The sequence below is a fragment of the Candidatus Zixiibacteriota bacterium genome, assembly GCA_019038695.1.
GTDB lineage: Bacteria > Zixibacteria > MSB-5A5 > GN15 > FEB-12 > B120-G9.
The window spans coordinates 1-57,671 of record JAHOYZ010000028.1; the positions used below are offsets into that span (position 1 = coordinate 1).

A 57,671-nucleotide genomic window follows, 5' to 3' on the forward strand; every position below is an offset into this window, starting at 1 on the left:
CTTGCCCTATGATGTGGCAACGACAACGGCTAGGACTGTAGATTAGATGAGCACAGGACAGATCACTGCGGAGGAGAGACAAAAGGCCTTCGTATCCACCAGAAAACCAGAGGTGATTGAGAAGCAAAAACTCGACGTGCGCTATCACATTGAGGATTTCGATATCAACGATCGCCCGCGTCAGTTTCTTGAGGCCTTTGCCGCGATACTGAAACATTCCAACTACCGCATGGCCCTTGATCACTTCATCAGAGTGAGTGCCAAGTGTTCCCGATGCGCCACCACTTGTCAAGTCTATCAGGCGACCGGTGACCTCAAGGACATCCCTTGTTATCGGTCAGAATTGTTACTGAGTGTCTACCGCAGGCATTTCACTATGGGGGGAATACTGCGCGGACGTGTCACCGGTTCGGGGTATCTTACAGATGAGAAGATTCAGGAGATGGCCGAGAGCTTCTACAACTGCACCGCCTGTCGTCGATGTGTCAACGATTGCCCATCCGGTATCGATCACGGACTTGTCACCCACCTGGGGAGATACATTCTGAGCGAGATTGGGATTGCTCCCCGTGCTCTGGTGGTCAGCACCCGCGAGCAACTAGAGGGAACATCCGGCAATACATCGGCGATACCGGTTCCGGCACTGGTTGATACGCTGGAGTTCCTTTCGGAAGACATGCTTGAGGAGAAGAGCGTCGATATCAAGTTCCCATTGGATGTCGAGGGAGCCGACTATGTGTTCTTTCCGGCCGTATCAGATTTCCTGATGGAAGCGGAAACGCTTATGGGGATCGCGGCTGTTTTTACGGCCACAGGTGACTCATGGACCACTGGCACTGGCTATTTCGACGGTATCAACTACGGTCTTTTCTATAGTGATCGTATTCTTGAGCGCGTAGTTAAGAAGATCGATGTTGAGACAAAACGCCTCAAAGGAAAAACGGTACTGATCGGTGAATGCGGTCACGCCTCCCGATCCGCCAAGTTATTCCTGCCTACCTATTGCGGTGGTGAAGATGCTTTTCCAGTGATCAATATCATGGAATATACACACAGAGTATGGAAAGAGGGCAAACTCAAGCTTGATCCCAACGGGATCACTGAGAAGGTAACGTATCATGATCCATGCAATATCGCCCGTCAGGGCTGGATTATCGACGAACCGCGTGAACTTCTTAAAGCCTTCTGCCCGAACTTCGTCGAAATGACACCCAAAGGCGAAGACAATATCTGTTGCGGTGGTGGTGGTGGCACAGTGTCACTCGATGAGATACGCGCCTATCGTACTACGATTGGTGGGAAACTCAAGGCCGATCAGATCAGGGCGACCGGTTGCAAATACCTGGTAGCTCCATGTGCCAATTGCAAGAAACAGCTCAAGGAGCTGGTGGAAGACCAGGAGATTGATTGCGAAGTCGTGGGACTTCATGACTTGATCTACAAAGCGATTATTTTCGATGACTCGCTTATAGTAGCGATCCCTGAAGATGACAACAGTGAGGAGGACAAATAGATTATGGATGCCTTCCTGGATTTTGCGCGAGGCCCATTGTTTCGAGTGAGTCTGGCCGTGATGTTGCTCGGCCTTCTTCGAATCCTCGCGCTGGATATTTTCGGTGCGGTTGAAGCTTATCGCAAGGCCGGTGACAAAACCCTGCCCTGGAGGTTTATTGTTCGGCGTACCTTGATGTGGCTTGTTCCTGTTAACCGCGTCTTCACCAGACGACCAGCGTACAGTTTGTTCTCAATACTGTTTCACGTTGGCCTTTTGCTGGTGCCAATATTTCTGTATGCTCACGTGGAACTCTGGCGTGGCGTTATTGGCTTCGGCTGGTGGACCTTACCCAAAGAGTGGGCTGACTGGCTTACAATATCGACCATAGTGTTCGCTCTGGCGCTGTTTGTTGGCCGAGTGGGTAGCGTTGCATCGAGGTTCATCAGTCGCAAGCAGGATTACCTGTGGCCATTGGTACTGGTTATCCCGTTTGTCAGCGGCTACATCTGTGCCAATTTGAATGTTGGTCCGGCAACTTATCAGATATCTATGCTTGTGCATATATTATCAGCAGAGGTGATATTCATACTGCTGCCATTTACGAAGCTGGCCCATTGTATACTGACTCCTCTCTCTCAGGTTATCTCCAATGTGGCCTGGAAATTTCCCGCCGGTACCGATGATGATGTTTGCACGACCCTGAACAAGAAAGGAGCACCGGTATGAGTTCCGCAATTCTGACCGATGTAACCAAGTGCATCGGCTGCCGGGAATGCGTAGCCGCTTGCAAAACGGTTAACGGACTTGCTCAGGATGTACCTCGTGAGTGGCACAAAAACGATGGTCTCTCATCGAGGAATTGGACATCAATTGTTCAGAAACCGGACAAGCAGTTTATTCGCAAACAGTGCCGTCACTGTATCGAGCCAGCTTGCGCCTCGGTCTGTCCGGTTGGGGCATTGCACCAGACGCCGGAAGGGATCGTTGTCTACGAGAAGGACAAGTGCCTTGGCTGTCGTTACTGTATGATGGCCTGTCCGTACGGCATCCCACGCTACGACTGGGACGAACCAGTACCGTATGTTCAGAAGTGCATTATGTGCTATGATCGGGTCAAGAAGGGACAACAACCTGGTTGCACAGAAGTCTGCCCTACGCAGGCAACGATCTTTGGTGATCGCGACAAGTTGATTGCCGAAGCTCATAGACGGATAAAAGAACACCCCGGCCAATATATTGACCGAGTATGGGGTGAACACGAGTTTGGTGGTACATCTGTTTTGTATATCTCGGACATTGATCTGAGCTTCCTTACCTATGGTTCCGAGACCAGTACTACACCACTGCCGAAGACAACTGAATTGGCTATGAAATCAGTTCCGTATGCGTTCGCCGGAATGGGGGGCGTGATGTACGGGCTCAATTGGATAATCAAACGCCGCATGAAACTTGGCGAAAATCAGAATGAGGACAAGGATTGATCTATGAATAGAGTGCAGAATACAAAAACTGTCCTTTGGACTCTGTTAGGTCTGGCGGCGGCTGTTGGTGTGACCAGGTTTGTCTTTGGACTGGGAGTCACGACCAATCTTACCGACGCTACCCCCTGGGGAGTCTGGATTGGCTTTGATGTCATGGCTGGCGTTGCTCTGGCTGGCGGTGGTTTTGTAATGACAGCCATGTTCTATATATTCAAACGTGAGCAGTATCACGACCTCGTCAAGCCAGCAGTGTTGACAGCTTTTCTTGGATATATAGCGGTCGTTGGTGGACTACTTGTTGATCTGGGCCTGCCATGGAATATCTGGCACATGATAATCTATTGGAATCCGCATTCACCGCTCTTTGAAGTTGGCTGGTGTGTGATGCTGTACTCCACTGTGTTGGCTCTGGAGTTCAGTCCTGTACCGCTGGAGGAGTTCAGCCGGTATGCCAGGATTCGTAGTGTTCTGATGAAAGTGCGGTTCCCGTTGGTCCTGGTGGGCATAATGCTCTCGACGTTGCATCAATCATCGCTTGGATCGCTGTTTCTGATCATGCCCCAGAAAATGCACGCTCTGTGGTACTCGGCAATAATGCCGGTACAATTTTTTGTTTCAGCAGTAGCTCTGGGGTTGATGATGGTGTCGCTGGAGAGTCTGGCATCGCACTGGCTGTATCGCCGCAAACCGGACACCAAAAGAGTCGCCGGTCTTGCAAAAGCAGCTATCTGGGTACTGGCGGTCTACCTCATTGTGAAGCTGGGAGATATTGCCCTGGCTGGCGAATGGGGTATGATGTTTGATGGTTCCTGGGAGAGTAATCTGTTCGTGACCGAGTTACTCTTATCGACCATCATTCCGATAGTTTTATTCTCAATTCCCCGCATCCGCTTGAGTGCAGGCGGACAATGGGTAGGATCATTCCTGGTCGTGTTCGGGATGATTTTCAATCGCATGAATGTGGGTGGGTTGTCCATGCTCAGCACCACCGGAGATTCCTACGTTCCCTCGTGGATGGAGATTGCAGTCAGTCTGGGAGTTGTGTCGGCAGCTGCGTTGGCTTTCCTATTTGCTGTCGAGAGGTTCCATATCTGGGACAAACGCCCCAGACATCCTGAAAGCGATCCCCACACCGAACCTGTCTTTGACTATTCATCTCGGGTCTGGTTGGGCACTCCTCTTGTTGCCGCACGCACAAAGTACTCACTTGCGTTTATACTGGCTTTCGCTCTCGGGTTTGCATTTATGCCCGGAGATGAAATTCAGAGTAAGGGCGTGAAGATGATCCCTGCTCAGCGTGCTCTGGGTGGAGATACACTGTTCGTCGATGGTAATCACAACTCCTTTGGAACCATGTTCAATCATGCCCGGCATGTCGATAGTCTTGGCAGCAAGGAGTCATGTGTGAAATGCCATCACATGAACATACCCAAAGATAAGCAGAGCGCGTGCTCCGACTGCCACCGAAACATGTATGCGACGACTGACGTTTTCCGTCATGATTGGCACGGTGACCATGATGGAGCAAACATTAGCTGCTATGTTTGCCATCAGCCCGAAATGGAAAAACAGAAATCTTCAGCTATGAAGTGCCGGGACTGTCATAGTGATCTCTATGCAGATAGTGCCGCCGATACGTTAGACACCTATCTGGCATCGTCGTATGTCGATGCCATGCACAAGCAGTGTATGGCCTGTCATCAGCTGGCTGGCGCGAAGGACTCTACCAAAGCGACCCTGACACTATGCGTGACTTGCCATACCGGAGCCCAGCCGGATTACCTTCAAGTGAAAATGATCGAGGTTCTCAGCCCACACAGTGGCGAGAATGTCATCATGCCGGATATTACTCTTGAGACCGCCATGAAGCAGGAGGAACAGGTTGGGCGCTAACGTACTCATAGTTGATGACGAACCTGATGTGGCCAAGTACCTGGCCATGATTCTGCGTGCCAACGGCTTCTCCCCGACGGTGGCCAATAGTGCCGAGGAAGGTTATGAGATGGTGAGCGACTTGAAGCCTGACCTTATCTGTCTTGATATTATGATGCCTCGAGAGTCTGGAGTCTCGATGTATCAGAAACTCCGAGAGAGTAAGGACACTCAGACCATTCCGGTACTTTTCATAAGTGGTGCCGAGCAGGAAGATAAGTTTGATTTTCGAGCCTATCTGCCGAATGAATCGATTCCCGAACCGGATGGCTATCTTGAGAAACCGGTTGATATTGACAAGTATCTGGCAAAGGTCCGACAACTCACCGGCTCCAATCCATCTGAAGGGGGGCAACCCGACCGATGAAGCGAAAAGAACGAGTCGATCAGCCACGACGCCTGAAGGATATGGTCTATAAGGCACTGTTTAATGAAGTGCCATTTTGTGTGGCCGTGATTGATCGCAAGTACAATGTCGTTGAAGCCAACGAGGCTTTTGAGAGAAACTTTGGCGATTGGCGCGGTAAGAAATGCTATGCCGTCTACAAGAAGCTCCATCGCCCCTGCGACGAATGCCCTTCAGACAGTGTCTTTGATAATGGTAAAGTCGTTGTGGCGGATGCAGTAGGGGTCGACAAAAACGGTAAGTCGACGCACTATGTAGGGCATGTAGCACCGCTTCGCAAAACCGAAGACGGCCCGATTGATTATGTTCTTGAGATGACAAGAACTGTCACCGGTACCAAAAGCTGGCAACAGGAGTACCAGGTCCTCTTTGATCGGGTTCCCTGCTACATTGCGGTTATTGACAAAGACTACCGGATCGCCCGAGCCAACGAAGCTTTCAGGAGAAGCTTCGGTGATGTGGTTAATCGTCACTGTTATGAAGTTTACAAGCGTCGTACTTCGAAGTGTCCAAACTGTCCGGCCGAAAAAACATTCCGGGATGGAAAAGTACACCGCTCCAATCAGGTTGGAATGGGCAAGCGTGGACAGGATATTCATTACGCAGTCACTGCTTCTGCTCTGGCACGATCGGGTGAAGACATCGCTCACGTCATAGAAATATCAACTGATGTAACGGCTCTGAAGAAACTCGAACACGATGTAATCGAAGCCGAGCGGTTGGGAGCCGTGGGTCAGACTGTCGCCGGTCTCGCGCACAGCATCAAGAACATCTTAATGGGACTTGAGGGCGGTAAGTATATCGTGAGTCTGGGGCTGAAGAAGAATGACAGTGAGATGATTACCGAGGGATGGGAGATGTTGGAGCGAAACTTCGACAAGACAACAAGTCTCGTGAAGGACTTCCTGAGTTTCTCAAAGGGCCGTCTGCCCGAACTTAGAATGATCAAACCAGCCGATCTGATCCATGATATTGTCGATCTTTACAAGGATATCGCTGCCCAGTCAGGCATTGAACTAAAGGTTGATTTGCCACGCAGTGTCAGAAAGGCCCCGCTTGACCCGGATGGCATACACACTTGCCTGACGAATCTTGTTTCCAATGCCATCGATGCTTGCCAGATGGGTGAACAAAAGGGAACCGAGGTGATAATCCGGCTTACTGAAGAAAAAGGCACACTCGTGTTCGAAGTGTCTGACAATGGCAGTGGAATTGACTATGATGTCAAGAAGAAGATATTTACAACCTTTTTTACGACCAAAGGTGGAGAAGGAACTGGCTTGGGACTACTGACTACACGAAAAATAGTTCAGGAGCACGGTGGTAAGATTGTTGTAAAATCTGAGCCTGACAAGGGTGCTCGTTTCCGGATGGAATTTCCGCGGAAAAGGCTGGTGACATTGTATGAGGATTCAAGTAAATCAGAGAATTCGGAACGGAGTAGATAGGAGAGCAGTATGACAGACAGGGCCAATAAAATGATCCTGGTCGTTGACGATGAAGCCGACGTTCGCAAATTCCTCAAAGCAGCACTGATCGAAGCCGGGTTCGATGTAGAAACTGCTTCGGATGGCTTTGAGGCTCTGAAGCAGGTCAAGAAAAACATACCGGACCTGATCTCGCTGGACCTGGTGATGCCCAAAAAGTCCGGTGCCAGATTCTACCATGATCTGAGTAGAAACCCGAAATGGGCAAATATCCCAATCATCATTGTCACCGGCCATGCACGAGACGAATCAGGTCGATCGGATCTCAAGGAGCTGACCATGTCGGGCCCGGGAATCTATCTTGAGAAACCGGTCAAGCCGGACAACTACATAGCGGCCGTCAAGAACATACTTGGGATGGATACTTCAGCAGAAGAAAAAATTGCCGCTGAACAAGTGGAGATCCAGAACAAGTTGAAAAACATTATTGACGATGCTGACCCCGAAACCCTACGCAAATTCAAGGAATTACTCGGTGGTAAATGAAGAAAATTGCAGATGACGATATTAACAGCTCTCTAACGGAGGTTTAAGATATGTCAACCAAGAAGATTCTGGTCGTTGACGATGAGCCTGACATTGTCAAATGGCTTACCGTTTTATTCGAGAATAGTGGCTACATCGTGATTCAGGCTATTGACGGCAACGAGGGACTCACGAAGGCCCAGGAGGAGAAACCTGATCTCATCACTCTTGACATCTCTATGCCCAATGAGTCGGGTATCAAGATGTATCGAAGTTTGTGTGATTCGGATTCACTCAAAGCGATTCCGGTCGTCATGTTGACCGGTGTCTCCCGGGAATTCGAGAGATTCATCTCCTCAAGGAAGCAGGTCCCGGCACCAGCCGCATATTTCGAGAAGCCTGTCAAGGATCATGAACTACTTGATAAGATCAAGGAGCTCATCAACTGAATCAGTGCGACGTCTTCGACAGCCTCGTGGTGAAGAACGGACAGGCCAACACGATATTGACAATCAATGATGCTTGTGGGCAGGCTGCCAGCCTGTCCGTCTTGTCACTTGCTGTAGAATAGCTTCTTGATGAATATCTCCGCCGGACAGAACCTGGTGAGCGACGATTGCACCAGATTAAACCCGACAAATGCTGCCAGCAATAACCAATAGGGTGAGACAAAGAAGTATAAGATTAATGAGGCTGTAATCATACTACCGGCCAGGAGTCTGATTGAATTTTCAATTGTCATTTCTCTATCCTCCAGTCCATCGAGCCAAGCCGAGAATATTCGGTTCCAAGTCGAACATCCTCATTTTGGTTCCAGAAAACCACGCACGATCTAGAAGCCATACGTGACCTTCACATAAGCATTATCATTCCTTTGAAACTGGCCGAACTCGGTCGCTTCATGGTTGCCGTCAAAGAAGTTACCACCTGCGGTCAGAGTCAATTCGTCACTATATTTGTATCTGGCTGAAAATCTCGCATATCCGTCTTCGTCAGTCGGCGAGTAGAATACAAAAGCAGACAAGGTCAGCAGTTCGTCCATCAGTAGTTTGGTGATACGGGAGGTCACCATATGACGTACTTCATCACGTACATACATCCCGTTAACCTCATTCTGGCCGCTATAAATGTCGTGATCAATCATATACTCAGCCAGCCACTGGGCGTTGATGGTCAGATTGGAAGCTACTTGTCGCTCAAAACCGATCATACCCGAAGCCTGCGAATTCGGCATCAGCGGATCATCTCCATCCTCGTCATCACGGGAGTCATAATAACCGCCTTCCACCCAGAGTATGCCGCCGGCAAGTGGTCCACGGATTGATGCGCCGTAGATATTCAACCGCGGATAGAGCGGAATCGGGACCGGTATCGCCTCAATCATAACAATCTCCGCGCCCATCGGATTCTTATAAAATCCCTTGTAGAAATAGAGCGCAGTATTGAACGATCCGAACATCCGGCTGAACCTTGCCGCAAACTCGCCATTTTCGAACTTACTCTCCGGTACGGGTACAATAAACTCGTTACCGTCGCCAACGATCTGCTCGCCGTTGAAGTAGCTCAGCTTCCTTCCGGTCGGCAAACGGTTAGGTGTGAAACGAGGTGTCCACGCCAGCGAGAAATCGCCGAGACCAAGATAGGCGTCGATACGCATGGCATCCTGGGGAGCTTTTAGATATTGATCATCGCGCCCCACAAAAAACGATTGATAGTCCTTGGCAAAAACATCGTTGATGAAAATTAGATCACCGGTTCCCCACGTGAGAATCTGGCGACCCAGCTTAACATCGACCTTTTGCCCCAACCGGAACTTAGTGTATCCCTCGCGAAGCTCCCACTCGTAAGTGCTCATATCGGCGCCGTCATAGATAAAGTCAAGCCTTCCGAAAAACTCCGCTCCATCACCAAAGTGTTCGGCCCGCATCTGTAATCTCGTTTCCGAGGCGGTCATCTCGGTTGTGGTCGGATTGGTTTCATCGAGTCGTGCGCCCTGGAGATTCTGGAGAAATCCATCTATGTATACATCCGCCTGAGCGGTGGCTGCTGAAATTACCAGCAGCCCTATTACACCCAATTTGATTAGATTATTCATGGCATCACCTCAGCTACTTGATATACTTGCGGGGTGGGTTTTTCAGGTATCGTTCCGTGAAGATCGACTGATCCATCCCAACATTGTACTCGATGTTGTCAAATGCGATAACTGTTTTACCGCCCTTCTTCAGATTCTCAATGGAACGAACCGTCATAGTGAGAATCCCATCAACTTCTTCGATCTTCTCGGCTCGGAAGAGCCGAATTGGTCTGTCTTTCTTGCTAAAATATCGTTCCATCAGCGGCAGGTAGTTTTTCTGGTCAACGTAGGACATCTTGCGCGCAAAGCCTTTGTAGCTATCCTTTGGAACCGACTCGATAATCCACACCGGTGCATCGTCAATAGTGGAATCTCCAAGAAGCTTGTGCTCATCCTCGCTCCAATGCCGACCGGAGACATCCTCGTAGCTGAAATGGGACCCGACAAAACTTGAGTTCTTATCGTCGGCTGAAAGTGGTTTGATCAGATCGACCGAGGGAACATAGATCCAGCGTAGGTCATTGCCGTCCGGAATCTTGTGGACCATGAAAGTTAGGCGCGAAATATCCGACGGTTTCTTGAAATAGGTATAGTACTTCTGCTTGCCGCCTTCTTCCTCGTCCATACGCAGCATAATGAATTCTTTGACCCGCTCCTTACCGCGCTTGTCGGTGATGGTCATCGTCACCGTAGCTGCGCCGTCATCGGCAGCGTAGTAGTAGGTCAGATGCGATTGCTTCATTATTTCGATAGCATCTTCCTGGGCTAATGCACTTCCGCTAGCAACAACGATGGCCACCAGGATCAGGGTCAGATTGGCTAATAATGTCTTCATTTCTCACTCCTTGTCTTTCATATCTAATGTTTCTTTTTTACTTACTTGTTGGCTGTGATCTTGGGTTCAGCGTGGCCGGACTTGGTAGTCTTCGTCATCACCGGCAGCAGAACGTTGCCGAAAATTCGGGTGATGGCCGGCAGTAGCAACAACGTTACCAATCCCGAGACAACCATGATAGCCAGGAAGAATGATCCCACTGTTATATAGGGCACCAGGGTAGAGAATATCATCGGGATAAAGCCGATCGCAATTACGAGCACGTTGCGGCTGATCGCCTTGCCGGTCCCTTTGAATATCTCGTCAAATGATTCTTTAAAGTTGTTGGTCTTTTTGTGAATCATGCGTAGGCGCTGGATAAAGTGGATGGCAAAATCCACCGACAGTCCCAGTGTTAACGAACTTAGTATCGCCACCGGCATGTCATACGGCTTACCGATGTAGCCAATAAAGGCGTAGATGGCCATGATGGTGATGGTCAATGGCAACATTGAGATGAATCCCCAGCGAAATGAGCGGAACAAGAGGATCATCATTATAAACACTACGATAAACGAACTCAGAAGCGACTTTCTCATACCGGTAACCATCTCGTGTTGCCAGATGATGTTGATATATGGCAACCCGGCCCAGTGGACAGTGATGCCGGCTGGTGGTTTGTGGGTGGCCATGAAGTCATCGGCCCGCTCGACTACCCGCGACACGGCGACGTTGTCGCCCGCCTTCAACTGTACCCAGAGGTTGGCCTTGTCATATGATGGGGTGACAAATTTGAAGAGGTCTTCCGGATCACCACCTGACATCTCAAAGAGAAACAGCATCTGAGCAATTTCAGTCTGGTTGTCAGGTAGAAAAGCCTTGGATGAGTCGGCTCCAAAAAGCTCATAACGAACTTTCTTGACAATATCAGGCAGACCGGAAACACCTCCGACGATTTCATCCTTCTCCAGTTCGCGCTGGAGTGCTTCCATGTACTGCTGAACCTCGGGTGCCTTGACCGCATCGTCCTCGGTGCCTTCGACCACCAGGTAGTTCATATAGGTCCCGGCCAGATGCTGGTTCATCACGGTGTCGGCCACACGGATAGGGTGTGATTTCTTGAACCACTTGACCGGGTTGTCATTCACCACGATCAGTGACAGTCCGACGGCTGATACGACGATCAAAGCCAGGGCAGTGAAGACAATCGATTTACTGTTGTTATAAGACAAATTGTGAAAAACACGCATAATCCATGACAAAATACCACCGCTGTCGTCTTCCCGGCCAAAGTCCCTGAGAGCCTTATCCGGTATAAGAATGGCAATGGCCGGATTGAGCGTTATCGACAGGAACCAGGCCACGATAATACCAAAGGCGACGAATATCCCAAACACCTGCACGGGAGGGATCGGCGTCAAAGCCAGAGAGATGAATCCGGCAATGGTCGTCGCAGAAGTAAATAACATCGGCAGGAACAACTCCTCGATGGAGTGCCGGATAGTAGTAGCCTTGTGTTTGTACTTTTTATAGTGGTCGTGAAATTCCGAGATGATATGTATCGAGTTCAACACTGCAATCGGGATCAGGAATATCGGTATCATGGACGACATGATATGAACCGTATTGCCGGTCATAATAAGCAGACCCATCGCCCAGATCACCGACATCAAAGCCACGATCATCGGCGCCAGAATGATTCGTATCTTACGGAAGAACATCAGCAAGAGCAGGAATATGATCGCCATTGCGGCCGGAGCCGAAAAAGCCATCTGCGAAAACATCTCGGCCCCAAACGAGTCCTCCGCCATCGGCAGCCCGGCAATATGAATCTCTTCGTCGCCGCCATATTTTTCCGTGATAACCTGAATCTCTCCCGCAATACGACGGGACATATCTTTGGATTCGATGGGGATCATGATCGCCACCGCTTTGCCGTCCTCGGAGGCGAGCTTGCCCTTGAAAATCGGGTTGTCATTTATGCGGGCAAGAATGTAGTCAGCTTCCTGTTGCGTCTTGATCTCATCTTCCATCAGGGGAGCGACTATTAATGAACCATCTTCTCCCTGCTTGATATCATCGACCGTTGAGGGAGCCATAATATCATCGGCGACGACCCCCTCGATGTCTTCGATTTCCAGCGTAATGTTGTAAACCCGGTTGAGCGTCTGCGGCGTGAAGGCACCTTCTTCATTAATAATGCCCACCGCGATAAAGTCTGACAGACCGAAGTTATCTTTGGTTTCGTGTTCAAAAATCCGAACCGGCTCATCATCTCTGAGCATATTCTCAGGATCAGTATCGATCGTCATATTCGGAAACTGGGCCGCAAAAAAGGCGGTAACAACTACAGCCAGACCGATAACCCACCAGGGGTGATTGATAGAAAAATCTGTAAGTCCTCTCTTCATGGCACTTCCTCCATCCGCTATTATTTGTCTTTCAGAGTTAGATAAGGAAGCGACAGAAATGATTCAGAAAATGGGACCATCGGAGATAAATTTGATCCCCAAATCCCTCTCCGGTCCAGCTTAGGTCTACTGATGAGACTCGAAAGCAAACTAAAGGTAACACATAGACTGAGAAATACGCTGCAACTCTGATTGCATTTCTACTTGCACGTTTTTTTCAAAATGCCTACATTTTGTTAATACGCAATAAGATAGTATTGCATATACACATGCATAAGGAGTTGCAATGCCGCTAAGCAAAGATAAAATTCTCCAATTTGACTTGCTGGATGATGTCGATCTGGATAGAGCCATCGAACTCTTCCGACCAATAAACAGGATCAGTGGTCTATTGACTTTGGTTACTGAAATGCCCTCTTCACCTCGAGTTCCTGCAGTGATTTTCAGGAATGAACTGAAACGGGCAGTTGGCAGTACTACTGCTATTGAGGGAAATACGCTGACCGAGAATGAAATAGCAGCGGCTTTTGAGAAGTCTGACAAGGGCCAAACTCTCAATAGGCTGGAACAGGAGAACCAGAATATTCGCAATGTCTACGAGTTTTTAGTGGACCAAACCAGTGCAGATGGTCCCACTGAGATGAGTGTTGGGTTTCTGCGACAGATGCACACATTCATCACTCGGGACTTGCCGGATCCGTCTAACAAGCCGGGCCAACTTAGGACAGGGCAAGTCCACTTTGGGGTTCCTCTCCTTCCATCTCTCTTTCCAGATCAAGCTGGAGTTGAAACTGCGGTGGACGGATTCGTAAAGTGGTACAATTCCAGTCAACAGGGATTGGGTGGCGATCCGTTCCTAAAGGCCCTGATGTCGCACTACTATATATCCGAGATACACCCTTTCTTCGATGGAAACGGACGAACCGCGCGAGCACTAGAAGCGTACTGCCTATTGACAGAAGCAAGAATGCCTAGCCAGTTTTTCTTTCTCCTGTCAAATTACTGGTATGGTAACAGAGACCAGTACTTACAAGAGCTACGAAATGTGCGGTCCACCGGATCAGTTGCGGAATTCGTCGGATTCGGCCTTACGGGTGTGCAAAAGGAGATGGATTACATCAGAGACAGAATTGTCATAAAGACAAGCCAATTAATGTTCAAGGACTATGTTCACTACCTATATCGTGAGAAGAAGAAACGCCCTCACCGCTTGATCAGACGGATGGTAAACGTATTGGAGTTGCTCGTGGAAGATGAACCCCAACCGCTAAAGAAGTTCATGAGTTCTCCCCCCGTGAGAGCTCTATACTCCGGCGTCGATTCCAGTACTCGTTCTCGCCATCTGAAGAGGCTGCAGGAAAACAACTTGGTCCTGATATCAGGAAAGCGTGGCGCAGAAACCATCGAGGCGAATATTGGCATTCTCAGGGGTGTCGCCTACAATGTCTAATAAATCGGTCCCTTATTTTCTCCCGAACTTCTTTTCCCAGTGTTTTCTCAGGAGACCCGTGAGCTTCTCTTCAAGCGCCTGTGGCAGCTGTTCTTCCACTCCGTCACGGCACAGTTTTACGGTCTGTTTGAGAGTGTCAACCATGATTCGGCAATTTCGGCATTCGCCCAGATGGGCCTGGATTTCGGCGCACAGTTCGGGGGAAACACCGCCGTCGAGATAGTCGTTGAGATTACTTATGTATTCAGGACACTTTCCGGCCATATTCATCCTCAAACGTTTTTGCCAGCCGATCGCGCAACGCCAGCCGCGCTCTCAGAATACGCGACTTGGCCGAAGCATCAGACTGTTTGGTCAACCGGGCAACTTCCTTCACAGACAACTCTTCAACGTACCGTAAAATAAAGGCTTCCCGATACTTGTATGGTAACTCGTTGATAGCCTCGTCGATTATCTTTTTTAACTGCTCTGTTTCCAGTTGTTTATGCGGATCCCTCCAGTCGAACAGGGCTGATTGCTCATGGTTATGACTGCCACTGTCGGTGAGGCCAGGGAGATATTCTTCAATAGGCTTGAGGTCGGCCTGGCTTTTTTGCGCAAACCGGCCACGAGCGAAATTCAATGCAATAGTGTACAGCCAGGTACCGAACGAAGAATCCCCGCGAAACTGATCGATCTTGTCGATGGCTTTCAGCAGTGTATCCTGCATTATATCCTCGGCGTCCTGTTTGTTCTGTGTCAACCGACGAACCATAGCGTACACCTTGCCCTTGTGAGCATCCACCAGGGAAAGAAAGGCCTCAAAATCACCGGCCTTGGCTTTGGTTAACAGTTCCTTCTCACTCATTTGATAGCCAGGATAGGTCATTTGATTCAGGATATGAAGATAAATATTAAGGATGTCCGCTTGACCTTTGTTAAGCCCTCAACTTGAGGATTAGGAGGATACTCTGATGAGGAAAGCGGTGTTGGTTATACGAATTTCGCAACTATCTGCAGTGGGAGGACACCAGGAACCTTCTTGAATCCTACACCGGGTTCTGCTGAGTGCCGGTCGCAACTGGGTGATGGAGAACGCGGCCCAAAGGACATTGCCAGAGCACAAACCGTGGCTTAGATTGCAACACCACTTGTCCGAATTGTCTAAAGACGTACTCGCCGGACCAAACCTGACATTCTTCAATCCTTCACACAGCGCACTGACTTTCCCGCATACGGCCAACTTCCACCTCGAAGGATCTCAGCTGATCTATAACTCAAACTGGTATTGAGCACTGTAGTAGCATTCAGGTAGGATGATGTCCAGAAATATGCCTCCTCTTCCATTCTATCAAAGTGGCCGGCGGGCATACGCTGGCCGCCGGGAAGGGCAGTAAATCCGTACTCATCTGAGGCTCCCGTGTTTGGACTGCGCCAATGGTTTGTCCCACGTTGTTTCAATTTACCACCGGCCGTGTAGTAGTCACCGACAAAACCGATAAGAGTCTGCCATTCACTGTCGGACGCCACATGCCAACCTGCAGGAGCAATTTTGCGGCTATCAACTACCGCATACGAGTTATATATCCTTCCGTATGTGTCGATGATTGTATCACTGTTATTGTAGGAGCAGCAGGCACCGACTCTGGTTTCAAACCAGCCCGTATTGTCGGTGATTACGTTGATCTCATCGCCGTTGCGATAATGAGTCACGCGCAGGTTTTCAGCCATCCACCACTGGTTGCCAATCTTCACCGTGGCATAGACATTTCCATCAAGATCAGTGACACTCCCGGTTTCGATTGTGTTTTCATCACCTGAGTTAGCAGGATTGTCATCGCCACATCCCAAAGCGCAGAGAACCAGGCCGAGTGCTATCAGGATTGTGAAAAGAAAGAACCATGAAGATTTCATGACTCACCTCACGGTTTACCTAAGGTATTCATGTCAACATTAACATAGGCAGCATAGATCATACTGTCAATGTCGATTAGAATCGGCGAGATGCCGTCTGCTGCGAGGGAGATAGAAGAAATTTTGTCGTATATGACGGAAGTACTGCCTATCGACTGTCGTGGCGGGAGCGTAAGGCATTGTTGTATTACGGCTTAATGAAAGCGGGGGTGGTTATGCGAAGCCCGTAATTTTTATAGTGGGAAGCGACCAAACCAAAGGTGTTAATTCAAACAATATTATAATAATGTGAGGGTTACTTACGATATTTGAGTTGCGAATGTAACCATTGGTCAATTGAAGACTGATGCAATAACGATGTCGGTACCGCCCTCGCTGTTGACGTTGCCGCAAATATAAAAGGGCACTTGAACGGATGATTATGCCAACCCGCGGCTTTCGAGGCGTATCTTTTCCCAGGTTGGAAAATCTTTAGGCGGGTGGACTATCTCACTCTCCGGTTTTAGTTTCAATTCGATCGCTTCCTCTGGGCATTCTGTCACGCACAATCCGCATCCGATACATTGTTCACGTATGATAACCGAAACATCATCCTCCGTTTCAATCGCGTTCACCTGGCATCTATCATGACAGGTCTGACAATCGCTGCAATTATCGGAGTCAACAACAGCGTAGTAGTTGGCATAGGCAACCGATTTACTTATGCCCCATTCTGTGATCCCCCGCAAAACGGCGCAACAGCATCCGCAACAATTGCAAATATACCCGATACCGTCAGTGACGTTGCTAACGCAGTGCACCAGTCCGACTTCTTCAGCCTCATCAAGAAGCGCCAAAGCTTCTTCCTGCGATATAGAATCGAATCCCGGCGTTCCGCTCTGTAGATTGAACACCAGACAATTCCTGACAGGAAAATCACATTTTTGTCCCAGATGCGCTTTTTGAACCCGGCAAATACAATCATGATTGGCAAACGACTTCGCTTTCATAAGGATTTTCTTGACGTCATCGTATGGAAGCACCCAATCTCCCGTGACCGCACCCCGCACCGGAATCACGCGATGAAGCGCCGGATCATACTTCATAATTCCTGCCGCTCCGCCGTCCGCGAGGTAATCATCAACCAACTGAGCCAGTTCCTTGTCCATGCTAAATACTTGTGCTTCATAAATCCCTACAACGAACGGAGCCAATCGGAACTTCACATCGTCGGAGCTTCTATCAAGCCACACCAACCCTTTCTGAGCCATTTCTTTTAACGCGGCCGCCACCTCGTCGACAGGAAGTCCGGCTCTATGCGCAATAGCTTTGGTCGGTTCCATTGTCCCGGTTAAACACCCCACCAGCTTTGCTTCTTCCTCCGAAAATATCTTCTGCAGCAATGTAATTTCAACATTGGAAGGAGTCCGCGGAAATCCGTTTGGTAATCTATCCAAAGCCTGCGCCAGTTTTTCATAAATTTCAGTATTCATCCTTTTCCTGTCCTTCTGTATTAGTTCCCACTCATTCGTTCCCACCGGAACCTGCAATTAATGATTGATGCTATAAATAAGGGGAAGTATACCGATTGAATCAAGAATAAATGTAATTAACGGGGGTCCTATGTCTAATGACACTCTTGTGTGGCGAGGATCCGTAAGTTATTGTGTATCAAAATAAGTAACCCCAATATCACTCTCAGAAAACTTTGGTGGAATTCGATTTCGAGGTGAGATACGGCTATTTCATTTTAATCGGAACGAGATGGAAAACAATTAAATAGAGGATTAGAACCCCATATTCGCGTGGCAGCACAAGGAATTACACAATATTTTGACCATATTGTGACCGTTTTCCGGGGTGTATTTCAGCAGTAGCATCTTCTCGGTCACGACATGGTCTTCAGCCTGGAACCTATAGAATTGACGCATATCGAAACAGCTTTACCGGAGGAGTTAGTACCATATCAAACAACAGTATGCGCACCTGCCGGCTCTACCCAGTCGACAAGGGTTGAAGGGATTGGGATAGTCCTGAGTCATAACTGTCCTTTGAATCGTCGCAGGGATGAGGATGTTACTTTGTCCCAGTATAGCGGCAGCAAGCCACTGTCGTTACCCTGATTTACAAATGTAATTCCAAGGATTTATTGACACTGTCATTCCGGTATGCAGAATTGCCACACAAAACCGATGAATAATAGTACATTAGAAGGCAAGAATATGATTAGAAGATTAGCTTTTTTTGTGGCACTGCTGGTGCCCTCTGTTGCAACTACAACCGAACGTATGATTGGCCTTGTCGAGGTCGCTGCTTTCCACGAGATCTCGGGTAAAGATGGACAGGACATACCCAGAGGGCCGGTTGTTTTATATGTAGAGCCAAATATTGACGCGAAGATTGCGGTTGTCGTTCGAGACCATAAGCACTTGGAGTCCCGCGAACACAGCTACGAACAGGTGTCCGCTGTGGTTTACGATCGAACCAGAAATTCGGGTGGAGACTTCTGGTACAAGCTCCGGTACTTTGACGGGGAGAAGGAGATCTTTGGGTGGCTAAGCCAAACCGACGCCGGCAAGTTCCGAAGCTACCCTGATATCGTAGTACGCGATTTGACTTATTTGTCTGCCGATTGGGACAAACGGCTTTTCGAGCGCCCCGACACATCTGCTCCATTCAGACAATTTGAGGAATTGGGAGAATATCCAGACGTGCGCGTGGCCGATGTTAAGTATGTTAACGAGGATGTCTGGTTTCTTGTCGTAGTAGTTGATGGTAATATCTGCACTGGCGGAGGAACTAACATCATTGCAACAGGCTGGGTATTAGCTTACGCAGAGAACGGCTCAGCTACAGTTTGGTACTACTCGCGCGGTTGTTGAAATCGTAAAATATACATTGTTAAAACGAGTAGTAATAATTGAGGATTTCTTACCCTGATCATACTATCCTCATTGTATATTTAGGTTTTAATCATTTGCAGGGCTTTTCGCCGCCTACCCCACGCATGAATATAAGATAACTGGAACGCAAATGCTGGATAAGTTTTCTGAGAGTGAGGTTTGTTGGCTGACAGATGCTATAAGCTAATGAATAAAACGGTACAAAAAGCGGGGCATACGAAACGCGTTCATCAACTGGGTAATTGAAAACATCGAAGCGTGAGACATCACACTCCTGCCATTTAACTTCTTCTTTCGCTATACCCACTTCAAGGTACCGGACCGTAGAAGAAGTGGACAGAAACTATTTGATGATGTATGATACATTGAAAGTTTTAATATCTTGTTTTGATGTCCAGTAGATTCATATAACGAGAATTGTTACCCGTGAAGATAAAAGCTGTATTTTTTGATTTGGATGGAACAATAATTAGGAACACCGATTCTGTTAGATATCTCTGTATACAAAATGATAGATTAAGTGAATTTGAAAAAATAGAATGCCTTGAAGACGATAACAATATTCCGTGGATTGAGGCCGATTATCTTAAGGCAGAACTAATCAAAGGCCTCAGTTTCAGAGATGCAGATGACAAATTCGATGACAATATAGAACTTATTCAGAATCTGGAAATGGTTTTGACATATTTGAAAGAAAAGGGAGTGAAATCGGTACTAATAACAGCAGGGCCAATTCAAGTTGCCAATATCCTCGGGACTAAATTTGATTTCGATGGTATTTATGGCAGTCAGTATGAATTAAAAGACCAGAAATTTACCGGAAAGATCTTATCTCACCTGGGAAGTAAAGGAAAGGTAAATGGTCTTAATGATTTTTGTGCAAATAACAGTATTTGCTTGAACCAGTGTGTTGCAATTGGAGATAGCGAATCAGATATTGATATCTTTAAAAAATGTAGTAAGTCAATCGCCATAAACTATTCCGACGCATTGAAGGGAAAGGCATCTGATTATATTATCACCGATGATCTTTCGGACATTATTGATATTATTGAATCCTGGCTCGCCGAATAAGTAATGTCGAACTGATAATGTGGCTTCAGTATCATGGCGAGGTTGCTGGGATGCATATCGAAACTTTCTGGTAAGTAAGACAGGAGCATCTGGCTCCCGTCATATACTTGTTAGAAAGACCAGTTGACTATAGGAAAGACTGGAAACTGACCTCCCTGCTTGATGATATTCACCAATCCGATCTGCAAACCTTTCATGCTCAAGGCATAGTTGACAAGCCCAAGTTGAAATCCACTGGCGTGGCCAGCGTAGTTCACAACACCCCACTGGAACCCTTCGAAATTACCTTTGGTAATGTTCACCGCAGTGCTCTGCCAGCCCGTGAAGTCGGCGTCAACAAGACCGACAAACCCGAACTGCACACCCTTGGACATGCCCGAAGTAGAATGGCTGACAAGCCCCCAATCCAAGCCCGTGACATACTTATTCCGTCCGTACAGCAAACTGAGTCGAACACCTGATATTGGATTCTCTTCAGGAACGAGTTGAATCGGAGAAAACAACGAAAGCTGGATCGGCTTCTCCTGAGCCAGTACCGGCTGGGCAACAAGAATGAGAGTGAGGATCGCAACCCCGAATAGACTACAGTTTTTCTTAGACAACATATCCTCCTATCTGTTGATTCCCACAATTACTAGGAACTCTAGTGATAAATATACGAAATCCCGTATCCATATTCAAGCTAAAGCAGATTCCACAAGATTGTGCAGCGGTTCAGCCTAATCAGGACACGGTTGACTTGAAGTTAAGCCGTGTCTTGCTAAACAAGTAGAGTAGTTCTTGACAATGAACAGTCAACTGTTTGTTAATGTGTTGTATTGTAGGCTATTACGATAGATGCAGGGTTAACCGTTCAATACCCAGAATTTTTCATCTGAGTTTTCAGATCGATTAGGAATATTGGGAAAAGCGGTGTTGAGGTCACAATCGACAGTATTTTTTGGATGCGATTTTGGCTCCAATAGCCCCGAGTCACATAAACTTTGGCAATGACGTTATTGGTTAGTAGTGGTGTTTTTTACTGAAATCAGAATCGCTTCTGGTAGAAATGGCAGTAGGGCATTTTGCCGGTGTCTTCATAATAATCCTGATGGTATTCCTCGGCCGGCCAGAACTCTCCTGCAGGTACCACCTCGGTAACCACATCGAACCCCTTCTCCTTCAAAATCGTGATAAGCTCCAGAGTCACCTTTTCTTGTTCATCACTGGTTACCAGGACCGCCGACCGATACTGCGGTCCAACATCTAGCCCCTGGCAATTGCTCTGAGTCGGGTCGTGGATTTCAAAAAAGAACCGTGCCAGAGTCTCAAAGGATGTCACCGATGGGTCAAAGGTTATTTCGACAGTCTCCGTATGACCTGTCTGGCCTGCGCAGACTTCGCGGTAGCTCGGGTTCTCCGCCACTCCACCCATGTATCCGACCTCAGTTTCCAGTACCCCTTCCTGCTGGCGCAGCAGATGTTCGATTCCCCAGAAGCAGCCGCCAGCAAAATAAGCCTTCTCCACTCCTCTGGACGTTTCTACGGGAACGAAGACGAGTGAGATGGAATTGACGCAGTGCCTGGTATTTTTAGGAGTGAAACCTTCGCGCAGAAAGACGTGACCCAGGTTTCCTTCACAGCTGACGCAGACAATCTCTGTTCGGTTGCCGTCGGTATCAGGCTGGTGCTTCACTGCTCCGGGTATTTCATCGTCGAAACTCGGCCAACCACAGCCTAATGAGAACTTGTCCTCCGATCGGTACAAAGGTGCATTGCACTGCTGGCAGATATATGTACCGATCTGTTTGTGATCATTGTACTTGCCACTGAACGACACTTCTGTACCCTTATGAACAATGACTCGCTCTTCTTCCAGAGTCAGCTTGTTGTATGTCATAATCTTCTCCTTGCTACCTGCTATATCTTCCGATTCTGCGATTGCATAAGTCAGTAGCGTCATCAGAATCATGAGAATTGCGCCGGAGGTAAATTTTACTCGTCGCCTTATGCTCTTCAAATCATCCATCATGTGATAAAACGGTCTCGGGATACGATTTGTGCCCGGTTTCATCAACCCTTCCCGAGCCACCGGTATTGACATTACGAAACGAAGGCTTTGTAGGTACAACTCAGGGTGAGCTAACGAGAATGGCGGGGTGGACGAGACACGTTCCGCAACTGGGTGATAGAGAATTCGGCAGCGTGATTATGGAGGAAGCAACGTCTCTACATTTCAGTAATCGCTTCCTTGGCCTCGTCCATGCTGTCATAGCAGTCGAATACTTGAATCAAGCGCGTTAATACCAGCAACTCTCGGACACTGTCAATTCTGGCTAAAGCTACATGTCCGCCAGCCCTCTTCACTGAGGTATAACACCCTATCAACATACCGAGACCCTGTGAGTTGGTCCATTCGACATCACCCATATCTATTACAAACTTCCTTGTATTAGATTTGAGGTGGTCGTGGAGTCGGTTTCGACACATCACAGTGTCCTTACCGCCCATAATCTTCCCGGAGATACTGATGACAACAACATCGCCTTCCAATACATCCTTGAATTCCATATAGGGCTCCTTTCACATCAAGTGCGACATCTACCGCCCTTTGGTCCGCCACTTATTATCACTCTCCGCTCCTATGGACACTCAGCTGGTGGTGCACCTCCGCCAAATAGATAAGCGACCAAAGCCGTTAGATCGGCGATATTAATCGTCTCTCCCGCATCACCGTTAACATTAGCTTCGGGAAGGCACTCTGGAGTTGCACCACCTCCGAAGAGGTATGCTACGAGCGCTGTAAGGTCAGCTATGTTAACAGCATCCTCTTGATCATAGTTGACATTGCCGCGAATCGATGGGATGCAGCAACTTGGGGGAAGATTCATGAGTGCCATCAGAGCCCCCCCACCGCTGCCCATGAGGATGTCAACCGTACCATTCCCATCAAGATCGCCGACAGACTGAGACATATCAACAGGGCTGTAACATTACGTCGCATCGTGGCCTCCTGCGGTGAGTATGTAATCTTCCCTACGATGCAGATCGACGGTGTGGTTATTTAAATATAGCGAGAATAGACCAAAAAGTCAATGCGGAAGTGTACAGAACATAGACTAATAAAGTCTATAAGCGGGCCCAATATCACTCTCCCCAAACTTTTGTAGAATTCGAATTTTTTAATCCAATTCACATATTCAACCGCATCTGGAACACGTTGGCACATATTACGCTTACAGTAAGAAAGGAAGACCATTTATCCACTCCCGCTACCAGATTCCAACTTGGAAAAAGCTAGGCTTCTTGTTTATTCCGCATCCAGATACTAGTTGCGAGTGACCACCCGGCTGTATATACTGTTATTCATGTCTGGAAGGGTCCTTAAGAACATCGAAACTGCAATCAGATGGTTGACCGTAACCACCACAGTATTTTTCCTGATTGAGGAACTCGTAAGAGTTGTATGGTATGTGATAGGCGAATGGGGGATTTTTCAAGCAATAATTGATGGTGCTGTCCTTTATAAAATGGGCGAGACAGTCATACTGATACCATTTTTCTTGCATATACATTGGAACGGCGTTTGGACTGCAGAGAGACTACGTGATTTTGTTAGAAAGACGCGATGGTTGATTTGGTTTGGGGGAATTTTAGCGCTGGTTGCATCATTTGACCTGTTCAACAGGGTTGACTGGTCATTGTGGACCATTCCGTTGATGGTAATAGCCCTGACTCTGCCCCCTGTCATGGGCTTTCTCACCAAAAGAAGGGCGGTGTGGAAAGGACGAATACTAGCAATGGCTATAGTTTTTCTAGTTTTTTGTCACTATGCCGTCAGTTTTATTTTCACCGGTTATTTTATAACCCCTCTACCATCTTCTCATCCATCCCCAGCTAGCACCGCTCAAGGTCGATGGCAGCAAGATCTGGAGTATATGGCTGATAACCTGCCCCGGCTTCATCTAAACGCGTTTCATACCGTTCAGAAGGAACAATTTGAGGGGGAGGTTACCAGTTTGTACGATGCCATCCCTAGTTTGGACGAACATCAGATCATGGTTGGTTTTTACCGCATTACTGCTATGATTGGAGATGGTCACACGGCGATTACATCGTGGAGTGGTCCTGCAGCGGTCAAGTTCCCCATACGCTTGTACTGGCTGAGCGATGGACTATTTGTTATAGCGGCTACCGAAGAATACCGTAACATACTTGGTGGGAAGGTTTTGAGACTAGAAAATCTAACCGTCGATTCGGCTTTCAACGTTGTGAGCACCCTATTGCCATATGAGAGTGATGGATACTTGCTTCACAAGAGTGTGCGGTATCTTATCGACGTTGATTTCCTCAAGGGGTTGGGCATCGCAAATGAAAATGGTCAGATGGCTCTCGTTGTTGAAAACAGAGATGGAGATACGATCTATACAAACCTTGAATCGGTAGCACAGGTAGGTCATCAAGAGTTGATCCGACTACCGGAAACTTTCCCTTCTTACATGTCACATTCTAGGGGCGAGTATTGGTCTGAATATTTTGATGACTACAAGACAGCCTATCTAAAGTATAATTCTTTCACTAATCCGGTAGAGTTTCCGAAGTTCACGGAAGAATTCTGGGCGATGGTTGAAAATAAATCGGTCGAATATGTCATTATAGATTTTAGAGAAAACAGCGGAGGATATTCCTCGTGCTTTGATAGCTTTTTTGAAAACATTCTATTGCACGACAACATCAACCAGAGAGGCCACTTGTATCATTTGACGAACCGGCGCACTTACTCTTCCGCATCGCTGTATACTGGAATTATTCGGCGTGATACAGAAGCCATTCTGGCTGGAGAAGAGATGGGCGGTGGTCTGAACCGATATGGAGACATGCGCACGTTCAAGCTACCGAATTCTGGTGTCAAAGTGAGCTATAGTACGAAGTACTTCGAACTCTGGCCTAACACACTCCCGCCTTTCGAGATGGATCTTTTGTTAAGTCTCTCATCCAAAGAATATTTCACAGGACAAGATCCAGTTCTAGATTCCGTGCTTCAGCTTATCAGGTTGAATATCGGCATAGATTAAGGATCAGAGGGGTTATTGAAAAGAAAGAGCCCACGCATTAACGTGGGCTTTATTGGTCTATGTCGGGCTGCTACTGACAGACTTGGAACTTGTTTGGCTTCTCCAACACCGTGTGTAACCCCGGACTTGATGATACGTGTCAGGGCCTATCTATGTGATTGCCTGTGAAGGGTCTATATCAGTTCCGGTTCCAACTTCCCTCGCATCCGGCGTCTGCATGATCCGGCCCTTGAATCCAATCAAACGCAGCTGAATATAATCATACTGAGAAACAGGCTACCTCGCCTGTTCCCCGGCAGGGGGACATATTTATTAGTTGGAACTATAATGATAGTGGATTTGTTTAATCCATGATATGAAGAGTGGCCCGGATAGAGACACAGATATTTGCTTGCTGGCGGAGCCTTGCGACTATCCGGAACATTCCTGTAAAGAAATCGCAGAAATAACAGACGGCGGTTGCTTTCCAAGTGACCAACTAAGGAGAAATTGATTTGAAGCTACGCAAAGAAGAATTACCAGTTGCCCTGGAGTTGCCTGTCGCGACATTTCGTGTCGCTGAATGGGATGATATGGCGGTAGCGTATGTCGAACTGGCGGCGGGTGCCGACGCCACACCGCTGCTTGAAGGACTTCATGAGGACAAGTGTCAGTGTCCACATTGGGGGTATATGCTCAAAGGGGCCATTCACGTTCGTTACGGCAATGGCGAAGTGGAGGTATGTCGAGCAGGTGAGATGTTTCATTGGCCGGCCGGGCATACAGTTTGGGTGGAGGAGGACACGTCCTTCGTCGAATTCAGTCCAAGGAAAGAACTCAAGGAGTTGTACGACCATATAGGTAAGAAACTGGCGTCCGCTTCCTGAGAGATTTGGCCTGGTAGGAAAAGCCCCCTGCAAACGAGGGGGCTTCTTCATATCTATGGCGGGTTTGGTTATACGAATTTCGCAACTTCTTGATGTATGAGATAGGCAATTCTTATTTGGAATTGTAGAGATTATAATACTGTGCTACTAGAGTGGACTTACATCTCTTGCTGCTATTAGGACTTCTTAGATCGAAGATCTACTAAGTAAACCGAACAACAGCTCAGCGATCAATAATATACCTTTTTACTATAATCTCAATTATCTTATGAAGGATCATTACGACAATCACTCCGAAAACAATGAGTATTAAATGTGCCAATACTGGAACTCCTTGTTCTGTATCTATAAAACCATCAAGGAATTCATAACCTCTTATCGGAATTGTTAAGATGTAGGCTATTACAAATAGTATGGAAGCGATAAGTCTACGTTGTCTCCAATAATACCAATCTTTCCATCGCATAGCGTAATATAAGAAAAAAAACTCACCGTTCAATTGATATTGCAATCAAAATAACCTTGAGGGTTTATGAGATGTGCTCGAACCGGTATCTCATTGTAATACAGGGGGATGAGAAAAAGCGGGGTGGACCTCACTCTCAGAAAATTTTGTGGTGTTCCGTTTTTCTATTCGGTTACACTATGCCACGACCAGTGGAAGACGTTGGAAGTCAATAAAATGCGACAAGTAAGGTATGGCAAAAAGAAGATCGTCCTTGCTGTTATTTCTCGTCAAAGGTGATGACCACTTTTCCTCGTGCGTGTCCTTTTTCAACATATCGGATCGCCTCAGGAGTTTCACTCAAAGAGTACTTCCTATCTACTACAGGCGCTATTTTGCCGGCCTCCAAAAGCTCCTTTATGAAGACCAAATCTGCCTGATTCACGTTCGCCATGAATGAAATAACTTTTCTATCCTTCATCCTTGCAATAAGAGGATTGAAAATCAGCGATTGTAGAATACTCGAAGTTGATGAAGAGCCGCCAACTCCGACATATATGCCGGTAGCTTTTAGCACGCGCAGAGGCTTTCGTATTGAATGAAATGCGGCATTGTCTAAGATCAGATCATACACCTTCCCGCTCAACCAGAAGTCTTCTTTAGTATAATCTATCACGTGATCTGCGCCAATCGACCGAACCATCTCGAAGTTTTTTCCGCTACACACTCCGGTTACTTGCGCTCCTAGCATCTTAGCTATCTGTATCGCAAATGTCCCCACTCCACCGGATGCGCCGTTGATCAAGACATGTTGTCCTGATTGCAGTCGTCCGTGATCACGAAGAGCCTGCAACGCTGTAATGCCGGCGACCGGCACAGTTGCCGCCTGCTCAAGAGTCATGGCTGTCGGCTTCAGCACCAATTTGTCCTCGCGAACACACGCATATTCTGCAAATCCACCCATGCTCGAGCCAAAGACTTCGTCACCAACCTTAAACTGAATTACATCCTTACCAACAGCTTCAACCCGGCCAGCCATGTCGGCACCGAGTATCTGGTGTTTCGGTTTCAGAAGTCCAAAGCCCATTAGTCGAACCAGAAAAGGCTCGCCACGTAGAATGTGCCAGTCAAGCGGGTTCACCGACGCCGCATGTATCTTTACCAAAGCTTGATTGTCTGTTGGCGCGGGCTTGTCGACTTCTTTCAGTTCCAAGATATCGGGCGATCCATATCTTGTGCGTACGATAGCTTTCATATTAAACCCCAATGTTTAATACACGATATTAGCGGTTCGTTGTTTTCCTTCTCCTAAATTCATCTTTCGATATTGTCCTTGTTAGGTGATAATATAGGAATAATTTTTTTACGATAAATATTATCCCAGTTCTAACATATAGATAAAGTACAACTCCTATTAAAGCTAATATAGTACCCACTCCTGTGGGAAGAACTGCACCAATTGTAAATGTCATACCAATGACAAATCCTAAGAAACATTCTGCTCGATAAATTGGATAGAACAGAGCCAATAGAAAAAGTCCATACATCATATAGCCTGAAAGATTTGAATAACCAAGAGTGAAAAATACAGAAAGTAGTATTCCGAATGATAAAGCAAAGAGAAACCCGTAAGTATATTTTATTGGAAAATTTAATAGGTTTGACTTATTATCATTATTACGAATTAGTCGTTTTTGTATGCGATAAGTTAAAGACAATGTAAGTAAAGGAAGTAAGAGACCACTCCACCAATTAGAAATTTTAGGCAAATCCCCCCGTTGTAATATATGGTGGCTTGGTACACCACCATGGTAGTGATCCCATATCAATAGTGACCATATGCCAACTGTTACTATTCCTGTAAAATATAGACTTCTTTTATAAAACGTTTTTTCGGTCATAATGATTTGATTTTAAGCGGCTTGTTATTTTTTCTTTTCTTGTTGTCTACTGTCAATAGGCGAAACTGTCTATTGTCATTATTGTCTTTCAATTGCTGATATATTGTTTTTTACACCTTTAATTAAGAGCCATAGGGTTATTGAAATTTCTCCTAGAATCAAGAAAGGCATTGCGAATTGTGTAACAATAGTTTGGTAATCAGGAAAAAGTAAAGATACGAATGAATGTATGATGTAAGCTATACCATTAAGAATTAGAAAAACCCCAATTAAACGAGGGATGAATCCCGATTTATAAGCCAAATAACCAAATGGCAAAAGCCAAAGTCCCCAGAACATTTCTAATGTCAAACTCCCGTAATTATTAATTTTTAGAAAAAGCATTGCCAAATCTTGTCTTTGACTAAGTTCAAATGTTTTCAATACTTCGCCTTTAAAAATCATAAGGGAAGCAATACTAAATCCGTCCATAATAAAAATCACAGGAATTGTCACAGAAAACAATGCTACTATAAGTAAAGCTTGATGTTTATTCACTTGTTCGAACAATTTATAAAGAGCGAATAATAAAAAGATACAAATAGTAACACTAAGAAGATCATTTATTATACCTGTTCGAAACATAAACTCATTACTTAGTAATTTATTGGCTGTGGCAACTGCATTGCCCGCAACAATAGTTTGTGAAGGAACATATATCATCCCATATATGCCAGTTATTACCCAAATAAGATATAGTCCGCCAGCAAGTCTTGCGGTCTTTTTTAGAGTGAACACTTTATTTTCCATATATCTATTTTTATTAGATTTTTGTAATTTCTATTGATTTACCGGATTTGGCTGAGCTTTTAATCCCTTAATCAGAAGCCAAAAACCTAATGTTAGTTCGAAAATAGTTAAAGGCACATCGAACAAACCTATGTGAACTATCTCTCCATAGCCAGGGAAAATGAGGTAAGCAAAAGCACAGAACACACACCATGCCGATGATGTGATGCCAAAAATAGCTAATGTCTTTGGTATATACTTTGATTTGAGCAATAGGTAGCTGCAAACCGTAGCAGCTAATCCCCAGAACGGCAGGCCAACATAGTATGCGTCCCAACTATTGTTAAGAAGTAACCTCGATAGGGCTTGTAATTGATCTGTCTCAAAGACTTTCAGGAAACCGGCATCACCCAGAAGGCGCAACGCACCAAATGTATTGATAGCCATAATGGCCCACATAGAAGCATATACGAACCTGGTTAATGCTGCTGTCAGAGCAAAATTCTTGTTAACCGGCTTGAGTATCACATAAAGCGATGTTGACATTAAGATCAGGGTTGCAAGGTAGATTAGATTACAAATAATGTTGAAACGAAACAATGTTTCATGTGCCAACATGTTCCGGGCAGTTTCTGCAACATCCGAAACGATAAACCGAAAGCCGACGCTGTAATTTGAAATAACTACAATTGCGATCGCGAATATTAAAGTGAATCCAGCGATTCGTGCGGCCTTGTGTTGTGACTCATTGGGTGCGATGTTTGTCAAATCAATTCGTCCTTTCCGGAAGGATTAGAGTATTTCCATGCATACTAATCCTGTATTCTTTCACAGATCTAAATCATTATTCTAAGGAATACGAAGTTCCCACCCCAGATGTTTCACGGAGAAGCACGGCCAGTCTTTGGAACTACAGCATCGAAGTATCGCCTGAATTCGCGTGCTAAATTTTTCCGACGTCTCGATACACCAGTAGCAAAGAGGAAAGATTGGTAAAGAGTTTTGTGAGAGTGCTGTTAGCGATTCGGAGCGGCCGCTAACTCATCGGAATCCTAATAGATATAATAAAAACGGGGTTTGTTAGATGATCTTCGCAACTTTTGTTTTACGAGAGAATTGAATTAGCCCTTTAGACTATTGAAAAAGCGGGGTTGGTTGTACGAATTTCGCAACTTTTTGCTGCATGACAATTACATGATGGGGAGGGTGGAATGTGTAGAAGTAGGGAGAGGTTGAGATGGATGTTGTCTACGAAGACACTTGTTGAATATTTCTCTCTTTGGCTGGTAGTTAGTTTAGACTGGAGGATGAAATAGATGAATGCTTATAAAATCGAAATCGGGGAAGCTGTTCGAGTACGCAAGATGTTCTTTTACGAAACTCAAATTGCTTATGCCGGGATGCCGAGTGCGGATATATATTCATTGGTAATTGTAAATACCGAAGCTCATAATTCCTGGTCGTTTAATCTCTATGTACCTGTTAGAAAAAAAGAGATTAAGATAAGCAAGGGGACAATCCGGGTGGTTAGGGTTGATGAGAATTCGGTTGAGTTTGAGTTCTTGAAGAATTGATGGAGCGGATTGGTCTGAAACGACACTGTCAAATATGCAAAGTGATAAGGAGTGTCAATGATTAGACTCGAACTGAAAAGGAGTGTATGTGAATGTAGAACAACGACTTATATAAGCGGGGTTGACTGTTCAATACCCAGAACTTTTCGGATGAGGTTCCGGCTGGCCTAGGACAAAGCGGGCCGTTACTGACAGACTTGGAACATATCTACTTACCAATCCAAACCCGAAGGTCATGGAAGTGCTTGAACCAGTGGGACGGTTGTCTGCTTGGCGTGTGACGAACTGAGCGAAGCTGGTTTGCGGGTCAGCTGCTATCACTGGTTAAGTACACTGGTTCCTATTGATGCTTCTATTCCCGGTCATAATTTCTCGACTATGGAGCAGAGTCCATATTGGCCGCGGCAAAACATCCAGGCCGTCTTTGAGACTATTTGCTTGCTCGTAAATGCCACACTATAGATAATGCGGTGGTTGATTGATATGAAACTATGGAAGTGACTGCCTTTGAAGCCAAACCAGATATGTTGGACGGTCACGAAACAGCTCTACTAAATTTCGATGCCAGACTTAATCCTAAGATGAAGGGAGGAGAAAGTTGAAAAAGATGCTCGTAGTCTCATTACTTTTTCTTGCAATATGTACTACCTGTTCAATGGCAGGTGAGGCAAGCCACAAGAAGACTGCTTTGGAGCTCCTGGAGATCACTAACGCAGAAGAGACGTTTGATCAAATGTTGACATCAATGGAAAGCATGATGGAACAACAGCTGATAGCAACCGATCTGACACAAGAGGCAAAAGAAGCTTCGCAAGCTATGCAGAAGGAGATGATGGATTGGATGTCTGGGTTCTTTAGTTGGGAACAGCTACGAGAACAGTACGCTGATATCTATGTTGAAGTCTTCACTGAAGGTGAATTGAAGGAGCTTATTGAATTCTATCAATCTCCTATTGGACAGAAGTTTCTCAGCAAGATGCCAGACATCATTCAAAAGTCAATGGAATTGACGCAAACTGTGGCTTTGGATATGTGGCCAGAGTTTAATGAACGACTTCAGAAGAGAATCTTGGAACTCGATGAAGAGCAGGAAGACGACTAGTTTTCAGACATAACACAAGCATATCACGAATGTGACCGCGCACAGACTGTGCAGCGATATATCGTTCAGAGTTTGTTCTGGAAGTTCGAATTGGCACATAGCTGAAGTATTGCAGTATTCAGTTCTAAGAGCAGCTACTAACAGGTTTTGCACGATTCTGCAATCCGGGAAGGCAACCGAAATCAGGCAGAAGATTAGCTGCATTGAAGCCTCGAGTGCCTAGACCTGACAGTCTTGGAAACGCTAAGTCGATCGTTCGTAGCTGGATATGTAAATGCGGGGTTGACTGTTTAATACCCAGAACTTTTAGGATGTGGTTTAGGCTATGCTGACAGGAAACTCGGGGTTGACTGTACGTCTTCAGACAATCCGGACAAAGCACCTTGAGGCCCAAGCCATAGTCTGTACTCTGTCACCTGTCCATCATATCAACTGAGTCGATGAGAGTAGAGCGCAATACTAGTATGACACCGATTCCAATCTTAGAATGCGTTAGATGGGAAGCAGAAAATCGAGAAAGGAGCGGCACGACAATATGTGATGCCACTGGCTACAATGAATGGCGGAGAAAGTAGGCTTCTAACCGAAGTACACAGACATTTACTCACATGTCATAATCTGTATTAAACAGAAAACAACCGAGAAATGGCACAAATCTATTATATGTACTTGCAAGCTATTGGGAGACAAGGCCGAGCAACAGACTCAAGTCCTCTCACGCCAACCATCTTGTCATCCCCGACTAAGACACAATTGGACGCCAAGACAGGGAAGAGGCAACAGCTATTACGGAAGCATGCAATGTGATTTGAAATGGACTTTGCTTACAGTCATCTCGAAACTGCTTCAAAATGAAAGAACCAACTCTTGACCGCCGTCGTAAGGCTGTGTAGATGAGGGGATTACAGCCTACGTCTTGCCGGGGACTGCGAGACATTCTCCCCGATCAAGAGATGTGCAATATCGTTAGGTTACAACAAGAAAGCGGGCTTTACGAGACGAGTTCCTAAAAGCCTCGTCAAGCCGTTCTCTCATGCTTTTGCGGATCTGGAGCAAGGTCGGGGAGCAATCCACCCGCTGGCATCTCTGCCAGCGGGCTCATGTCTAATCGAATGTTCAGTAGGTCGAAGTCGGCTTCCGGCTATCCGAAGATGACACGCGCTATAAGCAGTTGCAAGTCGCTGATGGTCACCACGCCATCGCCGTCAAGGTCACCCGATTCGATTGAATTGGGCGCCGGACCACCCAGGAAGAGATAGCTTACCATATATGTTAAATCGGCAATATTAACTTGGCCGTCGAGATTCAAGTCACCCGAAATGTGACCAATGAGCGTGACATCGCCAAGAAACAGAAACGGCGAGCCATCATAGTACATGCCTGAAACTGTGTAGGTCTCGGACACGGTGTCCCAGAACGTCATGTAGCCAAGAATAAAGTCTCTCATCGGGCAGGTGATTTCCAGCACACCGCCGGTGAAGTCGGGATGCGAACCGAGGAGCGTTGTCGCAACCGGCGCAATGCCACCATTGATCTGCACCGTTGAGGGATCAATGTCAACGACCGTGTGCCCATCGGTAATATCCCCGACATAGATACTAGTCGTGAGCACGGGAACGGTATAAGCCTGGTAAGTGTGCATCGTGTCCGGATCGATCAGAGACACTCCGTTCGATCCGCAATTCCCTTCCAGAGAATTAAGTCCCTCTGACCAGAGCTCAAGGTTCCACGTAAAGCCAGCATCGTCAATAAGATCCAACCATTCTCCGTTGTAATTGTTGTACGTGGCGTTACTTCGCGGTGGAACAATAACACCATCATCTACGACTACGTCCAGTAAGTCGAAACCGAGAGCGGTCGGAACCCAAAGTCCTGCATAGTAGGGTCCTGTCACACAGCATGGGTCGGGAAAAGGCAGACTCACGATGTAAGCCCCTGGGCTGGGGAAACTGACAGTGTACAGTGGCCCTGGGCATATCACATTACCTATGACGTCGGGGTCACCATAATCGAACACGAGTGGCTGCATTTCAACGGTCAATGCCTGTTGCACGTGGACGGCCCAGTTGATGGCCGTAACTTCGAAGGGGTAGGTATTAAGGCATCCTGTCTCGACCGGATCTTGATAGGCGGCGTAGTACTCCTCCCCGTATAACCACCCACCGACGAAGTAGGCTAGGCCGCCCTGCCACTCGCCGTCACAGAAGGCACGGTTGCCACCCTGGTCGGGCTGAATTAATTGGGGCGTGATGTTTACAGGTGTCGCGGTTAACGCAATGGCCTTCACTTGCTGTGGTTTTTCAATCGGGTCTGCCCAGGATGGTGCGATCAGGAGCACCAGCAGTCCCATGGCAACCAGGAGCGTAAAGGTTCGCTTCATGACAATCTCCCTTCTGTGGATAAGTGAATATCGCAGTACAGACCTAATGTAGTCTATTTTGCCCTTGTCGTCAAAGCTTTTTGCAGTGTACGGAGGCACAGATGGAACTTTGTGAACGCACCGCTCCTTTTTGAACCCGTCGTGTTTATAGCAAACGCATCAACGCCGATGAGATCGTCCCATACCTCTCAATTATTCCGATGTACTGCAGTACAACTAAATACGGGTCTGGGCGGGGATACGGTTGAGGAGATCGGAGCGAACAAGGAGGAGTTCTGTGTGTTGAACAGTTGGCGTTCTGCTAATGAACTGTATTGTAGTAGATTACGATAGATGCGGGGTTGACGAGACTCGAACTCGCGGCCTCCTGCGTGACAGGCAGGCGTTCTAACCAACTGAACTACAACCCCGTTATGGGTATATCCACTTATCGACAATCTCTTGCCGATCCTTTGCCATCGCGCCTCGGGGTCACCCAAAATACTGGGCGATACTGGATTCGAACCAGTGACCCCCTGCGTGTAAAGCAGGTGCTCTAACCAACTGAGCTAACCGCCCTTCACGACGCAACCGCATCGGCGAACAAGTATAGTCAAAGTCTCAAAAAAAGCAAGGCCAAATCCTGCCCTGACGGAAAACTTAGAAAAATGTCTCGGGGCAGTGGATTTTCGCCTCTAACCCTCGCGCACCGGAAGAACATGAATCGCCTTGACAACCAGCAGAACTTCGTCGCCGACTTTGAGGGCGAGGTCTTTGGCCGATTCGGTAGTCAAAACCGAGGCCATCTGGCAGGGCTCGGTGATATCAAACTTCACCAGCGACATTACATCACCTTCCTTCACCGACATCACCTTACCCTGGATACAATTGCGAGCGCCGTATTTCATCACCTACCTCCTCGTTTGATTACAGTCTACGCCCATATCGAAACAACAGGCCACGCCTGTGTCAAGGTTTGACAGAACCCCAACACGAACAAAAAAGGCGGAGCGTCCTTGCTCCGCCATACACCTGGGACTCTGCATACATGCAGGTATGTGCTTTCCCTAAACCCGGTAGTCCGGCCCTCCCATAGTGCCTACTAGTTAAACAATCCATTCCCCCGGTTGGTTCACTTCGTTTGGCTTTGTCCATTATGTTGCATCACGCCAACGACTGACGCATAATGGACTAACTGATTTAAGATCGGAGGTTGTTCGATGGCCAGCCCAACTATGGCAGTGGATATTGTAATTGTCTATCCTGACGGCGACGTAGTACTCATTGAGCGCGGTGTGGAGCCATTCAAAGGCACTTGGGCGTTGCCCGGTGGAGGGGTTGAGATCGGAGAGACGGTTGAGCAGGCGGCAGTGCGGGAGGCCAAAGAGGAAACCGGTCTGGATATTCGGCTGGAATACCTGGTCGGAGTCTATTCTGATCCCGGGCGCGATCCCCGCGGTCACACCGTCTCGATTGTCTATCGTGCCATACCGATTGGAGGGGAACTATACGCCGATACCGATGCGGCTAAGGTGATCAAAACAAGTGATTATCTTAATATCTCGCTGGCTTTCGATCATGACCGGATTATCCGAGACGCTCTTGACGAGGGGTAGACTGCGATCATGTGGCGACAGCTTCCGTCCATGTTCACGTTCGGTGCGAAAGAGTCTTCGACAAGAAAACGTCCAGCCCATACACGCCTGGGACTCGCCACCGAAAAAATCGAACCCTTTTGCTAAAACTTTCGTCTGATATAGTATGTGTTGTGGAGTACCAATGCGTCCAATTCGAGATTCAAGAACAATGTAAATAGACAAATCCAGTGGAGGTAACCGTCATGGGAGACATGACCCGAAGAGATTTTGTCAGAGTAGGAGCACAGGGACTAGCTCTGGCCGCCATTCCTGTGGTCTTTAGAGTAAACCCCGCCGCCGCTTTTTCAGTCCCGGCTGGGGGAGACACGCGCTTGAGTACTTTCCTCGACCATTTTAGCGTAAGTGAAACCGACATTCGCCAGGTAATGGGAGTGGCTCTCGAACGGGGTGGAGATTTCTGTGACCTGTTTTTCGAACATCGCATCACCAACTGGGTCGGACTAGAGGATGAAGCTGTCAACCAAGCTTACAGTACTATTGATCTGGGACTTGGCATTCGTGTTTTGGAGGGCGACCAGTCAGGTTTCTCCTTTACCGAGGAACTCACTCTCCAAGCCATGAAGAGGGCTGCACGGACAGCGTCGAGGATTGCCAAAGAGACCGCCAATGCGGCTCCCGAAAAACTTGCATTCGCAGAGACGCCGGACTATCACGTCATAAAGCAGCCCTGGGAACAAGTAGGTATTGATCAAAAAATACCGTACCTCCAGAAGATCAACAGCAATATTCACAGCCTCGACAAAAGGATAATAAAGTCGCGGCTATGGTTTGGTGATCAGACTTCATATTGCATGATTGCGACCTCCGACGGCCTGATCGTGTGCGACTATCGACCCATGACCCAGATAGCCGCCTCGTGCACAGCCGAACAGGGCAACCAGCGCGAGAAGAACGGGTTCAGCCTTAGCGGTCGCCAGGATCTCAATTTCTACAGTCAGGTCAACATTGATCGTATCGCCAAAGAAGCCGTGGGACGTACGGTGCGTCTGTTCGACGCTGTCAAACCGGAAGCAGGCGAAATGGAAGTTGTTCTCGCGGCCGGCAACTCCGGTATTCTGCTCCACGAAGCGATTGGTCACGGTATGGAGGCTGATTTTAACCGTAAGGGGATTTCGATATTCGCTGACAAGATCAACAAAAAGGTGGCCGAGGACTTTGTTTCGATCGTCGATGACGGCACCTGTGAGCACGCCCGCGGCTCATTGAACGTCGATGATGAAGGCAACAATACCGAGAAGACTTTCCTCGTCGAAAACGGTATTCTCAAGAGCTACCTTCACGATAACATCAGCGCCAAACATTATGGTGTTACTCCTACCGGCAACGGACGCCGGCAATCCTTCCGCTATCCACCCATGCCCCGCATGAGGTGTACTTATATGCTGCCGGGTCCGCATACCAAAGATGAGATTATCGCCAGTTGCAAAAAAGGCATTTACGCTGAGTCATTCAACAATGGTGAAGTCCACATCGGGGCCGGTGATTTCACCTTCTATGTCAATTCCGGTAACCTGATCGAGAACGGCAAACTGACCGCCCCGATCAAGGACATCAACATTATTGGCAATGGTCCGGAGGTTCTCCGCAACATTGTCATGGTGGGTGATGATCCCAGGTTAGCCGAAGGTGGCGGTATGTGTGGTAAGAACGGTCAGGGAGTGCCCACTTCGATGGGACTACCGACGGCCAAAGTTTCGGCCATTACAGTGGGAGGTGTGTCCTCGTGAACTTCGGAAAAAACAGACCGGAAAACAGGACACCACAAATGAGAAAACAAGGTTGGAATCATGAATAGTAAGGAAAGACTGGCTCTGGCCCACTGGGTAGCCACAGAAGCCAATAAGAACGGTGCCGATGAGGCCGCCGTCAATCTCAGCAACTCTCGAGATGTGAGCGTACAGTTTAGAGATCGTACGCTTGAAGAACTCAACGAATCGGTTCAGAACTCGCTTAGTCTCAGTATCTACGCCAACCATCGCTACTCGGCGCATACGACCAATGATCTCCGCAAGGAATCGTTGGAACGGTTTATTAGTGAAGCGGTGGCGATGACGAAGTATCTCAGCGAAGATGAGTTCCGCACCCTGCCCGACCCTAAACACTATACCGGTAGGGAGGATATCGACCTGCAGGTGTATGACGAAGCGTATGAGTCGGTCACTTCCGATGAAAGGATCAGGATCGCTACCGCGATTGAAGACGCCGCTCTGGGTCACAGCGACCGCCTTATCTCCTGCACCACCGGGTTCAACGATTCGCTTTATGAATCGGTTAAGGTGCACAGTAACGGCTTCGAGGGAGTACGTCGCGGGACCAGTTTTTCGGCCGGGGCCGAGGCAACCGTCAAAGGGGACGGGGACAATCGACCCGAGGATTGGGACTGGAGAACGGTTCGATTCCTGAAGGACATGCCCGCTCCCGAGCAGCTCGGTATCAACGCCGTCAATCGCGCCCTGGGCAAACTCGGCCAGAAGAAGATCGAGTCCGGCACGTATGACATGATTATCGAAAACCGAACTGCAGGACGATTCATCTATCCGCTCTATGGCCCCATGCAGGCGTCGTCTTTGCAGCAAAAAAACTCCTGGCTCGATGGCAAACAGGGCGAGAGAATAGCCTCCGACAAACTCACGATGATTGACGATCCCTTCATCAAGAGCGGCCTCGGTTCGAGGTTATTCGATGGTGATGGCATCGCTACAAAACAGCGTACTATCGTCGATAAAGGCATTCTGAAGTCCTACTATATCGACTGGTATTACGGTCGCAAGATGGGGCTGGAACCAACCGTCGGCTCATCGACCAACCTGACTTTCGGATTGGGTAACCGCTCCCTTGACGAAATGGTGAAAGGCCTCGAGAGGGGCATCCTGGTGACCGGTTTTATCGGCGGCAATTCCAATTCGCTCACCGGTGATTTCTCCTACGGCATCATGGGCAAACTGATCGAAAACGGTCAGGTCGTGCACCCGGTCAACGAGATGAACATCTCCGGAATCCTGGTCGATATCTGGAATCAATTGGAGGAGATGGGCAACGACGAGTGGGTCTACTCTTCGTGGCGTCGCCCATCAATGTACTTCAAGGATGTTCAATTTAGCGGCATCTAACAGTTATCTGACAAAATCAACGCCAGTCCACAGATAGTGGGCTGGCGTTTTCTTCTGATTCACCATTACCTGTCGCATTGGTCGTAAATTTCCCTGGTCTTCCGGTTTAATTAGTCTTCCCTGATTGCCGAAGAGCGCGACATCAACTTTTCAAAATCCATCGCACCCAGCATCACCCCAATCCTGAAAAATCCAGACAAACATAAACAAACAATAATATCCTTGACATAACAGTATCAAATACCGATATTAGTCATAGAACCGAATAAAACAAGGATAGGTTGCTATGAGCGATACCAAAAACTCGATACTCGACTATTTCCCCACGCTCCACAACACCGAGGAATATTTCACCAGGATTACCAACGAGGATGGGGCGACAGGGCGGATACTCAAACAGTACCTCATGCTGATATTGTTTGCCTTTCTCTATGGCGCAGTCATGGGTGGCTACCACAGCGCTCTTCAGGCGGTCGTGGCGGGAGGGAAAGTGGCCGTGTTGTTTACACTCGCGCTGATAATATGTTTTCCCGCCCTCTTCATTATCCAGTTCATTCTCGGGTCGCGGCTGCGGCTGTTGCAGATGGTGTCGATCATCCTGTCAGGGTTTGTGCTCACCTCGGCCATCATGGTTTCGTTCTCGCCGATTGTGATCATCTTCCTGCTCACCGGCAGCAACTACTATTTCCTGCAACTGCTGCACATCCTGATTTTCGTTCTGTCGGGGGCGTTCGGGATGAAAACCGTTGTCGATGCTTTGAAATTCTCCTGCGAGAAAAAATCAGTCTACCCTCAGACTGGTGTGGTGGTGTTTCGTTTCTGGGTTGTTATTCTGGCTTTTGTGGCGATTCAACTGGCCTGGAACCTGCGACCGTTCCTGGGTGATCGCGGCCAGCCGTTTGCGTTGTTCCGCGCCTACGAAGGGAATTTTTACACAGCCCTGATCTACTCAGCCCGACAACTCCTCGACGACATTGATCAACCACCCCAAACCTACTCCCCTTCGAGCGGCATGTATCGTCTTGACGATGGCACCGCGGCCGATACAACGCTACAATCGTTCGAGCGTGATTATCTGGGAGGCGACACACTGTGAAGACGGACATCATGACTCTCGAAGAAGTAGCTCGTTACCTGAAAGTCAAGCCGCAGACGATATATACCTGGGCGCAGGAGAAACGGATCCCAGCCGCGAAATTGGGCAAAGAGTGGCGGTTCAAGAGATCGCTCATTGATGAATGGTATCTTCAGCACATAGACGGTAAATTTGAAGCCGTAATCCAGAGCTGCCAGCAGAAGCAGACTAATGATGAGGAATAGTTAGACTACTGCGAGAGACTCGATGGAACAGAGCCCGTCACGGGAGCCTTCCGACTTCATACGGATTAACTGCTAGTTAGAACGTAACGAGGTCTTCTGCACAAGTACAGATATGGACAGGCCGAGTGCAATATAGCCACAGATGACCTCTATCACGGCAAGAAGCTGCGCGGGCCAATAAGAAGCAAGTCGATAGGCGGTGCTGTCCATTGAGCAGAACTTAGTGCAACTGAATATCAGTGTATGCAAGAAATCCACCTGTCTGTGGTCAACCGTTACCCAACCGAAAAGGGCGTAAACGCACGCACACGCAAGAATCACGGCAGCACTCGCAAGCATTACCCACCAGATGTGTTCTCCATATCTGGTCAGGCCACCCCAAAACCTGAGAGTCCAGTTTCCCTGAGCGCTTAGTCCGACCTGTAGCTTTCGTATATCCGATAATCTGTCATCATTACCGTATTTTGTCATCTGGGTGATTAGCTTTCCGCAAACCTTCTTCTTCATTGCGTACGCCTCACCGTCGCTCACGGATATTTCATCGCACAGACGGAAAACCTCTTGCATTACGGAAGAATCTCCGAGCCAATCCAAGGGTCCTAGCCAATTCGGCTCATAGTGCTTGATCCTCGCAAGCAGGAGATCCTCCAAGCACTCGAGCACCTCCCGGTTCCCTCTATCTCGTGATATCCTCGCAAGAGCGTCAAGTGACTCCAGTTCGCCCTGCTTGTCTCCAGCTGATGAGAAACTCCTCGCGGCAAGATTGATACAGTTCCTTGCCGATTCGAAGTCATTCTTACTTTCAAAGCCCGCGCAGAGAGCGCTGTACGCTTTGGCAGCCTTATCATGGTGCCCGGTCTTCACCAAGTGCTCGGATTCTCTTTCGCAAAGCGCAGCAAGTCTGACATCTTTCATTTGGTCGTTTTTGACCGCATTGGACGCAACCGTAACAGCCTTACCCCAGTAAGTGCCAGCCTTCTCCGAAAGCTGCAATACGTCGCACAAGTAGGCTGCCATTTCAAGAGCCTTCAGCCTGTTTTCGGGGCGTGCCTTTTCGTCAAGTAGCTGCAAAGCTTGCTCAGTGTGCCTTAGGGCGAGGTTATGGTCAGGTATCTCCGCGGCGGCCTCTCCCGCCTTCAAGTACTCCAATGCGACGAGTTCATGGCTGGTTTGGAACTCCTGGCTCCCGGCACGCCTCAGATGCTCCTCCATCTTCTCTTCCCATGTTGGCGCATTTCGTCTCTCCTTGATTACGGCGATTACTTCGGGGGGCATCATAACGAGCTGGTCGTCGATGACCGGTGAATCGACAATTCCCGCGACAACGTCAACTGGGGCACCATACTCCCTTATTACTTCAACGCAATCCAGTGGACGTCTCTGATACCGCGCTTCCATTATTCTCGAGTAGCTTTCAAAGTGGGCCTTGAAATCGGAAGGTATACGATATGACAAGTAACAAAGAAGTAAACCTTCACGCTCTTGGCAAACCGGACCGTCCACGTAGAGGAACTTCCAATAGGTATCAAAGCTGATATCGGGAGTCTCTTTCCTGTTTTTCTCTACGGCTCGCTTATTGGTCACATCACCCGCATCTGCCAGCTGAAGTAATGCCTTGAGGAGTCTCATTCTAATACCCGAAGGAGTCCAGGAGGCTGCTACAGGCCAGTAACTCTTGTGAAGTCCGGCAATTGCCGCAACATAGTAGGCGCTATCTATTGATTTCAAAGCCTGAGACAGATCGGGGAACACTTTGGTCTTGCCTTCGTGTGCTTCCCTGATATACTTCTCTGAGAAGTTAGCATGTTCGTTATAGAGATACGCACATTGAGTCTTTTCCAACTTCTCGAAAACCGCTGATTCGAATTTGTCCGCCTCATAGTCGCGCATGTAGAAATAGCAATACATTCCAACATCGTGCAAGTAAACTGCCGAACACAAGACGAACAACTCAACAGCTGAAAGCCTTACCTTCAATCGGGCCTCAATCGGAGCAAGAAACACAAACATGCGCTTCGCATGCTCCCATCCGTTCTTGGCCATGAACTTTGGCTTGGGAGAGCCCTCAGTTATTTCCCTGATGTGTCCGTCCAACCTCTGGAGTTGGCCATACAGTCGGGCATCAAGTAGTTTCAGTCTGGTTTCCAAAGTCTCAAGCAACGGTAGTACCCCCGTGGAATCGATGTAGCCGGTAGGGCCACTGCTCGTACTGGTGTCCTCCGTGGAAAGGTCGTACGTGTCTCCGGCTGGAGCAGAGTACTGAGTCTGTAAAGCTGTTGAGCCTGAAGCCATCTTCACTCCCGCGGTCCGGATCACCAAGGTGCCCAGTCAAGCAACGCGTTCCGTCAGCGGTTAGAGAATTAAAAGGGGGAGGAATCCGACAGTGCAATCGGTCGTGTTTCCCTACGCCCTTGCTATCATTACCATTATACAAATAAAATCGGTTATTTGCAACCGAAACTTGACAATTGGCTCTCTGTTTGTTTATCGGACAGAAGCCTACTGTCAACATCGACCGTTCACCATGGCAAGTACTCAATGTGCCCCCGGCTTCATAAGCCATTGACATTCGGTTTGTTACGCTACTCCAACAACCCAACGAGATTTCTCCCTTTGGCCAGTCCCTTAGAATGAACCAAGTTAGCGATCTCACGCGAAAAAGCAACAACAAAATCCCCCCGAGACCAGAATCTTGAGACTCGGCCCGTCAGTTCGAAACCAACGAGTAATTGCACCAAGGCTCCCTTTTGCGGTTCCGCGAATCTCCCCCTACCCCTTCGCCTTGATCAGAAACATCAGAGGATACGGCGTCGGGCCGTCGGGTGGATAGTAGTAACCGTCTTTCTCGTTCCAGTCTTCCTCGCGGGCGTAGCACAACTTGTTGTATTCCTCGACTTGCTCTATCGTCAGGCCAGCTCTAATCAACGCATTGATCATGTCAGCTAATGTATGCGGATATTCGACGGAATCTTCTTCTATGGTATATTCGCGATCACAATAATCCTTCTCACCGGCATACCGTTGCGGCTCGGTATCAAAATACGACAACCCTTCTTCAAGCATAACATTACTCATCGGGTGGATATCGACAATGAGAAACGTCCCGCCCTTCAGAAGGTAGTGCGCCACAACTTCAGCCCAACGATCCAGATCGGAAATCCAGCAGTGTGTCCCGTAGGTTTGAATGATAATATCGAAACGGTCGTCGATTTTCCCGATCAGTTCGAGCACATCAGATCGCACAAATTCGGCTTTGAGATGGGCGTCATTTTTCAGTAGGTTGGCCAACTCAATCGAGCGGTCAGAGATATCTACGCCGGTGACAATCGCACCGCGTCGCGACCAGGCCAGACTGTCCTTTCCAAAATGACAGAACAGATGCAGCAGCTTTTTTCCAGTCACATCCCCCAGTGCTGATAGTTCTAACGATTTGAGAGGGCATTGACCCTGTAGGAACTCTTTGACCTTATAGCCCGGGTGATAGTAGTGAACATCAGCAATCTCGTTCCAGAGTTTGCGGTTCTGCTTGTGGCCGGAGTCGGGCACTATTTTCTGGCCTTGAGCATAGAGAATATTCCAATCAACAGGAAAAAACCATTCACCCCCCAGATTGCCAACTCGCGGGGTATTTTTTCGTTGTAACCAACCGACTGGAGAATGCGAAACATTATGAAATACGCCAGCGATATCAGCGCCCCGACCGACACCGAAACCGCAATCCCCCCGCGTCGAGGATTGGAAGCAAACGGAATGCACATAAGTACAACGATAAACGATGACAGCGGGTATGAATACTTGATACCCAGATCAACCGCCTCCCGCGCATATGGCCCACCGACCCTTTTCATCAAGTCAATGTACTGCTTGAGTTCTTCGATACCCATGTCTTCAGGTTTGCCGATCCGTTTGGCGAGGTCTTTCGGTTTATCCTGAATATCTTGGAGATATAAGATGTCAAACTCCTGGTATGTTTCCCCGATGGTTTCGGAGAAAATCCGCTCTGTGCCATTACGAGCAATCCATCGGTTTTCGCGATACATAACGGTGGGGGCTGTGATGATTCTGGCGAGGCGGTTGTTTTCGGTGATGTACACACTTAGGTCGCGCCCTTCCCGACGATCAGCATTGAACCGACTCATAGTATAGAAATACCCCGGACGAACCTGGCGATAAACATTTGAGACCTGGGCATCCGACGCTCGGGAACGTTTCTCAATGACATACTCCTTGATCTCCAGTCGTCGCATATTGGCCGGAGGATAGATGTACTCATTGTAGTAGAAATGCGCCCCCGACAACAACAGCGCGGCCACCGCATAAGGCGCCGCGATTCTATAGAGCGATAGCCCGGAGGACTTCATTGCCAGCATTTCGTTACGTCGAGCAATGATTGACACCGAGAAAAGGGTAGCGATAAGAATGAACATGGGTAGAAATGATTTGAGTACCCACCCGCCCCAGTAGGAATAGTATTCCACAATCGTGAGCAACGGCACATCGTGGTCTACGAAATCACGTAACTCTTCAATGATATTGATAATGATGATTGTCAGTCCGAACACAATCGTCACCACCAGAAGGGAAGCGAAAAAAGATTTCAACAGGTACAGGTCAATCTTTTTCATTATCGCTCCCGGTATCAGCCCGGTGGAAATACGAGAAAATCGGTTTTTCGGTAACAACCTTGTAGATGAGGAATAGGCCAATCCCACCAAGAAGGAAATTAGCGCTCCACATCGCCCAGAATGGCGGTACCAACCCACGGTCAGCCAGGTCCTCACCGCCAATCAAAAAAGCCCAGTAGAGAACAAAGAGGCCGATGGAAATAGCGATAGCCACCCCCATCCCACCTCTGCGGGAGATAACTGCCAACGGCGCACCGATAAGGATAAAGGCCAGCGATGCTGCCGGGATTGAGTATTTCTTGTAAATTTCAATTGTAAACTTGTTCACCAGCTTGGTTTGGGCTGCGATCTGCTGCCGACTGCGCTGGACCACCTTGTACTGGTTAGCTGCCTGCCTTTGTATTCGTTCAAATGCAGCAATATCATCGATAGTTGTATCAACGGGGGGAGCCAAACTGTCTGAGAAAAGAAAATCGAACCGTCGCCCAAGCTGATTGGTAATCTTTTCCTCGAAAGGTCCAATTGTCGCCAGCGCCCGATCCACAGTCGCCTGCATTTGATCAATGGGCATTTCCCGGTCGGTGCGGTAATCCTGAGCGGTCCGCTTCAACTCGGTTCCAGGTCCAGCGACGTTTAGAACATGCTTGTCGAATGCCATCCGTCGATAGTTGGCCGGCTCCTCGGTATCGAGCTTGTGGATCTCTCCATTGTGAAGGGTGAACTGCATATTCATGCCGTTGTCAGTGCTTTCGAGAAACCCATACTCCGCGACCACTATCTGGGGTTTGGTAGCGTTCCTGGTGTCAGTGATGCGTACACCCTCAACGCGGGAAGTCGTATGATTAACCTTATCAATCAGCACCAGATAGCCGGGAATGTCGGAGATAAACACACCGGACCGGAATACCAGAGTAGGCCGCATGGCAGCAATGTCCCCCCACAGCAACCGGGCACGTTTGTTAAGGTCAGGAAGAATGCGATCATTAAACTCAATCATACCCACCATCAAAACACACCCCACAACCATCAAAGGGGCTATGACCCGCATCAGGTGAATACCGGAAGATTTGATAGCCGTTATTTCGAAGTCCGATGTGAGGCGGCCAAAAGCAATAAGAACCGCCACCAGAACCGACATCGGTACCGAGAGGGCAAGCATCCAGGCCAGGTTGAAAAAGACCAGCTCCAATGCGACCCAGATCGACAGATCCTTGTCAATGACATGATCAATGATCTTCGGCACATAGTCGATCACCAATAGAAACGTGATTGCCATAAAGGCAAAAAGGAACGGAGCAATGTGCTCCCTCAATATGTAGCGAGTCAGTTTCTTCATAGGGTCACAGTAGCATTCTGTCGGCAATATATTGCTTATACATGCTACGGCAAGATAATATCAAGAAACAGCGGGGGAACTGTCATAGTGACTGCACATTGAGTGTTGCTTATGGAATTATACCCGGCAGACGTCACCGTCTGCCGGGTACATTAGCTATTCTGTTGCGGTCTACTTCTTCGGCCCGATCATCTTCTCTGGACGAACCTTCTCATCAAACTCTTCCGCCGTCAACAGCTTCAGTTTCATGGCCGCTTCCTTGAGCGTACTGCCGTCAGCATGAGCTGTCTTGGCGATCTTGGCCGCATTGTCATAACCCACATGTGGATTAAGGGCGGTGACCAGCATGAGAGAGTTGGTCAGGTTCTTCTTGATGTTCACTTCGTTGGGCTCAATCCCAACCGCGCAGTTCAGGTCAAACATATCACAGGCGTCGGCCAGCAGCCGAATCGACTGAAGCAGGTTGAAGATCATCACCGGCTTGAATACATTAAGCTCGAAATGACCCGTCGCGCCGCCGATATTTACGGCCACGTCGTTGCCCATAACCTGTGCGCAGACCATTGTCATAGCCTCACACTGGGTCGGGTTGACCTTACCCGGCATGATCGAAGACCCCGGTTCGTTGGCTGGCAGGACCAGTTCACCGATACCGCAACGTGGACCGGAAGCGAGAAAACGAATATCGTTGGCGATCTTCATCAAGGAACAGGCAAGAGTTTTCATAACGCCCGAGGCCTCGACGATAGCATCATGCGTCGCCAGCGCTTCAAACTTATTGGGCGCGGTGACAAACGGCTGGCCGCTTATTTTGGCTATCGCCGCCGCCGACTTCACAGCAAAATCAGGATGCGTATTGAGACCGGTGCCGACAGCCGTTCCGCCAAGAGCCAACGGGTAGAGACGCTTGAGACAGTCATTGATCCGGTCCAGACCAAGCGTAAGTGCCGCCGCATAGCCGGAGAACTCCTGCCCCAGTGTTAGCGGTGTGGCGTCCATCAGATGTGTACGACCAATCTTGATGATGTTATCGAAGTCGCTGGATTTTTTTTCCAGCGTGTCACGTAACTTAGTAACCATCGGGATCAGTCGCCGGTGGATTTCCTCGACAGCGGCGATGTGCATCGCGGTTGGAAAAGTATCGTTGGACGATTGAGCTTTGTTGACATCGTCGTTGGGGTGGACCGGCTTTTTTGAACCCATTTCGCCGCCGGCTAATTCGATAGCGCGGTTTGCTATCACTTCGTTGGAGTTCATATTGGTCTGAGTACCCGAACCGGTTTGCCAGACGACCAGCGGGAAATGTTCATCCAACTTGCCGTTGATGACTTCGTCGGCGGCCTTCACGATAAGATCACATTTCTCTTTGGGCAGAGTTCCCAATTCCGTGTTGACCTGTGCGGCGGCTTTCTTGAGAATACCCAGAGCGCGAATGAGTTCACGCGGCATTCTTTCGCCGCCGATGCGGAAATTCTGTATTGAGCGTGCGGTTTGACAGCCATAGTATTTGTCGGCCGGCACTTTCATCTCGCCCATTGTATCTGTTTCAATGCGGTAGTCCATGATTCCTCCGTGTGGCAGCTATTCGATTGCCGCCTGTCAATAACGACCCAATTTCTGTTGTGGGAATATACACATTATGCCGGACGGGGCAAGCCGGATCAAGGATGGGCTTGATTTGTCGGGCGCAATTCCATATACTTTTGCAAACATCTTGTGGGGAGGTATTCATGAAGCATTGTTTTTCGGGAACATTAAGTTTGTGCCTGTCGCTGTTATTGGTGATCGCACTGTTCTGCTCGGAAATTCAGGCGGTAACTGTTTACCAACTGGAGTTGACCGACGGAACGATTTTCGAAAGCATTTCATTCAAAATCGACGATGTCTATAAGGTTATTACTTTTAACGAGGATGGAAAGAAGCGCAATATTAGCTTCACCGAGATTGCCGGGATTTATAACGCTGATGGAAGCGACATTACCGAAATACTGCTGGGGCCCGGCTACGGAGCCGCCGCAAAGAGTCAAACTCGCCAAGAGACGCAGCCAATAGACTCGGGTGGTCAAACAGCCGTGGACCAGAAACAGTCAGGATGGGTATCCGAAACCTCAGAGAAATACAAGCAGGGCCAGAAAGCACTATATTCAGTGGCTTTCCGCCTGGGGGGCAACTACAGTATCCCCGCCACCGATTATTATGATGGAATCAAATCCGGTTTGGGTTATGGCTTTGACATCGTAGTCCCGGTAACCAGAAAAATCGCAATTCGAGGTACGATCTCAAAATCAGGGATGGAAGATGATCCCGACCAACTGCTCTCCGGTTCCGGGATGGTGCCCATTAGAGATAACCTGAGTCTGGATGTCTGGCGTTACTTCGTGTCTGCCGAATACTACAGCTGGCCCAGGTACGTCGAGGGCAGCAAGACGATGTATTACCTGTATTCCGGTTTAGGGGCTATCAGTCATTCGTTCTCCGGTAGCATTCTTGCCCTTGATATCAGCACGGATGAGATATGGGCCGTGACGTATGAGTCGCAGAGCAAGTTTGCCTTCACTTTGGGTGGCGGGCTGGTGACCATGTTCTCGAACTCTCTGGGACTTGATACCCGTGCTGCGGCGGATCTTGTTATCGTGGGGACTGACTCAAACGAGTACGGCATGTATGGCAGAACCCAGCAAGCACTTGTATTCGATCTTAAGGTTGGTCTAGTGGCCATGATTAGATGATCATTATCGGACAATTCACAACGTAAGGAGGACTGTTATGATAACATTTCATCGTATGTCGCTATTGGTTCTACTGGGGCTCCTGCTAGTATTCATGGGTTGCACCAAACCATACAAAATAACGCACGACCTGGAGGCTCCAATCCGGCCGCCATCCGCCTGCACAATCGGTGAAATCACCGATGGCCTTCCATTCGATACCAAGGATGAAGATAAACCAACCATCGAACACATCGACATGTTCCGAGGTTACCTTGAAGAAGAACTGTCGAAGAAGGAGATTTTTGGAACGGTTGGAGATCTCAGCGCCGATGCCCAATACCGGGTTGAAGGAACAATACTTGAGTTCAAAAAAGGTAGCGGATTTGTGCGCTTCATGATTGGCTTTGGATTGGGTAGTGCCATACTAACCGTGGAACTCCGTCTTATTGAGACCGAGAGCGGGATCACTCTGTTTGCCGGTAATTTCAAGCGGAAAATTTCAGATTGGGGGGAGTCAGGCGACAAGACCTTTGAGAACGTGGCCAAGGACTTTGCCAAAGAACTTAAGAAGCAGTTGAAGAAACTTAACAAAGGTTAATATCCTAATCTTGCAAAGCCATCCGTACAATAACAAGAGGCCGAAACCACAAAGGTTTCGGCCTCTTAAATTCTATCGTGAACACCGGACTATCCAATAATATGCCCGGAGCCAAACGGTCGACTAATAGCCACCACCTCCACCACGCGGACCACCCTCGCGCGAACGAGCCTGGTTGACATTGACCTCGCGACCGGCGATTTCAGTGCCGTTGATGCCATCGATTGCTGCCTGTGCGGCGCTATCGTCGGGCATTTCCACAAACGCAAAACCACGTGAGCGGCCGCTTGAACGATCAGTAATGATCTTGGCCGAGGACACTTCACCATGCTGCTCAAAAAGCTCACGAAGACCGTCTTCGGTCGCGTCGAACGAAAGATTGCCAACAAAGATATTCATCAGTATCTCCTAATACAAATATCGGTACTTCTTTTCCCTAACCCTGCTTAAGGCATCATAGATCACCCTCCCTTATGGATTCTGAATCTCTCGTCTATGAATTCTCAATCTTCTTCTTCTCAACAAGCTGTGCCAATATTTGTGAAACCGGCACTGTTCCGTCCTTTAAGTCTCTCATCTGCGGAAACAGGATGACATCGCGAATAGTATGCTGATTGGTCAACAGCATTACCATGCGGTCAATGCCAAATCCGAGTCCGCCTGTCGGTGGCATACCGTAGGTCAGGGCGGTGATGAAATCATCGTCAAGCGGCTGCGCCTCGTCATCACCAGCTTCGAGCGCTTTGCCCTGTTGCATGAATCGCTCCATCTGATCCACGGGGTCGTTAAGCTCACTGAAAGCGTTACCCATCTCCTGCCCGGCAATGAACAATTCAAACCGTTCAGTGAGGCGATCATCCTCCCGGTGTTTCTTCGCCAGGGGAGAGATTTCTACCGGATAGTCGGTGATAAAAGTCGGCTGGATCAGATTAGGCTCGACCTTCAGTTCCCACACAGCCTCGACACATTTTCCCCAGTTGATCAATTTTGTGTCGTCGGCCCCGAGCTTAACCGCCGCTGCTTTGGCATCTTCGTAGGACATCGTCATAAAATCAAGTTCGGTGGCTTCTTTGACCGAATCGATCATTGAGATCCACTTGAATTTCGGCTCGAAATCAATTTCGTGTTCGTCATAGGGTAGTTTGTATGCGCCGTGAAGTTCAAAAACAACGTGCCGAAAAAGATCCTCCAGCAACACGGCAATATCACGATAGTCAGCGTACGCCCAGTACACTTCCACCATCGAGAACTCAGGATTATGCGAACGGTCAAGTCCTTCGTTGCGAAAATCTTTGCAAAACTCCCACACTTTATCGAAGCCACCTACAATAAGGCGCTTGAGATAAAGCTCGTCGGCAATACGAAGATACATCTGCATATCGAGCTTCTCGTGGTGGGTGCGAAATGGTTTGGCGTTACCGCCGCCATAAATCGGCTGAAGAATAGGCGTCTCCACCTCAAGAAAATCCCGGCCATTGAGAAACTCACGGATAGTTGCAATGATCTTCGTACGTTTGACAAATGTTTCACGTACTTCGGCATTAACAATTAGATCCGCATAGCGACGACGGTAGCGCGTCTCGACATCCTTCAGACCAGCATGCTTATCCGGTAACGGATGAAGAGCTTTGCAGAGCAGTTCGAAATTGCTGACGCTGAGGGTCTTCTCACCCGTGCGAGTGACAAACAGCGTCCCCTCGCAACCAATGATATCCCCCAGGTCAATATCATTGAAAAGTCCAAAGGCATCTTCACCGACGTTATTGATTTTTACATATAACTGAAGACGGCCGGTGCTGTCATGGAGATCGGCAAAGAAGACTTTGCCCATCTTCCGCTTGAGCATGATGCGACCGGCCAGTTTAACAACTGTTTCCGATTCTGCTAATTGGTCAAACTGATCCAGAACTTCGCTGACCAGATGATCACGGTCATAACGGTAAGGATAGGGGTTGGTTCCACTTGAGCGCAGTTGCCGTGCCTTGTCGTAGCGATTACCAATTAACTCGGCCAGAGGGATTTGAATCTCCTCCTGAGTCGCTTCATCCTGCTTCTGTTTTCCCTGTTGCTTGGACAATATTGTTTTCCCTTAGTCGATTATTCAAAACCATTCGTTAACATATTCCGAGCTGTCATACGTCAGCTTGTTTCCGTTTGAAGGCTGTTCGCACAGGAGAAGGTACCAAACCGCCGATATCACCACCGTGCAAAGCAATATCGCGGACTATCGTCGATGACAAATAGACCCAGGATAGCGAAGGCATTAGAAAGACAGTTTCGATATCCCGCGCCAGCTTGCGGTTGATCAATGCCATCTGAAACTCTATCTCAAAATCCGATACCGCTCGCAACCCACGTACAATTGCCTGAGCCTTGTTCTGGGTGGCAAAATCAGCCAGCAATCCGTCGAATCCAACCACTGTCACCTGTCGCTTGAATGATTTCCGGCTAAGCGACTGCTCAATCAGTTTGATCCGTTCGTCAAAATCAAACAACGGGTTCTTATCATCGTTCTTGGCAACAGCCACGATCAATTCACCGAAAAGATGACACGCTCGTTCTATTAGAGAAAGATGTCCATTGGTTATGGGATCGAAGGTCCCTGGATAGACGGCACGGTTCTTTTTGTTCTTTGTGATCACACTGTAATTAACTCAATAGCCTACAATTAGCAAGCGTATCTCGTCAACTTATGTTGAGAGGGGAATTTTGGCAAGATCAATTATCCGAGGCTAATCCGAGAGCTACCAGATAGTTCTCCAGCGGTAGCTCAGCGGCTTTGTTCGGCTCGGCGAAGAACCCGGAATTGAAACGAGGTTTGGCTACGGGAACAGTGAAATATCGCCCCAGTTCGGTCATGACATCATCACCAAGCTGCTTTCCGGAAACCAGGAGCGCGGCCATTGGCAGTGTAATGCGATCCTTGAACAATGTTGCCAATTGGAAGTTGATAACCGTCTTGAGTTCTATAGCCAGCTTCTCTCGTCCCGCTCGGGAAGATAGGTCAAACTGTTTGGTATTCAAACGCGAGAGTCCAACGATAGACTGGTTGAGTACAAAACATATCGATGCCAGACCGTCGGCCTCATCCACCAGACAAATCAACTCGCCGCCATGAGGATGGCAGAACGTCAGATACCCGTACCCCAGACCAGCCGCCCGGGCCAGACCGGTTGGAACAGTGGACAATCCTGCGACGTGGGAGAAGGGATTGATGATGTCGTCCAATACTGTTTGAAGGCGAACCGCCAGAGCCAGTTGCCAGTTCTCCAGGCCGGTGTCAACAAAATCGAAAGAATAGTCGGATTCATCATCGAGTAGCGATTGCGCCATCTCAAAACGTGCTCGTGTATCGAGGTCTATTCCTCCGGCGGTTTCGAGGTGCAGCTTCTTGACAATCACCCGGTCATCAGGCACAGCCATAACCACGTCGCCATCCTTCAACAGGTGGTGGCCGTTCAAATGGCTCCGTTCGTAGCGTACCAGAGCCTGTACGCTGGGGCGACCCTGGCCGTGAACCACCCGCGCGACATGATAAACACCGTCATGGCAATCTACGCCGATTTTTGTCCGTTCGGGTGACACTATCTTGTTATCCGTAAGTATGGGCGTAGCTTCTCGAACGTCCGGGCACCAATGCCCTTGACGTTGGTAATGTCTATCTCATGGTTGAAACGATGACTCTGGCGATACTTAACAATACGATCAGCCAGCGCCGGGCCGATCCCCGGCAACAGTTCCAGAGAATCGGCTGGAGCAGTATTGGGATCAAGCACAAATACACCGGTGAATATCTGTTCGTTTTCACCCAGGAACACTTCAAACGGCGGGGAGTCTTTCTGGGGCGTGCCCACAGCTCTAACCAGAAGCCATCCGCCCAGGAGTACTACAGAACAGGTCATCACAGCCAGGAACTTCAACTGTGTAGATGAGAAATCAAAAAAACGATTCATGGATCCCGCCAATAATGTCTGTTTGGCAGAATATACAGGCCCGAGAAGCGAAACGCAACCGGAGGGGTACAGGGAATATTAAGTGTATTCGTGGTCCGAGATCTACCCTATGGCTTTTCGTAGGTGTCGGCTTCGCCGGAAACGCGGTGCAGTATTTTGTAGCTTTTGATGCGCTGGTCAGCTTCAAAACCCCAGCCACGGGCGATGGCGTCAGGTCGAATGATGCGTACAAAGGCATCAGTGTAGATACGGTCGGTTTTCGGATTCCAGTGCAATAGCTCGGTTTCCAGCTGCGTGGAATCGGCTGTGGCCACTACTACATGGCCATAAATGACAAACAGACCGGTCTGTTCGCGGATAAGGGCCGAATCGCCGGTAATTACGGAGTTCAACTGCCCCAGGGAGTCATAGCTTTGGATATCCAGGTTGTAGGCCATGGTTGAATCCTGGGCTTCGAACTGGGTGATTTTCTCAGCGACTATTTCAGTAGTCACGCGACCACCATCGTATAGGTTTATCCGCGCTCCACTGACCTCGGAATCAGGCCGCCCGGTAGTATCGACAGCACTCGTGTTGCCGTTTGACGGAGACTCATTGGAACATCCAATCAGTACTACAAGCAGCAATAATGTAACGGTCAAAAATCTATAAAACATCTGATCTCCATTTACCTTGTATGCATATCGGCGCCTAAAGACGATGTTTCCAGCAAAATGTCAAGCGGTTTTTTCCGGGCGGGTGTGCCAGCGGTTGTGCAGCCAGATCCATTGCGACCGGTATTGGTCAATTATGGCCTCCAATTCGGACACGCAGGCCTGAGTCACGGCACGGGCGTCTGCGGTCTTATCGCCTGTTGGAGATATACTTACGGCGGGGCGGATAATAATCTTGTAGCGGTTTTCATCGATTCGGACACAGGCCATAGGGACAAAAGCCGACCCGGCTCGAAGTCCCAGAAAAGCCTGACCGATAGGAGTGTAGGCTGGTCGTCCGAACCAGTTGATAAAATCACCACGGACTCGGTGGGAGTCAGTGTCTATCAGAACCCCGATACCGCCGTTGCCGGCCAGCCAGCGCAGGAGTGTGCGCGGCGACTCATTTGTTGAGAAATTCGCCAGACCAGATGCTTTTCGGTTGGCTACGAGTAATTGATCCAGACGCCGGTCATACATCTCGCGGCCAATCACGGCAATCGGATACCCCACCGCACCAAGATAAGCTGCCATCAACTCGAAATTGCCAATATGACCTGTGATACCCAGCATCCCTTTGCCCGCAGCAAAAGCAGCGTGATAATGTTCCAGCCCTTCCACCGTCACAAGCGATTTGAAATCATCGAAATGCTTCTGAAACCGGACTACATCCGTCAGATTCTTGCCACTGTTAATAAAAAACTCACGGCCAATCCGGGTACGGTCAGCTGTGGTCAGACGGTCGCCGTATACCATCGTGAGATGGCGGTTTATGCGGAACTGGTCACGGCCTGAAAGCTTCCAGACAATGAGGCCAATCCAGGCTCCCACCGCCTGTGATACGCGACGCGACACCAGATTCAGGATAGCTATCATTGCTATCGCCAGATAATAGATAGCGCCCCGCTTGAGCCTCTTGCCCAGCCGCATAGTCAGACCAGTTTTGACTTCAAAATATCGTGCAGGTGCAGAATGCCGACCAAATGATTCTGGTCGTCCACAGTCGGAAGCTGCGTGATGGCGTGCTTCTCCATCAGAGCCAGCGCGGAATCAAGAATAGCGTCGGCCGAGATTGATTTCGGATTCTTGATCATTACCTCGGCAGCCGTCAGATCATAGAAGTCATCCCCGCCTTCGGCTACACGGCGCAAGTCGCCATCGGTGAAAATCCCTGCCACGCACCCGGCCTTATCGATCATCGCCACACAGCCCAACCTCTTGCTGGTCATTTCCAGAATCATTTCTTTCATAGTTGTTTCCGGTTTTGCCAGTGGTAGTTCGTCGCCCTCATGATGCAGTTCTCTCACCCGTTTCAGAAGACGCATTCCCAGCGCCCCGCCCGGATGAAGCTGCGCGAAATCGTTGGGACCAAAATTACGAGCTTTCAGCAGAGCTACCGCAAGAGCATCGCCCATAACCAGTGCGGCCGTTGATGACGAAGTCGGTACCAGGATATTTGGGCAAGCTTCTTCGGCCACCGAACAATCAAGGACAATATTGGCCCGTCGCGACATCTCAGAATCAGGCGTCCCGGATAGAACAATAACGGGAGTCGACAAACGCTTAGCGGCAGCCACCACAAGCTCTGATTCCCCTAATCGTCCAGATTTGGAGATCAACATCAACACATCCTCTTTCCGGATTAACCCCATATCCCCATGGATCGCCTCTGCCGGATGCAGGAAAAATGAAGAGATACCGGTCGAATTGAAAGTAGCCGCGATCTTCTTGCCGATCAGACCCGACTTACCCATCCCCGAAACAATTACCCGTCCCCGACAATTCAGGATGGCATCAACGGCCAAATCAAATTGTCCATTGAGCTTGTCGGCCAAAGCTGCTACAGCTTCGGCTTCGATCCGGATTACTTCTGCCGCGTGTCGTGTTAGTTCACTCATACCAAAAAGTCTCTGGTATTCTTGCCAATCGCATCAAAATAGTCCTCAAGAACCTCGCGCACGGCTCCTTTACCCCCTGGAGCGGTGGTCACGTAGTCAACAACCTTTATCAGCTCAGACGATGAGTCAGCCACTGCTATAGAAAGACCGACTTTCTCAGCCAGGCTGATATCCAATATCTCATTCCCGACAAAGGCAATATGATCAAAGTCGAGCTTAAGTTCTTCCAGCAACGGCGTTATCTGCTTGACCTTGTCTTTTCTTGCCTGCAGGATATGCTTCACCCCCAGGTCTTTCATCCGCGTATCGGTAGCCGGTGAATACCGACCGGATACTACGGCGATCTCCAGTCCACTTCGCATTGCCAGGACAATAAACAAACCGTCGGAGATATTGAACTTCTTGAGCTCCAGACCACTGGGACCAAAGAAAATGCTGTCATCGGTCAACACACCATCCACGTCCAGCGCCAGCAACTTGATTTTGCCTATCCGTTCCCGGAATTCATCATGTGAGAGCTTGGCCATCTATTTCTCCTGCTGAGTTGCTTCGCGTACGTGCATCACGGTAGTCAGTAGTTCCCTCATCTTGTCCAGAGGCAACATCGCCCCGGCATCAGAGAGGGCTGACGACGGATCAGGATGCGTCTCAACAAAAAGTCCATCGATCCCGACCGCTACTGCCGCTTTGGCCATCGGAATTACATAATCCGGCTGGCCGGTCGAGACCTTACCGGCTCCGCTGGGTTTCTGAAGCGAATGGGTGGCGTCAAAAACGGTCAGACCATGTTGCTTCATAATTAGAAGTGACCGGAAATCGACAACCAGGTTGTGATATCCGAACGTCGTTCCGCGTTCAGTCAGCATCAGTTTGTCAGTGTTAGCCTTGGTAACAACATGGGCCATATCTTCGGGAGCCATAAACTGACCTTTCTTGATATTGACCCATTTGCCGGTGGCTGCAGCTCGTACAATGAGGTCCGTCTGGCGACACAGGAAAGCCGGAATTTGAAGAACATCAACAACCTCGGCCACTTGATCCACTTCAGTGGTCTCATGAACATCAGTCAGCACCGGCAGGCGGAGCCTGTCTTTTACAGTTTTAAGGATAGATAAACCTTGTTCGATTCCATGACCGGTGAAGGATGACCCTGAAGTCCGATTGGCCTTCTTAAAAGACGCCTTGAATATGTATGGAATGTCATGTTGGCGGGCCAACTCGGCCACGTGCTCGGCAATCTCCAGGACAAGAGCTTCCGATTCGATCACGCATGGTCCGGCGATTAGGAAAAAGTCACCGCTTGCGATTCTTGTGAGTGTTTTCTCAATCATCGTTGGGAATATACACTACCGACATCAAAAAGAAAGCCCAAACCGGCGAAGCCGGTTTAGTATAGATAGTGCGATAGTGAGACGGAGAAGCTGTACTTGCTCCCATCGGACTCATTTGCTCCAAACAAATCCTCGCTTGCGCTGTCATTCCACCCATATTTAACACTGGCGTACAAAGACGTTGGAATCGATAGACGGTAGGTTAGATTTGATGAAATGTCGAATTGATTGCTCTCCCCCGACCAATACTCAGTGATGTATATGCGGCTCCCCCGAGATACTCTGCGAAAATCCGACGATAGCTGGTCATGGTTGTGACGGTAGTTCAATCGCGTCGACAGCGTAGTGCGGGAGTTGACAATATATGACAGAATCCCCGAGAAAGAGACATCGTATCTATCGTTGTACTCTCGGTTGATCCTGGTAGTCGTATCCACGTCATTGGTGGGCCTTTCCTCGTAAGTAACCTCCGAGTGAAGATAGTAGTGACCAACGGCATTAAA

Annotated in this window: 56 protein-coding genes and 2 tRNA genes (1 of these 58 running past the window's edge); 22 read left to right on the forward strand and 36 right to left on the reverse strand. The window is 48.4% G+C overall.

The window, feature by feature from the left end:
* The first annotated feature begins 46 nt into the window (after positions 1 to 46).
* The 8 genes from KOO62_10025 to KOO62_10060 are packed head-to-tail and all read left to right on the forward strand — an operon-like array spanning position 47 to position 7,715.
* Positions 47 to 1,513 (forward strand): (Fe-S)-binding protein, encoded by a 1,467-nt coding sequence (locus KOO62_10025; GenBank protein MBU8934330.1) that lies wholly within the window; start codon positions 47 to 49, stop codon positions 1,511 to 1,513.
* A 3-nt stretch (positions 1,514 to 1,516) separates the two neighbouring features.
* Complete coding sequence (locus KOO62_10030) at positions 1,517 to 2,221, forward strand: respiratory nitrate reductase subunit gamma (protein MBU8934331.1); 705 nt, start codon at positions 1,517 to 1,519, stop codon at positions 2,219 to 2,221.
* On the forward strand, positions 2,218 to 2,976 hold the full coding sequence (locus KOO62_10035) for a 4Fe-4S dicluster domain-containing protein (GenBank protein ID MBU8934332.1): 759 nt from the start codon (positions 2,218 to 2,220) through the stop codon (positions 2,974 to 2,976). The genes KOO62_10030 and KOO62_10035 overlap by 4 nt, the downstream gene beginning before the upstream one ends.
* Positions 2,977 to 2,979: 3 nt before the next feature.
* Positions 2,980 to 4,869 (forward strand): Ni/Fe-hydrogenase cytochrome b subunit, encoded by a 1,890-nt coding sequence (hybB, locus tag KOO62_10040; protein ID MBU8934333.1) that lies wholly within the window; start codon positions 2,980 to 2,982, stop codon positions 4,867 to 4,869.
* Positions 4,859 to 5,275: a response regulator gene (locus KOO62_10045; protein MBU8934334.1), complete on the forward strand. Its 417-nt coding sequence runs from the start codon at positions 4,859 to 4,861 to the stop codon at positions 5,273 to 5,275. Before hybB ends, KOO62_10045 begins: the two co-directional genes overlap by 11 nt.
* A complete protein-coding gene (locus tag KOO62_10050) occupies positions 5,272 to 6,762 on the forward strand; it encodes a PAS domain-containing protein (GenBank protein MBU8934335.1) in 1,491 nt (496 codons plus the stop codon). Before KOO62_10045 ends, KOO62_10050 begins: the two co-directional genes overlap by 4 nt.
* Before the next feature lie 9 nt (positions 6,763 to 6,771).
* Positions 6,772 to 7,287 (forward strand): response regulator, encoded by a 516-nt coding sequence (locus KOO62_10055; GenBank protein MBU8934336.1) that lies wholly within the window; start codon positions 6,772 to 6,774, stop codon positions 7,285 to 7,287.
* A 50-nt stretch (positions 7,288 to 7,337) separates the two neighbouring features.
* Entirely contained in the window at positions 7,338 to 7,715 is a 378-nt protein-coding gene (locus KOO62_10060) for a response regulator (protein ID MBU8934337.1), read from the forward strand.
* Between the two features lie 104 nt (positions 7,716 to 7,819).
* Here the strand turns inward: KOO62_10060 and KOO62_10065 are convergent, their stop codons facing one another.
* The 4 genes from KOO62_10065 to KOO62_10080 all read right to left on the reverse strand — a co-directional run bounded on the left by KOO62_10065 (position 7,820) and on the right by KOO62_10080 (position 12,568).
* Positions 7,820 to 8,008 carry a DUF2892 domain-containing protein gene (locus tag KOO62_10065; protein MBU8934338.1) on the reverse strand — a complete coding sequence of 63 codons (189 nt, stop codon included), beginning with the start codon at positions 8,006 to 8,008 and terminating at the stop codon, positions 7,820 to 7,822.
* A gap of 90 nt (positions 8,009 to 8,098) precedes the next feature.
* A complete protein-coding gene (locus KOO62_10070; protein MBU8934339.1) occupies positions 8,099 to 9,361 on the reverse strand; it encodes a hypothetical protein in 1,263 nt (420 codons plus the stop codon).
* Between the two features lie 13 nt (positions 9,362 to 9,374).
* Positions 9,375 to 10,178, reverse strand: coding sequence for an outer membrane lipoprotein-sorting protein (locus tag KOO62_10075; GenBank protein MBU8934340.1), 804 nt, complete (start codon positions 10,176 to 10,178; stop codon positions 9,375 to 9,377).
* 41 nt (positions 10,179 to 10,219) lie between these two features.
* The gene (locus KOO62_10080) at positions 10,220 to 12,568 is read right to left on the reverse strand and encodes an MMPL family transporter (protein ID MBU8934341.1); all 2,349 of its coding nucleotides are present in this window, start codon (positions 12,566 to 12,568) and stop codon (positions 10,220 to 10,222) included.
* Between the two features lie 286 nt (positions 12,569 to 12,854).
* Here KOO62_10080 and KOO62_10085 point away from each other — a divergent pair, with 286 nt between their 5' ends.
* A complete protein-coding gene (locus KOO62_10085; protein MBU8934342.1) occupies positions 12,855 to 14,018 on the forward strand; it encodes a Fic family protein in 1,164 nt (387 codons plus the stop codon).
* 12 nt (positions 14,019 to 14,030) lie between these two features.
* On the opposite strand, the gene KOO62_10090 is transcribed toward KOO62_10085, so the two are convergent.
* The 4 genes from KOO62_10090 to KOO62_10105 form a co-directional block, all read right to left on the reverse strand.
* A complete protein-coding gene (locus KOO62_10090) occupies positions 14,031 to 14,282 on the reverse strand; it encodes a zf-HC2 domain-containing protein (protein ID MBU8934343.1) in 252 nt (83 codons plus the stop codon).
* Positions 14,263 to 14,865, reverse strand: a complete 603-nt coding sequence (locus KOO62_10095) for a sigma-70 family RNA polymerase sigma factor (GenBank protein ID MBU8934344.1) — start codon at positions 14,863 to 14,865, stop codon at positions 14,263 to 14,265. The genes KOO62_10090 and KOO62_10095 overlap by 20 nt, the downstream gene beginning before the upstream one ends.
* 332 nt (positions 14,866 to 15,197) lie before the next feature.
* Positions 15,198 to 15,911, reverse strand: coding sequence for a fibrobacter succinogenes major paralogous domain-containing protein (locus tag KOO62_10100; GenBank protein MBU8934345.1), 714 nt, complete (start codon positions 15,909 to 15,911; stop codon positions 15,198 to 15,200).
* A 419-nt stretch (positions 15,912 to 16,330) separates the two neighbouring features.
* Positions 16,331 to 17,383, reverse strand: coding sequence for a 4Fe-4S binding protein (locus tag KOO62_10105; protein MBU8934346.1), 1,053 nt, complete (start codon positions 17,381 to 17,383; stop codon positions 16,331 to 16,333).
* Between the two features lie 729 nt (positions 17,384 to 18,112).
* On the opposite strand from KOO62_10105, the gene KOO62_10110 reads away from it, so the two are divergent.
* Positions 18,113 to 18,772, forward strand: a complete 660-nt coding sequence (locus KOO62_10110) for a hypothetical protein (protein MBU8934347.1) — start codon at positions 18,113 to 18,115, stop codon at positions 18,770 to 18,772.
* Between the two features lie 447 nt (positions 18,773 to 19,219).
* The gene (locus tag KOO62_10115) at positions 19,220 to 19,867 is read left to right on the forward strand and encodes an HAD-IB family phosphatase (protein ID MBU8934348.1); all 648 of its coding nucleotides are present in this window, start codon (positions 19,220 to 19,222) and stop codon (positions 19,865 to 19,867) included.
* A 110-nt stretch (positions 19,868 to 19,977) separates the two neighbouring features.
* On the opposite strand, the gene KOO62_10120 is transcribed toward KOO62_10115, so the two are convergent.
* The 4 genes from KOO62_10120 to KOO62_10135 all read right to left on the reverse strand — a co-directional run bounded on the left by KOO62_10120 (position 19,978) and on the right by KOO62_10135 (position 22,821).
* Entirely contained in the window at positions 19,978 to 20,421 is a 444-nt protein-coding gene (locus KOO62_10120; protein ID MBU8934349.1) for a hypothetical protein, read from the reverse strand.
* 473 nt (positions 20,422 to 20,894) lie between these two features.
* On the reverse strand, positions 20,895 to 21,746 hold the full coding sequence (locus KOO62_10125) for a bifunctional methionine sulfoxide reductase B/A protein (protein MBU8934350.1): 852 nt from the start codon (positions 21,744 to 21,746) through the stop codon (positions 20,895 to 20,897).
* A 329-nt stretch (positions 21,747 to 22,075) separates the two neighbouring features.
* Positions 22,076 to 22,417 carry an STAS domain-containing protein gene (locus KOO62_10130; GenBank protein ID MBU8934351.1) on the reverse strand — a complete coding sequence of 114 codons (342 nt, stop codon included), beginning with the start codon at positions 22,415 to 22,417 and terminating at the stop codon, positions 22,076 to 22,078.
* Positions 22,418 to 22,488: 71 nt separating this feature from the next.
* Positions 22,489 to 22,821, reverse strand: a complete 333-nt coding sequence (locus tag KOO62_10135; protein ID MBU8934352.1) for a hypothetical protein — start codon at positions 22,819 to 22,821, stop codon at positions 22,489 to 22,491.
* A 393-nt stretch (positions 22,822 to 23,214) separates the two neighbouring features.
* On the opposite strand from KOO62_10135, the gene KOO62_10140 reads away from it, so the two are divergent.
* Together KOO62_10140 and KOO62_10145 are read left to right on the forward strand one after the other, a co-directional pair.
* Entirely contained in the window at positions 23,215 to 24,921 is a 1,707-nt protein-coding gene (locus tag KOO62_10140; protein ID MBU8934353.1) for a hypothetical protein, read from the forward strand.
* A 494-nt stretch (positions 24,922 to 25,415) separates the two neighbouring features.
* Positions 25,416 to 25,787, forward strand: a complete 372-nt coding sequence (locus tag KOO62_10145; protein ID MBU8934354.1) for a cupin domain-containing protein — start codon at positions 25,416 to 25,418, stop codon at positions 25,785 to 25,787.
* A gap of 725 nt (positions 25,788 to 26,512) precedes the next feature.
* On the opposite strand, the gene KOO62_10150 is transcribed toward KOO62_10145, so the two are convergent.
* The 4 genes from KOO62_10150 to KOO62_10165 all read right to left on the reverse strand — a co-directional run bounded on the left by KOO62_10150 (position 26,513) and on the right by KOO62_10165 (position 29,669).
* Positions 26,513 to 27,487 (reverse strand): NAD(P)-dependent alcohol dehydrogenase, encoded by a 975-nt coding sequence (locus KOO62_10150; GenBank protein ID MBU8934355.1) that lies wholly within the window; start codon positions 27,485 to 27,487, stop codon positions 26,513 to 26,515.
* Between the two features lie 28 nt (positions 27,488 to 27,515).
* A complete protein-coding gene (locus KOO62_10155; GenBank protein MBU8934356.1) occupies positions 27,516 to 28,133 on the reverse strand; it encodes a hypothetical protein in 618 nt (205 codons plus the stop codon).
* 78 nt (positions 28,134 to 28,211) lie between these two features.
* A complete protein-coding gene (locus tag KOO62_10160) occupies positions 28,212 to 28,922 on the reverse strand; it encodes a DUF4386 domain-containing protein (GenBank protein MBU8934357.1) in 711 nt (236 codons plus the stop codon).
* Positions 28,923 to 28,952: 30 nt separating this feature from the next.
* A complete protein-coding gene (locus KOO62_10165; protein ID MBU8934358.1) occupies positions 28,953 to 29,669 on the reverse strand; it encodes a DUF4386 domain-containing protein in 717 nt (238 codons plus the stop codon).
* 548 nt (positions 29,670 to 30,217) lie between these two features.
* On the opposite strand from KOO62_10165, the gene KOO62_10170 reads away from it, so the two are divergent.
* Both KOO62_10170 and KOO62_10175 read left to right on the forward strand, forming a co-directional pair.
* Positions 30,218 to 30,475: a hypothetical protein gene (locus KOO62_10170; protein ID MBU8934359.1), complete on the forward strand. Its 258-nt coding sequence runs from the start codon at positions 30,218 to 30,220 to the stop codon at positions 30,473 to 30,475.
* Positions 30,476 to 31,073: 598 nt separating this feature from the next.
* A complete protein-coding gene (locus tag KOO62_10175) occupies positions 31,074 to 31,577 on the forward strand; it encodes a DUF2059 domain-containing protein (protein ID MBU8934360.1) in 504 nt (167 codons plus the stop codon).
* Between the two features lie 1,141 nt (positions 31,578 to 32,718).
* Here the strand turns inward: KOO62_10175 and KOO62_10180 are convergent.
* From KOO62_10180 to KOO62_10195, 4 genes are all read right to left on the reverse strand, one after another.
* Positions 32,719 to 33,957, reverse strand: coding sequence for a dockerin type I repeat-containing protein (locus tag KOO62_10180; GenBank protein MBU8934361.1), 1,239 nt, complete (start codon positions 33,955 to 33,957; stop codon positions 32,719 to 32,721).
* A 336-nt stretch (positions 33,958 to 34,293) separates the two neighbouring features.
* Positions 34,294 to 34,367 (reverse strand) — tRNA-Asp (locus tag KOO62_10185).
* A gap of 74 nt (positions 34,368 to 34,441) precedes the next feature.
* Positions 34,442 to 34,515 (reverse strand) — tRNA-Val (locus KOO62_10190).
* Between the two features lie 116 nt (positions 34,516 to 34,631).
* A complete protein-coding gene (locus KOO62_10195) occupies positions 34,632 to 34,844 on the reverse strand; it encodes a TOBE domain-containing protein (protein ID MBU8934362.1) in 213 nt (70 codons plus the stop codon).
* 312 nt (positions 34,845 to 35,156) lie between these two features.
* On the opposite strand from KOO62_10195, the gene KOO62_10200 reads away from it, so the two are divergent.
* The 5 genes from KOO62_10200 (at position 35,157) to KOO62_10220 (ending at position 40,024) form a co-directional block, all read left to right on the forward strand.
* A complete protein-coding gene (locus KOO62_10200; GenBank protein ID MBU8934363.1) occupies positions 35,157 to 35,552 on the forward strand; it encodes an NUDIX hydrolase in 396 nt (131 codons plus the stop codon).
* Positions 35,553 to 35,785: 233 nt separating this feature from the next.
* Positions 35,786 to 37,321 carry a TldD/PmbA family protein gene (locus tag KOO62_10205; protein MBU8934364.1) on the forward strand — a complete coding sequence of 512 codons (1,536 nt, stop codon included), beginning with the start codon at positions 35,786 to 35,788 and terminating at the stop codon, positions 37,319 to 37,321.
* Between the two features lie 60 nt (positions 37,322 to 37,381).
* Complete coding sequence (locus KOO62_10210; protein ID MBU8934365.1) at positions 37,382 to 38,704, forward strand: TldD/PmbA family protein; 1,323 nt, start codon at positions 37,382 to 37,384, stop codon at positions 38,702 to 38,704.
* A 286-nt stretch (positions 38,705 to 38,990) separates the two neighbouring features.
* The gene (locus KOO62_10215) at positions 38,991 to 39,800 is read left to right on the forward strand and encodes a hypothetical protein (GenBank protein ID MBU8934366.1); all 810 of its coding nucleotides are present in this window, start codon (positions 38,991 to 38,993) and stop codon (positions 39,798 to 39,800) included.
* Positions 39,797 to 40,024 (forward strand): helix-turn-helix domain-containing protein, encoded by a 228-nt coding sequence (locus KOO62_10220; GenBank protein MBU8934367.1) that lies wholly within the window; start codon positions 39,797 to 39,799, stop codon positions 40,022 to 40,024. The genes KOO62_10215 and KOO62_10220 overlap by 4 nt, the downstream gene beginning before the upstream one ends.
* Before the next feature lie 72 nt (positions 40,025 to 40,096).
* On the opposite strand, the gene KOO62_10225 is transcribed toward KOO62_10220, so the two are convergent.
* From KOO62_10225 to fumC, 5 genes are all read right to left on the reverse strand, one after another.
* Positions 40,097 to 42,316 (reverse strand): hypothetical protein, encoded by a 2,220-nt coding sequence (locus tag KOO62_10225; protein ID MBU8934368.1) that lies wholly within the window; start codon positions 42,314 to 42,316, stop codon positions 40,097 to 40,099.
* Positions 42,317 to 42,793: 477 nt separating this feature from the next.
* Positions 42,794 to 43,570, reverse strand: a complete 777-nt coding sequence (locus KOO62_10230) for a class I SAM-dependent methyltransferase (GenBank protein ID MBU8934369.1) — start codon at positions 43,568 to 43,570, stop codon at positions 42,794 to 42,796.
* On the reverse strand, positions 43,570 to 44,649 hold the full coding sequence (locus KOO62_10235; protein ID MBU8934370.1) for an LptF/LptG family permease: 1,080 nt from the start codon (positions 44,647 to 44,649) through the stop codon (positions 43,570 to 43,572). Before KOO62_10235 ends, KOO62_10230 begins: the two co-directional genes overlap by 1 nt.
* Positions 44,636 to 45,985: an LptF/LptG family permease gene (locus KOO62_10240; protein ID MBU8934371.1), complete on the reverse strand. Its 1,350-nt coding sequence runs from the start codon at positions 45,983 to 45,985 to the stop codon at positions 44,636 to 44,638. Before KOO62_10240 ends, KOO62_10235 begins: the two co-directional genes overlap by 14 nt.
* 171 nt (positions 45,986 to 46,156) lie before the next feature.
* Positions 46,157 to 47,548, reverse strand: coding sequence for a class II fumarate hydratase (fumC, locus tag KOO62_10245; GenBank protein ID MBU8934372.1), 1,392 nt, complete (start codon positions 47,546 to 47,548; stop codon positions 46,157 to 46,159).
* Positions 47,549 to 47,715: 167 nt separating this feature from the next.
* Between fumC and KOO62_10250 the strand changes: the two genes are divergently transcribed.
* Complete coding sequence (locus tag KOO62_10250; GenBank protein ID MBU8934373.1) at positions 47,716 to 48,714, forward strand: hypothetical protein; 999 nt, start codon at positions 47,716 to 47,718, stop codon at positions 48,712 to 48,714.
* Positions 48,715 to 48,751: 37 nt separating this feature from the next.
* Positions 48,752 to 49,294 (forward strand): DUF4410 domain-containing protein, encoded by a 543-nt coding sequence (locus KOO62_10255; protein ID MBU8934374.1) that lies wholly within the window; start codon positions 48,752 to 48,754, stop codon positions 49,292 to 49,294.
* Between the two features lie 123 nt (positions 49,295 to 49,417).
* On the opposite strand, the gene KOO62_10260 is transcribed toward KOO62_10255, so the two are convergent.
* The 11 genes from KOO62_10260 to KOO62_10310 all read right to left on the reverse strand — a co-directional run.
* On the reverse strand, positions 49,418 to 49,693 hold the full coding sequence (locus tag KOO62_10260; GenBank protein ID MBU8934375.1) for an RNA-binding protein: 276 nt from the start codon (positions 49,691 to 49,693) through the stop codon (positions 49,418 to 49,420).
* Between the two features lie 94 nt (positions 49,694 to 49,787).
* Entirely contained in the window at positions 49,788 to 51,371 is a 1,584-nt protein-coding gene (gene lysS / locus KOO62_10265) for a lysine--tRNA ligase (GenBank protein MBU8934376.1), read from the reverse strand.
* A 55-nt stretch (positions 51,372 to 51,426) separates the two neighbouring features.
* Positions 51,427 to 51,933 carry a pantetheine-phosphate adenylyltransferase gene (coaD, locus tag KOO62_10270; protein MBU8934377.1) on the reverse strand — a complete coding sequence of 169 codons (507 nt, stop codon included), beginning with the start codon at positions 51,931 to 51,933 and terminating at the stop codon, positions 51,427 to 51,429.
* 79 nt (positions 51,934 to 52,012) lie between these two features.
* Positions 52,013 to 52,879, reverse strand: coding sequence for a hypothetical protein (locus tag KOO62_10275; protein ID MBU8934378.1), 867 nt, complete (start codon positions 52,877 to 52,879; stop codon positions 52,013 to 52,015).
* Positions 52,879 to 53,247, reverse strand: a complete 369-nt coding sequence (locus KOO62_10280; GenBank protein ID MBU8934379.1) for a helix-hairpin-helix domain-containing protein — start codon at positions 53,245 to 53,247, stop codon at positions 52,879 to 52,881. Before KOO62_10280 ends, KOO62_10275 begins: the two co-directional genes overlap by 1 nt.
* Before the next feature lie 107 nt (positions 53,248 to 53,354).
* A complete protein-coding gene (gene lptC / locus KOO62_10285) occupies positions 53,355 to 53,903 on the reverse strand; it encodes an LPS export ABC transporter periplasmic protein LptC (protein MBU8934380.1) in 549 nt (182 codons plus the stop codon).
* A 60-nt stretch (positions 53,904 to 53,963) separates the two neighbouring features.
* Positions 53,964 to 54,869: a hypothetical protein gene (locus KOO62_10290; protein ID MBU8934381.1), complete on the reverse strand. Its 906-nt coding sequence runs from the start codon at positions 54,867 to 54,869 to the stop codon at positions 53,964 to 53,966.
* 2 nt (positions 54,870 to 54,871) lie between these two features.
* A complete protein-coding gene (locus tag KOO62_10295) occupies positions 54,872 to 55,837 on the reverse strand; it encodes a KpsF/GutQ family sugar-phosphate isomerase (GenBank protein MBU8934382.1) in 966 nt (321 codons plus the stop codon).
* Positions 55,834 to 56,364: an HAD hydrolase family protein gene (locus tag KOO62_10300; GenBank protein ID MBU8934383.1), complete on the reverse strand. Its 531-nt coding sequence runs from the start codon at positions 56,362 to 56,364 to the stop codon at positions 55,834 to 55,836. The genes KOO62_10295 and KOO62_10300 overlap by 4 nt, the downstream gene beginning before the upstream one ends.
* On the reverse strand, positions 56,365 to 57,168 hold the full coding sequence (gene kdsA / locus KOO62_10305; protein ID MBU8934384.1) for a 3-deoxy-8-phosphooctulonate synthase: 804 nt from the start codon (positions 57,166 to 57,168) through the stop codon (positions 56,365 to 56,367).
* A gap of 56 nt (positions 57,169 to 57,224) precedes the next feature.
* Positions 57,225 to 57,671, reverse strand: the 3' portion of a protein-coding gene (locus tag KOO62_10310) for a hypothetical protein (protein MBU8934385.1). 1,194 nt of this gene lie beyond the right edge of the window; only the last 447 of its 1,641 coding nucleotides appear in the window; the start codon falls outside the window, past its right edge; its stop codon occupies positions 57,225 to 57,227.

Excerpts from the sequence above, each read along its gene's own strand:
- KOO62_10050 (MBU8934335.1), top strand. The coding sequence starts at position 5,272 with ATGAAGCGAAAAGAACGAGTCGATCAGCCACGACGCCTGAAGGATATG.
- KOO62_10075 (MBU8934340.1), bottom strand. The coding sequence starts at position 10,178 with ATGAAGACATTATTAGCCAATCTGACCCTGATCCTGGTGGCCATCGTT.
- KOO62_10160 (MBU8934357.1), bottom strand. The coding sequence starts at position 28,922 with ATGGAAAATAAAGTGTTCACTCTAAAAAAGACCGCAAGACTTGCTGGC.
- KOO62_10100 (MBU8934345.1), bottom strand. The coding sequence starts at position 15,911 with ATGAAATCTTCATGGTTCTTTCTTTTCACAATCCTGATAGCACTCGGC.
- kdsA (MBU8934384.1), bottom strand. The coding sequence starts at position 57,168 with ATGATTGAGAAAACACTCACAAGAATCGCAAGCGGTGACTTTTTCCTA.
- KOO62_10235 (MBU8934370.1), bottom strand. The coding sequence starts at position 44,649 with ATGAAAAAGATTGACCTGTACCTGTTGAAATCTTTTTTCGCTTCCCTT.
- KOO62_10180 (MBU8934361.1), bottom strand. The coding sequence starts at position 33,957 with ATGAAGCGAACCTTTACGCTCCTGGTTGCCATGGGACTGCTGGTGCTC.
- KOO62_10110 (MBU8934347.1), top strand. The coding sequence starts at position 18,113 with ATGATTAGAAGATTAGCTTTTTTTGTGGCACTGCTGGTGCCCTCTGTT.
- KOO62_10125 (MBU8934350.1), bottom strand. The coding sequence starts at position 21,746 with ATGACATACAACAAGCTGACTCTGGAAGAAGAGCGAGTCATTGTTCAT.
- KOO62_10025 (MBU8934330.1), top strand. The coding sequence starts at position 47 with ATGAGCACAGGACAGATCACTGCGGAGGAGAGACAAAAGGCCTTCGTA.
- KOO62_10170 (MBU8934359.1), top strand. The coding sequence starts at position 30,218 with ATGAATGCTTATAAAATCGAAATCGGGGAAGCTGTTCGAGTACGCAAG.
- fumC (MBU8934372.1), bottom strand. The coding sequence starts at position 47,548 with ATGGACTACCGCATTGAAACAGATACAATGGGCGAGATGAAAGTGCCG.
- KOO62_10085 (MBU8934342.1), top strand. The coding sequence starts at position 12,855 with ATGCCGCTAAGCAAAGATAAAATTCTCCAATTTGACTTGCTGGATGAT.
- KOO62_10090 (MBU8934343.1), bottom strand. The coding sequence starts at position 14,282 with ATGGCCGGAAAGTGTCCTGAATACATAAGTAATCTCAACGACTATCTC.
- KOO62_10035 (MBU8934332.1), top strand. The coding sequence starts at position 2,218 with ATGAGTTCCGCAATTCTGACCGATGTAACCAAGTGCATCGGCTGCCGG.
- KOO62_10290 (MBU8934381.1), bottom strand. The coding sequence starts at position 54,869 with ATGCGGCTGGGCAAGAGGCTCAAGCGGGGCGCTATCTATTATCTGGCG.
- KOO62_10030 (MBU8934331.1), top strand. The coding sequence starts at position 1,517 with ATGGATGCCTTCCTGGATTTTGCGCGAGGCCCATTGTTTCGAGTGAGT.
- KOO62_10140 (MBU8934353.1), top strand. The coding sequence starts at position 23,215 with ATGTCTGGAAGGGTCCTTAAGAACATCGAAACTGCAATCAGATGGTTG.
- KOO62_10260 (MBU8934375.1), bottom strand. The coding sequence starts at position 49,693 with ATGAATATCTTTGTTGGCAATCTTTCGTTCGACGCGACCGAAGACGGT.
- KOO62_10225 (MBU8934368.1), bottom strand. The coding sequence starts at position 42,316 with ATGGCTTCAGGCTCAACAGCTTTACAGACTCAGTACTCTGCTCCAGCC.
- KOO62_10055 (MBU8934336.1), top strand. The coding sequence starts at position 6,772 with ATGACAGACAGGGCCAATAAAATGATCCTGGTCGTTGACGATGAAGCC.
- KOO62_10095 (MBU8934344.1), bottom strand. The coding sequence starts at position 14,865 with ATGAGTGAGAAGGAACTGTTAACCAAAGCCAAGGCCGGTGATTTTGAG.
- KOO62_10155 (MBU8934356.1), bottom strand. The coding sequence starts at position 28,133 with ATGACCGAAAAAACGTTTTATAAAAGAAGTCTATATTTTACAGGAATA.
- KOO62_10130 (MBU8934351.1), bottom strand. The coding sequence starts at position 22,417 with ATGGAATTCAAGGATGTATTGGAAGGCGATGTTGTTGTCATCAGTATC.
- lptC (MBU8934380.1), bottom strand. The coding sequence starts at position 53,903 with ATGTTTTATAGATTTTTGACCGTTACATTATTGCTGCTTGTAGTACTG.
- KOO62_10070 (MBU8934339.1), bottom strand. The coding sequence starts at position 9,361 with ATGAATAATCTAATCAAATTGGGTGTAATAGGGCTGCTGGTAATTTCA.
- KOO62_10295 (MBU8934382.1), bottom strand. The coding sequence starts at position 55,837 with ATGAGTGAACTAACACGACACGCGGCAGAAGTAATCCGGATCGAAGCC.
- KOO62_10080 (MBU8934341.1), bottom strand. The coding sequence starts at position 12,568 with ATGAAGAGAGGACTTACAGATTTTTCTATCAATCACCCCTGGTGGGTT.
- KOO62_10280 (MBU8934379.1), bottom strand. The coding sequence starts at position 53,247 with ATGAATCGTTTTTTTGATTTCTCATCTACACAGTTGAAGTTCCTGGCT.
- KOO62_10065 (MBU8934338.1), bottom strand. The coding sequence starts at position 8,008 with ATGACAATTGAAAATTCAATCAGACTCCTGGCCGGTAGTATGATTACA.
- KOO62_10210 (MBU8934365.1), top strand. The coding sequence starts at position 37,382 with ATGAATAGTAAGGAAAGACTGGCTCTGGCCCACTGGGTAGCCACAGAA.
- KOO62_10135 (MBU8934352.1), bottom strand. The coding sequence starts at position 22,821 with ATGTCTCAGTCTGTCGGCGATCTTGATGGGAATGGTACGGTTGACATC.
- KOO62_10215 (MBU8934366.1), top strand. The coding sequence starts at position 38,991 with ATGAGCGATACCAAAAACTCGATACTCGACTATTTCCCCACGCTCCAC.
- KOO62_10300 (MBU8934383.1), bottom strand. The coding sequence starts at position 56,364 with ATGGCCAAGCTCTCACATGATGAATTCCGGGAACGGATAGGCAAAATC.
- KOO62_10200 (MBU8934363.1), top strand. The coding sequence starts at position 35,157 with ATGGCCAGCCCAACTATGGCAGTGGATATTGTAATTGTCTATCCTGAC.
- KOO62_10060 (MBU8934337.1), top strand. The coding sequence starts at position 7,338 with ATGTCAACCAAGAAGATTCTGGTCGTTGACGATGAGCCTGACATTGTC.
- KOO62_10255 (MBU8934374.1), top strand. The coding sequence starts at position 48,752 with ATGATAACATTTCATCGTATGTCGCTATTGGTTCTACTGGGGCTCCTG.
- KOO62_10205 (MBU8934364.1), top strand. The coding sequence starts at position 35,786 with ATGACCCGAAGAGATTTTGTCAGAGTAGGAGCACAGGGACTAGCTCTG.
- hybB (MBU8934333.1), top strand. The coding sequence starts at position 2,980 with ATGAATAGAGTGCAGAATACAAAAACTGTCCTTTGGACTCTGTTAGGT.
- KOO62_10150 (MBU8934355.1), bottom strand. The coding sequence starts at position 27,487 with ATGAAAGCTATCGTACGCACAAGATATGGATCGCCCGATATCTTGGAA.
- KOO62_10240 (MBU8934371.1), bottom strand. The coding sequence starts at position 45,985 with ATGAAGAAACTGACTCGCTACATATTGAGGGAGCACATTGCTCCGTTC.
- KOO62_10250 (MBU8934373.1), top strand. The coding sequence starts at position 47,716 with ATGAAGCATTGTTTTTCGGGAACATTAAGTTTGTGCCTGTCGCTGTTA.
- KOO62_10105 (MBU8934346.1), bottom strand. The coding sequence starts at position 17,383 with ATGAATACTGAAATTTATGAAAAACTGGCGCAGGCTTTGGATAGATTA.
- KOO62_10195 (MBU8934362.1), bottom strand. The coding sequence starts at position 34,844 with ATGAAATACGGCGCTCGCAATTGTATCCAGGGTAAGGTGATGTCGGTG.